The organism is Paenibacillus sp. R-74696 (assembly GCF_055814915.1).
This window is the reverse complement of record NZ_JBPULM010000046.1, coordinates 57,672-115,342: the sequence shown is the minus strand read 5'-3', so window position 1 is coordinate 115,342 and position 57,671 is coordinate 57,672. Positions and strand designations below refer to the sequence as shown.

52 protein-coding genes and 1 riboswitch (2 of these 53 cut by a window edge) are annotated in these 57,671 nt (G+C 49.4%); of the genes, 38 read left to right on the top strand and 14 right to left on the bottom strand.

Going from position 1 to position 57,671, the window contains the following annotated elements:
- The 5 genes from ACSR9A_RS25080 to ACSR9A_RS25060 all read right to left on the bottom strand — a co-directional run.
- Positions 1-263 carry the start of a MarR family winged helix-turn-helix transcriptional regulator gene (locus tag ACSR9A_RS25080; protein WP_473760438.1) on the bottom strand. It extends 304 nt beyond the left edge of the window, so the window shows 263 of its 567 coding nt (coding positions 1-263); it begins with the start codon at positions 261-263; the stop codon falls past the left edge of the window.
- A gap of 197 nt (positions 264-460) precedes the next feature.
- Positions 461-880, bottom strand: coding sequence for a hypothetical protein (locus tag ACSR9A_RS25075; protein ID WP_473760435.1), 420 nt, complete (start codon positions 878-880; stop codon positions 461-463).
- 4 nt (positions 881-884) lie between these two features.
- A riboswitch (cyclic di-AMP (ydaO/yuaA leader) is annotated at positions 885-1,051 on the bottom strand.
- A 211-nt stretch (positions 1,052-1,262) separates the two neighbouring features.
- Entirely contained in the window at positions 1,263-2,627 is a 1,365-nt protein-coding gene (locus ACSR9A_RS25070; RefSeq protein ID WP_473760433.1) for an ArsB/NhaD family transporter, read from the bottom strand.
- 51 nt (positions 2,628-2,678) lie between these two features.
- Positions 2,679-2,855: a hypothetical protein gene (locus tag ACSR9A_RS25065; RefSeq protein ID WP_473760430.1), complete on the bottom strand. Its 177-nt coding sequence runs from the start codon at positions 2,853-2,855 to the stop codon at positions 2,679-2,681.
- A 200-nt stretch (positions 2,856-3,055) separates the two neighbouring features.
- On the bottom strand, positions 3,056-3,382 hold the full coding sequence (locus ACSR9A_RS25060) for a winged helix-turn-helix transcriptional regulator (protein ID WP_341278829.1): 327 nt from the start codon (positions 3,380-3,382) through the stop codon (positions 3,056-3,058).
- Between the two features lie 238 nt (positions 3,383-3,620).
- On the opposite strand from ACSR9A_RS25060, the gene ACSR9A_RS25055 reads away from it, so the two are divergent.
- From ACSR9A_RS25055 to ACSR9A_RS25045, 3 genes are all read left to right on the top strand, one after another.
- The gene (locus ACSR9A_RS25055) at positions 3,621-4,382 is read left to right on the top strand and encodes a GTP cyclohydrolase II (protein WP_473760427.1); all 762 of its coding nucleotides are present in this window, start codon (positions 3,621-3,623) and stop codon (positions 4,380-4,382) included.
- Between the two features lie 164 nt (positions 4,383-4,546).
- Entirely contained in the window at positions 4,547-5,566 is a 1,020-nt protein-coding gene (locus tag ACSR9A_RS25050; RefSeq protein ID WP_473760426.1) for a hypothetical protein, read from the top strand.
- 111 nt (positions 5,567-5,677) lie between these two features.
- The gene (locus ACSR9A_RS25045) at positions 5,678-6,640 is read left to right on the top strand and encodes an aldolase catalytic domain-containing protein (RefSeq protein WP_341278826.1); all 963 of its coding nucleotides are present in this window, start codon (positions 5,678-5,680) and stop codon (positions 6,638-6,640) included.
- Positions 6,641-6,835: 195 nt separating this feature from the next.
- Here ACSR9A_RS25045 and ACSR9A_RS25040 read toward each other — a convergent pair whose 3' ends face one another.
- Positions 6,836-7,276, bottom strand: a complete 441-nt coding sequence (locus ACSR9A_RS25040; protein WP_473760424.1) for a GNAT family N-acetyltransferase — start codon at positions 7,274-7,276, stop codon at positions 6,836-6,838.
- A 36-nt stretch (positions 7,277-7,312) separates the two neighbouring features.
- The gene (locus ACSR9A_RS25035; protein ID WP_473760422.1) at positions 7,313-7,627 is read right to left on the bottom strand and encodes a hypothetical protein; all 315 of its coding nucleotides are present in this window, start codon (positions 7,625-7,627) and stop codon (positions 7,313-7,315) included.
- 148 nt (positions 7,628-7,775) lie between these two features.
- On the opposite strand from ACSR9A_RS25035, the gene ACSR9A_RS25030 reads away from it, so the two are divergent.
- Positions 7,776-9,098, top strand: a complete 1,323-nt coding sequence (locus tag ACSR9A_RS25030; protein ID WP_473760420.1) for a VWA domain-containing protein — start codon at positions 7,776-7,778, stop codon at positions 9,096-9,098.
- Here ACSR9A_RS25030 and ACSR9A_RS25025 read toward each other — a convergent pair.
- Entirely contained in the window at positions 9,076-9,306 is a 231-nt protein-coding gene (locus ACSR9A_RS25025) for a hypothetical protein (RefSeq protein ID WP_473760418.1), read from the bottom strand. The genes ACSR9A_RS25030 and ACSR9A_RS25025 overlap by 23 nt on opposite strands.
- Before the next feature lie 116 nt (positions 9,307-9,422).
- Here ACSR9A_RS25025 and ACSR9A_RS25020 point away from each other — a divergent pair, with 116 nt between their 5' ends.
- The 8 genes from ACSR9A_RS25020 (at position 9,423) to ACSR9A_RS24985 (ending at position 23,128) form a co-directional block, all read left to right on the top strand.
- Entirely contained in the window at positions 9,423-10,871 is a 1,449-nt protein-coding gene (locus ACSR9A_RS25020; protein ID WP_473760416.1) for a copper resistance D family protein, read from the top strand.
- Positions 10,872-10,893: 22 nt separating this feature from the next.
- Positions 10,894-11,757 (top strand): sensor histidine kinase, encoded by an 864-nt coding sequence (locus ACSR9A_RS25015; RefSeq protein ID WP_473760414.1) that lies wholly within the window; start codon positions 10,894-10,896, stop codon positions 11,755-11,757.
- Positions 11,758-11,811: 54 nt separating this feature from the next.
- Positions 11,812-12,195, top strand: a complete 384-nt coding sequence (locus ACSR9A_RS25010) for a RidA family protein (protein ID WP_473760412.1) — start codon at positions 11,812-11,814, stop codon at positions 12,193-12,195.
- A 195-nt stretch (positions 12,196-12,390) separates the two neighbouring features.
- Positions 12,391-13,314: a dihydrodipicolinate synthase family protein gene (locus ACSR9A_RS25005; RefSeq protein WP_473760410.1), complete on the top strand. Its 924-nt coding sequence runs from the start codon at positions 12,391-12,393 to the stop codon at positions 13,312-13,314.
- 178 nt (positions 13,315-13,492) lie between these two features.
- Positions 13,493-14,299 (top strand): copper amine oxidase N-terminal domain-containing protein, encoded by an 807-nt coding sequence (locus tag ACSR9A_RS25000; protein ID WP_473760408.1) that lies wholly within the window; start codon positions 13,493-13,495, stop codon positions 14,297-14,299.
- A 414-nt stretch (positions 14,300-14,713) separates the two neighbouring features.
- Positions 14,714-15,745: a phenylalanine--tRNA ligase subunit alpha gene (gene pheS / locus ACSR9A_RS24995; protein WP_341278817.1), complete on the top strand. Its 1,032-nt coding sequence runs from the start codon at positions 14,714-14,716 to the stop codon at positions 15,743-15,745.
- A gap of 24 nt (positions 15,746-15,769) precedes the next feature.
- Positions 15,770-18,214, top strand: a complete 2,445-nt coding sequence (gene pheT / locus ACSR9A_RS24990) for a phenylalanine--tRNA ligase subunit beta (RefSeq protein ID WP_473760407.1) — start codon at positions 15,770-15,772, stop codon at positions 18,212-18,214.
- 774 nt (positions 18,215-18,988) lie between these two features.
- A complete protein-coding gene (locus tag ACSR9A_RS24985) occupies positions 18,989-23,128 on the top strand; it encodes a hypothetical protein (protein ID WP_473760406.1) in 4,140 nt (1,379 codons plus the stop codon).
- A gap of 166 nt (positions 23,129-23,294) precedes the next feature.
- Here the strand turns inward: ACSR9A_RS24985 and ACSR9A_RS24980 are convergent, their stop codons facing one another.
- The 3 genes from ACSR9A_RS24980 to ACSR9A_RS24970 all read right to left on the bottom strand — a co-directional run bounded on the left by ACSR9A_RS24980 (position 23,295) and on the right by ACSR9A_RS24970 (position 25,322).
- Entirely contained in the window at positions 23,295-23,975 is a 681-nt protein-coding gene (locus ACSR9A_RS24980; protein ID WP_473760403.1) for an SDR family NAD(P)-dependent oxidoreductase, read from the bottom strand.
- Positions 23,976-24,358: 383 nt separating this feature from the next.
- On the bottom strand, positions 24,359-24,730 hold the full coding sequence (locus tag ACSR9A_RS24975) for a cupredoxin domain-containing protein (protein ID WP_341278813.1): 372 nt from the start codon (positions 24,728-24,730) through the stop codon (positions 24,359-24,361).
- A 214-nt stretch (positions 24,731-24,944) separates the two neighbouring features.
- Positions 24,945-25,322, bottom strand: a complete 378-nt coding sequence (locus tag ACSR9A_RS24970) for a phage holin family protein (protein WP_341278812.1) — start codon at positions 25,320-25,322, stop codon at positions 24,945-24,947.
- A gap of 200 nt (positions 25,323-25,522) precedes the next feature.
- Here ACSR9A_RS24970 and ACSR9A_RS24965 point away from each other — a divergent pair, with 200 nt between their 5' ends.
- From ACSR9A_RS24965 to cysK, 5 genes are all read left to right on the top strand, one after another.
- Positions 25,523-27,892 (top strand): endonuclease MutS2, encoded by a 2,370-nt coding sequence (locus tag ACSR9A_RS24965; RefSeq protein WP_473760401.1) that lies wholly within the window; start codon positions 25,523-25,525, stop codon positions 27,890-27,892.
- A 71-nt stretch (positions 27,893-27,963) separates the two neighbouring features.
- Complete coding sequence (locus ACSR9A_RS24960) at positions 27,964-28,386, top strand: DUF350 domain-containing protein (protein WP_473760399.1); 423 nt, start codon at positions 27,964-27,966, stop codon at positions 28,384-28,386.
- Positions 28,387-28,501: 115 nt separating this feature from the next.
- Positions 28,502-29,032, top strand: a complete 531-nt coding sequence (locus ACSR9A_RS24955; protein WP_473760397.1) for a hypothetical protein — start codon at positions 28,502-28,504, stop codon at positions 29,030-29,032.
- A 223-nt stretch (positions 29,033-29,255) separates the two neighbouring features.
- The gene (locus tag ACSR9A_RS24950; protein WP_473760394.1) at positions 29,256-30,584 is read left to right on the top strand and encodes an MFS transporter; all 1,329 of its coding nucleotides are present in this window, start codon (positions 29,256-29,258) and stop codon (positions 30,582-30,584) included.
- Between the two features lie 53 nt (positions 30,585-30,637).
- The gene (gene cysK / locus ACSR9A_RS24945) at positions 30,638-31,555 is read left to right on the top strand and encodes a cysteine synthase A (protein ID WP_473760392.1); all 918 of its coding nucleotides are present in this window, start codon (positions 30,638-30,640) and stop codon (positions 31,553-31,555) included.
- A 9-nt stretch (positions 31,556-31,564) separates the two neighbouring features.
- Here cysK and ACSR9A_RS24940 read toward each other — a convergent pair whose 3' ends face one another.
- The gene (locus ACSR9A_RS24940; RefSeq protein ID WP_473760389.1) at positions 31,565-32,689 is read right to left on the bottom strand and encodes a CotH kinase family protein; all 1,125 of its coding nucleotides are present in this window, start codon (positions 32,687-32,689) and stop codon (positions 31,565-31,567) included.
- Positions 32,690-33,043: 354 nt separating this feature from the next.
- On the opposite strand from ACSR9A_RS24940, the gene ACSR9A_RS24935 reads away from it, so the two are divergent.
- From ACSR9A_RS24935 to ACSR9A_RS24885, 11 genes are all read left to right on the top strand, one after another.
- Positions 33,044-33,925 (top strand): hypothetical protein, encoded by an 882-nt coding sequence (locus tag ACSR9A_RS24935; protein ID WP_473760386.1) that lies wholly within the window; start codon positions 33,044-33,046, stop codon positions 33,923-33,925.
- 111 nt (positions 33,926-34,036) lie between these two features.
- Positions 34,037-34,702: a DUF2642 domain-containing protein gene (locus tag ACSR9A_RS24930; protein ID WP_473760383.1), complete on the top strand. Its 666-nt coding sequence runs from the start codon at positions 34,037-34,039 to the stop codon at positions 34,700-34,702.
- Between the two features lie 281 nt (positions 34,703-34,983).
- On the top strand, positions 34,984-35,208 hold the full coding sequence (locus tag ACSR9A_RS24925) for a hypothetical protein (RefSeq protein WP_473760382.1): 225 nt from the start codon (positions 34,984-34,986) through the stop codon (positions 35,206-35,208).
- Between the two features lie 36 nt (positions 35,209-35,244).
- The gene (locus tag ACSR9A_RS24920; protein ID WP_473760379.1) at positions 35,245-35,652 is read left to right on the top strand and encodes a spore coat protein; all 408 of its coding nucleotides are present in this window, start codon (positions 35,245-35,247) and stop codon (positions 35,650-35,652) included.
- Positions 35,653-35,749: 97 nt separating this feature from the next.
- Complete coding sequence (locus tag ACSR9A_RS24915) at positions 35,750-36,241, top strand: Lrp/AsnC family transcriptional regulator (protein WP_046233088.1); 492 nt, start codon at positions 35,750-35,752, stop codon at positions 36,239-36,241.
- Positions 36,242-36,253: 12 nt separating this feature from the next.
- Entirely contained in the window at positions 36,254-37,471 is a 1,218-nt protein-coding gene (locus tag ACSR9A_RS24910) for an aminotransferase class I/II-fold pyridoxal phosphate-dependent enzyme (protein WP_473760377.1), read from the top strand.
- Between the two features lie 213 nt (positions 37,472-37,684).
- Positions 37,685-38,257: a cob(I)yrinic acid a,c-diamide adenosyltransferase gene (locus tag ACSR9A_RS24905; protein WP_473760375.1), complete on the top strand. Its 573-nt coding sequence runs from the start codon at positions 37,685-37,687 to the stop codon at positions 38,255-38,257.
- Positions 38,258-38,274: 17 nt separating this feature from the next.
- The gene (locus ACSR9A_RS24900) at positions 38,275-39,258 is read left to right on the top strand and encodes an RluA family pseudouridine synthase (RefSeq protein ID WP_473760373.1); all 984 of its coding nucleotides are present in this window, start codon (positions 38,275-38,277) and stop codon (positions 39,256-39,258) included.
- Positions 39,255-39,638 (top strand): arsenate reductase family protein, encoded by a 384-nt coding sequence (locus ACSR9A_RS24895; RefSeq protein WP_473760371.1) that lies wholly within the window; start codon positions 39,255-39,257, stop codon positions 39,636-39,638. Before ACSR9A_RS24900 ends, ACSR9A_RS24895 begins: the two co-directional genes overlap by 4 nt.
- Positions 39,639-39,651: 13 nt before the next feature.
- Positions 39,652-40,881 (top strand): aminotransferase class I/II-fold pyridoxal phosphate-dependent enzyme, encoded by a 1,230-nt coding sequence (locus ACSR9A_RS24890; RefSeq protein WP_473761254.1) that lies wholly within the window; start codon positions 39,652-39,654, stop codon positions 40,879-40,881.
- Positions 40,882-40,965: 84 nt separating this feature from the next.
- Entirely contained in the window at positions 40,966-41,826 is an 861-nt protein-coding gene (locus ACSR9A_RS24885) for a 5'-3' exonuclease (protein WP_473760369.1), read from the top strand.
- Between the two features lie 87 nt (positions 41,827-41,913).
- Here the strand turns inward: ACSR9A_RS24885 and ACSR9A_RS24880 are convergent, their stop codons facing one another.
- Entirely contained in the window at positions 41,914-42,471 is a 558-nt protein-coding gene (locus ACSR9A_RS24880; protein WP_473760367.1) for a TetR-like C-terminal domain-containing protein, read from the bottom strand.
- Between the two features lie 164 nt (positions 42,472-42,635).
- Between ACSR9A_RS24880 and ACSR9A_RS24875 the strand changes: the two genes are divergently transcribed.
- The 9 genes from ACSR9A_RS24875 to ACSR9A_RS24835 all read left to right on the top strand — a co-directional run bounded on the left by ACSR9A_RS24875 (position 42,636) and on the right by ACSR9A_RS24835 (position 55,580).
- Entirely contained in the window at positions 42,636-43,622 is a 987-nt protein-coding gene (locus ACSR9A_RS24875) for an alpha/beta hydrolase (protein ID WP_473760365.1), read from the top strand.
- 138 nt (positions 43,623-43,760) lie between these two features.
- A complete protein-coding gene (locus ACSR9A_RS24870) occupies positions 43,761-45,362 on the top strand; it encodes a response regulator transcription factor (protein ID WP_473760363.1) in 1,602 nt (533 codons plus the stop codon).
- On the top strand, positions 45,359-47,167 hold the full coding sequence (locus tag ACSR9A_RS24865) for a cache domain-containing sensor histidine kinase (protein WP_473760361.1): 1,809 nt from the start codon (positions 45,359-45,361) through the stop codon (positions 47,165-47,167). Before ACSR9A_RS24870 ends, ACSR9A_RS24865 begins: the two co-directional genes overlap by 4 nt.
- Positions 47,168-47,182: 15 nt before the next feature.
- Positions 47,183-48,769 (top strand): ABC transporter substrate-binding protein, encoded by a 1,587-nt coding sequence (locus tag ACSR9A_RS24860; protein ID WP_473760358.1) that lies wholly within the window; start codon positions 47,183-47,185, stop codon positions 48,767-48,769.
- Between the two features lie 251 nt (positions 48,770-49,020).
- Positions 49,021-50,547 (top strand): family 43 glycosylhydrolase, encoded by a 1,527-nt coding sequence (locus ACSR9A_RS24855; protein WP_473760356.1) that lies wholly within the window; start codon positions 49,021-49,023, stop codon positions 50,545-50,547.
- 284 nt (positions 50,548-50,831) lie between these two features.
- Positions 50,832-51,725, top strand: a complete 894-nt coding sequence (locus ACSR9A_RS24850; RefSeq protein WP_473761253.1) for an ABC transporter permease — start codon at positions 50,832-50,834, stop codon at positions 51,723-51,725.
- 34 nt (positions 51,726-51,759) lie between these two features.
- Positions 51,760-52,656, top strand: a complete 897-nt coding sequence (locus ACSR9A_RS24845) for a carbohydrate ABC transporter permease (RefSeq protein WP_473760353.1) — start codon at positions 51,760-51,762, stop codon at positions 52,654-52,656.
- Between the two features lie 73 nt (positions 52,657-52,729).
- Positions 52,730-54,337, top strand: a complete 1,608-nt coding sequence (locus ACSR9A_RS24840; protein ID WP_473760351.1) for an ABC transporter substrate-binding protein — start codon at positions 52,730-52,732, stop codon at positions 54,335-54,337.
- Positions 54,338-54,656: 319 nt separating this feature from the next.
- Positions 54,657-55,580 carry an aldose epimerase family protein gene (locus ACSR9A_RS24835; RefSeq protein ID WP_473760350.1) on the top strand — a complete coding sequence of 308 codons (924 nt, stop codon included), beginning with the start codon at positions 54,657-54,659 and terminating at the stop codon, positions 55,578-55,580.
- 475 nt (positions 55,581-56,055) lie between these two features.
- On the opposite strand, the gene ACSR9A_RS24830 is transcribed toward ACSR9A_RS24835, so the two are convergent.
- Positions 56,056-57,333: an MFS transporter gene (locus ACSR9A_RS24830; protein WP_473760347.1), complete on the bottom strand. Its 1,278-nt coding sequence runs from the start codon at positions 57,331-57,333 to the stop codon at positions 56,056-56,058.
- Positions 57,334-57,479: 146 nt separating this feature from the next.
- On the opposite strand from ACSR9A_RS24830, the gene ACSR9A_RS24825 reads away from it, so the two are divergent.
- A protein-coding gene (locus ACSR9A_RS24825; RefSeq protein WP_473760345.1) for an acyl carrier protein crosses the window boundary here: on the top strand, positions 57,480-57,671 show its 5' end (the start). The gene runs 618 nt beyond the window's last position; the window shows 192 of its 810 coding nt (coding positions 1-192); the start codon lies at positions 57,480-57,482; its stop codon lies off the right edge, out of view.

The window sequence follows — 57,671 nt, the reverse complement described above, 5'->3', positions numbered from 1 at the left end:
TGCTCCGCTAATTGCGAAGGCAATTCTTCTCCTTCGTTATCTTCAAGATCTGCCAATAAACGATATCGACTTGTTGATAAACCGAATCTAGAGAAATGAATCTCCGAGGCATGTCCAAGCTTGACTCCCGCTGCCATTAGTCTAGAAGCGACGAGTATAGCCTGAGCGTCTATGTCTAGGTTATAGCGATCAATCTGACGCTTGGATTGTACTAGCGAAGGAATTGCGTCAATGTCATTTAATAATTTATTATTGTTGTTCATATATATAGTATGGTTCCTAATTACTTTTGTGTCAACACATTTATATAACCTATCAATAGCCCGTCATTCTTCCTATGTGGAACTAAAACTTTATTTTCTTTCCATAGGAGAACAAGCAGCGGATAAAAAAAGAAACCTTTCCGCCAGCTGAATCATGGCGGGGAAGATTCCTTTGTGTTAGGTCGATCCAAAATAGGCTAAAAAATAGAAAGATAGAATAACGAGCGGCTGAGTAAAATAGGTTCCTCGGAAGTGTTGTCATCCGGTTCAATTTCTGCCGTCCAGTGTTTGAGATGGTGAATGGCGTGATCGAACAGGTTGTACACACTGTGTTGATCAGCTTGCTCGCTCCGAAGCGAACGGCCTGTTATGGACAAGGTGCCGATAAAGCTGCTCAGCGCGCTGCACCACAGGCCCCAATCGTTAGGGCGTTCCATTTCGTCTACAAAAGTCTCGCCAAAGCCAATGCCTTTGTCCGTCGTTACCCGCAAGCAGGCACGGTTTCCAGCGGCGTCTACATTGAGTGCTGGAATGACAAACAGCTCAATGCGCTTGACCGTAAGCTTCATTGCGTGCTTCGCCTTAGGCGGAGCGTCCGGCGCATGAAGGACAATCATATTCATCTCTCCTCACGTTCGCTTACGGAGTTAGCTGTCGGATTCGGGCCAGAGAGCTGCCCTACCAGTGCGCGAAGGCACCGGATTCACCCCTTGCGATTCAAGCTGTCGCTTCAACCACGTCGTTGGTTCCCCCGCTTTTTCAATTGAAAAATTAAGCGATTAATAATAGAGTGCCAGAATTCGGCTAGGGATATATATTATACCTTAATGGCTCATTTGTAAACCTTTTAGCAGTAAAATAAAAAAATGCAGCTGCCTCAAGCGAGAACGAGCGCTGCCGTTATTTGGCGGCAACGCTCGTTTTCTGCAGAAATAACTGCTGAATTATGAATACAGTAGTTCATTGTGGACTGACCGCTCATGTAGAAGTTGTCGTGAGTTAATGCATAGGGAAGATCCAGCCAACCCATAAAGCAAGAAGAACGAGAGTAAACAGCAGAACAGGCGGAATGACAACAATCGTTACTTTGACATAATCCAACCAATTGATTTTCACCTTGGCTTTCTGTACAAGATTCATCCAAATGAGCGAGGCTAGAGTGCCTATCGGTAAAATGAGTGAGCCAATATCGCTCCCAATGACGCTGGCGAGGTAGGCGATTTTGAGTGAAAGCGGATCGAGGTTCATTTCGGTGAGGGTGATCGTGCCGATCATGAGAGCGGGGTGATTGTTGACGAGTGTAGACATGGCAGAGACAAGCCCTCCGATTAAAATGCTTGCATTCATCAGGCTCCCCATGACAAGCGGCTCGAACACCTGCACGAGTAATTGCGTCAGGCCAATATTGTGCAGGCCATAAATAATGATATACATGGCGAAGGCGAAAATGAGTATATGCCACGGAATTTTACGCAAAATGTCGTTCGGCGGCATTTTCAAGTAAACCCAGCGCCAACTAAGGAGCAGCAGGGAGCCGAAAACAGCGACCCACTCAACGGGGATATGCAAATAGGAGGCAGCAAATAAGCTTAGCCGGACAGAGAAGACGAAAAGCAGAATCAATTTCATAAAGCGGCTGCTGTATTTGGGATATGCAGGCTTGCTTCCGTTAGGTGTGAGTAAAGGATGGTAGCCAGATTGAATAGGGACAATTGAAATCGTATGGGGTACTTGCCGGGGAAGCTGATGGTAAAAGTAGAAGAACAGCAGCAGGCTGAGCAGCAGCAGACCAATTGTAGCGGGGATAAACATCATGACGGTATGCATGTACAAATCCATGCCGACGATTTTTAGCGCAATCAGATTTACAATATTGCTGACCCCGATGGGGGCGCTGGAGGCGGTAGCGATTAATGCTCCTGAAAGTAGGTATGGAATTTTTTGGTGATTTTTCAGTCCCATGTGATGCAGCATAATGAGCAAAATCGGGGTAGTGATAAGAATGCTGCCGTCATTGTTGAAAAATAGCGTCATCAGAAAACACATCAGGTTTACATACCAGAACAATCTGAGTCCTGAGCCACGTGCTCGAATGGCAAGCCCCTCGGCAGCCCAGATGAAGAAGCCAAAGCTCTCCAGCACGATTGCCATTACGATCGTCGCCATAATGGTGATGGCTGCTCCACTAACGGTGGCGCTAATATGCGCAAGGTCCGTCAACGAGACGACTCCGCTCAATAGGACGAGTATGGCGCCAAACGTAGCAGGAATGGCTTCATTCAGTCCTCTTGGACGCCACAAAATGAGCAAGATCGTGAAGAGGAAGGCAAACAGGGAAACGATAATGGAAGGTAGCGAGATCAAATGTTAATCACCTCGAATTCTTGGTTAAATTCATAGTGAAGCAGAAAAGGGTTATTCATTTGCGGCAACTGCATTATGCTGAGCGGCTTCTATGCGGCTGCTGTCATAGCGTTTATCGGTTGTCGTAGAGGATAGAGATATAATAGTAGGCTGTTTGATCGGCGGAGGAGGCTTGAGAATGAAATAGAGGGACAGGCCTGACGAGCAAATAATGAAGATCGTAAGCAAAAGGGTTTCCTCCTTTCTAGTAATAACGTATAAGAGGACGACTATCATGGGGAGATATGAATAATATATGTATATGTGGCCTACTGATAGAGGGTACTAGACGTTAATAGTAGATTGCTATAATTCCGCGAAGCGTCCCCGCTCCGGAAACGCAAAACAACCTCGGCCTTGTTAAGGGCCGAGGCTGCTTCGTTATCTTTTTACTTGGATATGGACATAGGCGCTACCCAATCGGATGACCATTGCTGCAATTCGCGAATGACCGGCTCCAGTGCGTGTCCCTTTTCGGTAAGCGAATATTCGATGCGAACTGGAATGTCTGGAAAGACGGCGCGGCTTACAATGCCCTCATTTTCAAGATCCTTGAGCCGCTCAGACAGCAGTCTGCCGCTAATGGGAAGGGCACCTTGAATGCAGCTGAAGCGCTGCGGCCCGGACAGCAACTGATAAATAATCAAGCCGGTCCATCGTTTGCTTATAATGTCCATTCCTTTGTGCAGGCGCGGACAAAGCCCGGATTTCTCCATGTAGATCACCTCATTAATAACTTGCTATTAAGTATAACTTTAATATAATTTATATACAAGCAAACTTTTTGAATGCTCATAACTTGACGTAATGGAATTTCGAATATATAATTAGTTACTAATGGTAAGCGAAAACTTGTTCCCCTATGATTATTAATAAGGCAAGGTGCATTTATAGCAGATGAAGCTTAGCCTTTCAACCTATTATATCAAATACAGATGAAGAAGGTGCACACTAATGATTAAACCATCCATTCGTTCTATTATAAATGACAAAATAAAAACTATTGAAGGCGATTCGCACGATATCCATGTTGTCGGACCCATTCAGCTTCCGGTTGAGCTTGACGGCGAGACGAAGATTTTTCAGTGGTACAGCTGGCTGAAGCGTGAGAAAAATAGCGCCCAAGACGAAACAGATCTATACAGCGAGCTGGCGAAGGGGCATTATGCGGAGCTTCAGCAATCCAGCGTACTCGTCTATGGCGATTTTGCCGAAGGCGAAGATGCGCTGATTCGCATGCACAGCATTTGCCATACGGGCGATATTTTTGGCAGCCAACGCTGTGATTGCGGCTTTCAGCTTAAGCAGTCGATGCGGATGATTACCGAGCATGGAACGGGCGCCTTATTTTATTTGGCAAATCATGAAGGCCGTGGCATTGGATTGTTCAGTAAGGCAATGGCTTACCTGCTTCAGGAGGAGGGGCTCGATACAGTTGATGCGAACTTGGAGCTGGGCTTTGCTGAGGACGCTCGCGATTACAGTGAATCCATTGCTGTCTTGAAGCTGCTTCGCTCGTTGCCTGTGTCGATTATTACGAACAACCCGCGCAAAGTGGAGGCGCTTCGTGAAGCTGGCATGCATATTGCCCGCCGTGTTCCGCTTTGGGGGCAAACCTCCGTCTACAATGAGAAGTATTTGACAACAAAGGTTTTGAAGTCGGGGCATTATTCGGCCGAAGCCCAGCATGAGGATAATCAGGTCAAAGCGCTGTAAGATCAGGAGATATTTTGAAGATAAGTTAAGGATACGGATGTGTTTTGAAAAAAGTTTGCGCGGAGGCCTGCTTCCGCGCTTTTTTGCCGTAACTTCCGCTCTGTTCATGCGTCTATTGGATATTGACGATAATGTGGCATATACTATTAGAGTGAGAGGGCCAGGTGAACATGACGATTGAGGTGAATAGCGACGTGCGTAGTCGTAACTATAGATGGAATGTTTTAGTTCTTATATTTGCATTATTCATTGCAGGTTGCAGCGGCAACAATAAAAATACAGAGGAACGTCGGGATTCCCACGCTGGCGCACAGGTTTCGCCAGTCGTGCAGGGCGCTCCCCAAGAGAAGGACAATTTGCTGGAGCAATACCGCCAGACGGTGCAAAATGCAAAGGAGCCGTTCGAAATTGTTTCATTCTTGAACGAGAATATGTCAAAGGCTGGACAAGAGCGGGCGGATACGATGATACGCGAGCTGAATGCGTATTATAACAATGATCTGGAACGAACGCAGGACGCTTTTTTTGAAAATAATGTGCAGGAGGTGCTGCTCCAGCAGCAATGGCCGATTACAGCCTCCAACGCTGCCGAAATTCAGGATGCCGCTGTGAAGCAGCTCGTTATTACGAAGCTGATGGGCGGCTACAAGCTGATTATGGTAGAGGGCACCATTTATCCGATCATTGATTTTGAATTGCAAAAGGTTTACAAAAATTATGTATCGCAGCAGATGAATGATTATATTTTTTTGCGGGCGGTAGAATCAAATGAGGTTTCAGCGAAGGATGCCGGGCTGATCATTACGTGGGATAAGCTGGCTAATCGCGCAGTATTGTCGGAAACCTACATTAAAACGTATCCCGATTCAGCAGAGCGCCCGGAAATCGAGCAGCTTTATTTAAACAGCTACTTATCGATGTATATTTATGGCCTCAATAACACACCCATATTTGATATGGAAACGTATCGGCTGCTCAGCGAGGTGAAGACGAGCTATCAAAAGCTGGTGAAGGAGCATCCGGAGACGGTAACGGCAAAAATGGTATCGCAGTTTTTGGACGTGCTGGCAACGACGGATGAGCAAGTTTACAACCGAATCAACGGACAGCAGATGGATATCCCCGCGGTTAAGCAATTCCATGAACGTTTTCAGGCGAAAGCGGAGGAGCTGCTTGGTGGTTAAATGGGTCGATTTGAGGCGGCAGAAATGGGCAAATTTCTTTTGCGTTTCCTAGGCATTTCAAGTATGATGAATGTTAAAGATTAGCGACGTACAGTCAGAAGGAGCCTTTACATGAATTCAAAAACAAGTCATTGTAAAATCGTCGATTGCACTATTCGCGATGGCGGATTAGTAAACAACTGGGATTTCAGCGTAGAGTTTGTCCAGCACTTGTACAAAAGCCTGAACGATGCTGGCGTTGATTATATGGAAATTGGCTATAAAAACTCGCCAAAGCTGCTCAAAGGCGCAGAAAGTGCAGGCCCTTGGCGTTTTCTGGATGACGAGTTTCTCAGAACGGTTATCCCTAATAAAGGAACTACAAAGCTGTCGGCACTTGTTGACGTAGGCCGTGTAGACGAGAACGATATTTTGCCGCGTAGCGAAAGCCTGCTTGATCTAATCCGTGTCGCTTGTTATGCGAAAGATGTGGACAAGGGTCTTGAGCTTGTTAAACTATTCAGTGACCGTGGTTATGAGACGACGCTGAACATTATGGCCTTGTCGAATGTAATGGAAAACCAACTGCTGGAAGCGTTCGAATTGATCAATGACAGCGTTGTTGACGTTGTGTACATCGTTGATTCCTACGGCAGCCTGAAACCGAATGATGTAAGCTACTTGACGGAAAAATTCCGCAAGTACCTTCCAAACAAGCGTCTGGGCGCGCATATGCATAACAATTTGCAGCTTGCATTCGCAAATACGCTTATTGCTGCTGAAGGCGGCGTTGAGCTGCTTGATGCATCCGTATATGGCATGGGCCGCGCAGCAGGCAACTGTAACACAGAGTTGCTCGTATCCCAACTGCAAAACCCAAGATACAAAACACGCCCCGTTCTCGATATGATCGAGAAATACATGATTCCGCTTCGCGAGAAGGAAGAGTGGGGTTACATTATTCCTTACATGATTACTGGTATTTTGGACGAGCATCCACGTTCGGCAATGGCGCTTCGCGATTCCGAAGACAAGGATAAAGCGGTAGATTTCTACGATCGCATGACAACACCAGAATTATCGCATAGCAAATAGTAGCTGCCTCACAGCAGCCTGTATAATTGAAAAGCCCTGGAAGTTCGTCCATGTTGGAATGGCGGCTGTCCAGGGCTTTTTTTAAAAATATAGGAAAGGATATGATTTCGTCATACTTTCTCTATATTTCTCGGACTGAAACGCGCCATGCCGCCAGAGGACGGCGAAAGCCGTTTCACCTTGTCTGCGCAGACTTTAAGTCTGCAGCACAAGCGGCTTGGTCATCGTGACATGAGGCATGCCTTCCTCAAAGAAAATGTCGGAAACCGTGCGATAGCCCAGCTTGCTGTAGAAGCCTTCTGCATGCGTTTGCGCATTCAGCTTGGCTGCGGTAAGTCCTTGGGCCGCGGCTGCTTGCTCCATCGCTTCGACGATGATTTTACCAATGCCGAGCTTGCGGTAGTCTGCCAAAATGCAAATACGCTCCAGCTTGGCAACACCGTCCACTACTCTCAGCCTTCCTGCTCCTACCGGCACTTGCCCGCTGAGGGCAAGCAGGTGCTGGGCCGTATCTTCAAATTCATCATATTCATTGGCAGCAGGCACGCCCTGCTCGTCAACAAATACGTTGCGCCTTACTTCAAACACGGCATCCCGGTCTTCCTGATTTTGAACCAGACGAGTAGTAATAGACATATCGGGAATATCCTCCTTTTTTCAATACTTCCACGATTATTCCAAGTTATTTTTAAGACGCAATTCACCTTCGCCGCGAATCGCCGCCGCAAAATGCTTCTCATTTGGGTGGAAATATGCAGTACCTTCGAATATGCGATTGTCAATGGATGTGACGAGCAGTTGGATTCGAATGTCCTCGCTTTGATTGAACCATTGCAATACATCAGTATCCGAAATGCCGTTCGCATCGACGTACCACAAAACCGAGCCGAAGTCTGTCACTAAAAATAAGTCGGCATTCGTAAAAGTAAGCTGGCGAGCCCCCAACTGATAGGTTATTTCAATATTAGTTAAAGCTATCGTTTCCATCGGTTTATCCTCCTAAGAAAAACACCGCAAATGGTCTGGCCAAGCCAGCGCTGCAGCCTGTTAATCATTTTAATGTTGAATATGCATTTATGCAACAATCATTGCCCCCTTTTCGTCTAAATGGAAAAAGATAGAAGGGGGATTTAAGATGCAAAATATAAATAAATTCATCTTATTTCGCACATTAGCTATTATTATGGCTCTAATGCTGGCAGCAGCTTGCTCTGGCAGCATGAACAGCGGCCCTGATCGGAGTAATTCCACGACAAGAGAGACAGGGGATACGGCTAAGGGAGATACGGAAGTGAAAAGTGTAGAAGACAGCAGCACCGGAGGGGACCGATCTACAAGCAAAGGCGAAGCCTCGGAGCCTGCTCCTGAAAGGGAGCGCACAGAAGGTGGAGACAGGCGTTATTCGTCGCAGCAAGCGGAAGTGAAGCCAGGTCAGCTTACGGCAGGTGAATGGGATGATTTGGCGGCATGGCAGCGCTTCGGCAATTTGCTCAATAGCAAAGAAGGCAATGATAATGTCTACTATTGGTGGTTTCATGCTTTTAACCGGATGGAAGTCATTGTGACTTCTGGGGGGAGGGCAGTATCCGATGCTGTTGTGAAGCTGAGTGATACTCAGCGGCAGCTAGTATGGGAAGCACGCACAAATACGGATGGAAAAGCGTATTTATTTGTCGGACTTTTTGACAATGACCAAAGGGATAAGCAAAGCAATTATAGGGTCGAGGTTCAGGCGGGCCAGTACGACAAGAGTCTAAGCAGCATTAAACTGCCCGAGCAAGGCGCGCTCAAGGTTGATTTGGGAGGCGAAGCGGAGCTCTCCAATCAGGTCGATATTATGTTTGTTGTGGATACGACAGGCTCGATGGAGGATGAGCTTCGCTATTTGGAGGCCGAGCTAAAGGATGTAATTGGCCGTGTAAGCGAGCAGCATGGCCAGCAATTGGATATGCGGCTCAGCGCCAATTTTTATAAGGATAAATATGATGATTATTTAGTAAAATCGTTCCCGTTTACGAAGGATGTCGATCAGGTTGTCGGCCAATTGGCAGCAGAAAAGGCGGATGGCGGAGGCGATTATCCGGAAGCGGTTGATGCGGCGCTGCGTGATGCCATTCATGAACATGCCTGGAGCGAGCAGGCACGGACAAGGCTGTTGTTCCTCGTATTGGATGCTCCACCGCATTATAAGCAAGAAGTGATACTTGAAATTCAGGGGTTGATCCAAACGGCAGCCGCGAATGGCATTCGTATTATTCCCGTCGCCTCCAGCGGGGTAGATGTACCAACGGAATATTTGCTGCGCTTTATGGCGGTGGCGACGGGAGGAACGTATTTGTTTTTGACGGATGACAGCGGAATAGGCGGCGATCACTTGGAGCCTGCTGCTGGAGAATACGAGGTGAAGCCGCTTAACGATTTGCTAGTTGAAATGATTAATCGTTACGTTCAGCCGTAATATCGTGCTCATAGTTATAAGCAATTAGAGTAATGGCTGCTCCTGTTTGGTCGGACAGCCGCTGCTCTAATTGTTTTATTTCTTCAAGCGCATCCTCGTTGTGATTCAAATCGGCGATTGTATAGCTGCTGTTAAACACCATATAGATAATTCCTCCTCCTGTGCAATATGGCCTGTTTATATTATGATGCTGTTCCTTCTCTTTCATGATGCACGCTCCTTTGTCAGGTTATACAGCCTCCATGTCTTGCTTAGTGAATTGTCCTTTGCTGCCTTGTAAGGTAAACTGTTACAAGAGGATAACTGAAGGAAGGGATTTGCAGCATGATTTTAAATTTAATTTCTTGGAGCAAGCAGCTGGTACGGCATACATCCGCCAAAATAACAACTTTGTATGCCGTGCTGGCTTTGCTTCTGTTTAGTGCTGTGCTGTTAGTTGGCATCATGCCAACCGAAGCCCATGCAGCGCGAATTTTAGAGCCTAAGCAGTTTTCTGGAGTGTTCCCCCTACTTGCAACGAGCTTTAATCCGCATGAGCAGGTTGGACATGACCAGATGGAGAATATGGATCACGGCCATGACAGTGGCCTTAGTGTCGGCACAGCCTTATTTTATACAGCAAGAATCGTATATTACTCCGCGCTGCTGCTGGCGGCAGGACTGATGCTTTGGTTCAGCGGGATTCGCTTAGGAAGCGATGAACAGCGCAAACGGATGCAGCTCTGGAGCTTGCCAATGATGCGGGCGCTGCTGCTTGCTTCTCTTTTGTATGTATTCGCCAGTGCGCGAAGCTTGATGGAGGGCTACGGAGGAGGAGGGCCGGAATGGGTGAGGCTGTTCACCGAAACGAATACCGGTCAAGCCTGGCTTGCGCTGCTTATATTGTCGCTTCTAGGCTTTATCGTAATTAGGGCAAGCGATACCTTCAAGCTCATATGGGCGCTGCTATTACTCGCTATTGAGAGCTGGACCGGCCATATGGCGGCGTTGCAGTCGAATATGAATTTAGGCATCGTTCTTGATTTTATTCATCTCGCTTGTGCCGCTGTATGGAGCGGAGGATTGATGATTTTACTGGGGCTTTGGTTTGCTGATCGGAAGGAAGCGGGGCGCTTTGCAGAACGCTTCACGACAGCAGCATGGATTTCCATGGCACTGCTTGTCATTACGGGTGCGGCGATTACATGGCTGCTGCTGCCAAGCTTGTCCTATTTATTTTATACAAGCTGGGGGATTTGGCTGCTGGTGAAAATCGCGCTGGTCGTACTCGTCATCGTCACAGGCGCTTTGCTTCGTGCCCGTGTTCGGCGGGGGGAGCTGCCGCATGGCTTGATGCTGAAAGTGGATGCAGGTCTAATGCTGGCGATCACGCTTATTGTCGGCGTCTTTACCTATATGAGCCCCATACCGGACAATACGCCAGTCCGATTTCATAAGATGGGCGAAACGCGCCATTTTACCGTTAATATAACGCCAAATGAGCCGGGGGCGAATCAATTCGAGGTGAAAATATGGCTGCCGGAGCAGTTGGGGGAGCCAACAGATGTGAAGCTGGTGCTGCATTCGCATGATAAGCAGCAGCTTGCGCCCCTTGAGGTGCCGCTGGCGATTTTTGAGGATACATCGTATGAGTCGTTTCCTGGTTTTGTGAGAACGTCGTACCATGCAGAGCAGATGGACATCCCATTCCCCGGGAAATGGACGGCCGAGCTGCAGGTGGTTGATAAGAGCGGGGGCAAGCTGAACGAAAGCATCGATTTTGAAAACTATTAATGCAGGCAGGGAGCGGTAGCGGGTGTCTTATCGATGGTTGAAATGGTTGATCTTGTGGATTCCCACACTTACAATTGGCCTTTGGGAATATGTCAGGCATGCTTTTCTGCTGCCATACATCTCAATGGATCTGGGCAATGTGCTTGCTCCTGTACTTGTTTTTTTAGTCACATTGACACTGCTGCGCGGTTTGTTCAAGCGTCTAGAGCTCATGCAGGATGCGCTGCAGCGCGAACGGCTGTCGAAATCTTCATTTGAGCAGCGCGAGAAGCTTGCGCGTGAGCTGCATGATGGTATTTCTCAGTCGTTGTTTCTGCTTTCCGTGAAGCTGGACAGTCTGGAGCATGCCAATACACCGGAGGGTGTTCGTCAGACGACTGAGCAAATTCGAGGAACAGTCCGGCATGTATATGAGGACGTTCGCCAGTCCATTGCCAACTTGAAATCATCTACTGCCGCGAGTCCTGCGGAAGGGCCCTGGCTGACGGCGATTCATGCTCTTGCCGAAGAGCTGAGGGAGGCTGGTGGCGGCTATACCGCCGAGGTTAATTGGCAATTGCCCGAGCATGCGCTGTCAGATAAAGAGAAGGTCGAGCTGATGGCGATTGTGCGTGAGGCGCTGATGAATATTCGCAAGCATACCCACGAGGCGCATGTGAGCATCGCCTGCTATCCGCTTGAAGGCGGAGCATTAGGCAGCTTTCACTGTATCGTAGCGGATACAGGAGGAGGTGCGGACGCCGAGCAGTTGGAGGCGAAAGGCCGCTATGGCATTCGCATGATGCGTGAACGAGCGAAGCAGATGGGCTGGTCGCTTCGTGTAAAGAGCGAGCGCGGCCAAGGAACGCGAGTGGAAATAGCGACGGAGCCTTTAAACGGCAGTTAGTATGAAAAATACGGTTGCGGGAATGACCATTTTTAATGTGGGGGAGAGAGCACGATGAGCAGACAACAGGTATTTACGGGTTCCCCATGGGAGCCGCTTGTGGGCTACTGCCGCGCGATTCGCGTCGGCAATCGGATTGAAGTCGCAGGAACGACAGCGATGAAGGATGGCGAAGTCATCGGCCAAGGAGACCCGTATGAGCAAACTCGGTTTGTTCTGCAAACGATTGAGAAGGCTTTGGCTGAGCTAGGGGCAAGCATGTCTGATGTCGTTCGGACCCGAATGTTCGTTACTGACATTTCGAAGTGGGAAGAGATTGGAAGAGCACATGGCGAGTTTTTTCGCACGATTCAGCCAGCAGCAACGATGGTAGAAGTAAAAGCACTTATTGATCCGCTCTTGCTCGTTGAAATAGAGGCCGAAGCCATTATTCAATAATAGAAGCGTCTATAGAACAGCTCCTTGCTCATCGTAAAGATGAGGCGGGAGCTGTTTTTATGTGCTCCTTTTATCGAATGAATATATTTCCGGAGGTCTTGTTTAAATATCAGTGCAAATAAGTTAAAGCGGTTTCAAAGCATATACATCTGTTGTAACATGTAAGGGATCAATAATGTGAAGGGCGGGGTTTAAATGCAAGTGAAGCAAGCACCGAAAGGCGTCTGGCCCGTTATGCTTACACCGTTTACCAAGGATAATGAGATTGATTATCCGGCTCTGGAACAGCTGATTAATTGGTACATAGACAATGGCGTGCATGGGCTGTTTGCCGTGTGCTTGTCCAGTGAAATGCTTCATCTCTCTCTGGAGGAACGGGTAGCGGTAGCGCGCTTCGTGCAGGAAAAGACGGCGGGAAGAGTTCCCGTTGTGGCTTCAGGCCATATTTCGGAGTCCTTTCAGCAGCAGCTTGAGGAAATTAGGCAAATTTCAGCAACGGGTGTGGATGCATTCGTACTCGTGACGAACCGTCTGGCTGCTGAGGATGAAGATGAAGAAGTTTGGAAAAAACGTGCTCAAACGATTTTGGAAACGTTTCCTGACGTAACCTTCGGACTGTATGAATGTCCGATTCCTTATCACCGCTTATTGTCGACGGAGCTCGTCAAATGGTGCGCAGCTACGGGCAGATTCACCTTTATGAAGGAATGCAGCAACAATCTTGAGCAAATTAAGGCGAAAATCAAAGCAGCGGAGGGTACTCCGCTTAACATATTTGTAGCGAACAATCCTCATGTACTCGAAGTCATGCAGCTCGGTGGCGGCGGTTATAGCGGCATGCTCGCCAGCTTTCAGCCTGATTTGTATGCTTGGCTGACGGACAACTGGGACAAGCAGCCGGATAAGGCAGAATGGCTGCAAAACTATCTTGGCGCCTCCTGTCTCTATGAGGGCCGTCATTATCATATTGGCACCCGCTATTATTTGCAGCTCGAGGGGCTGGATATCACGCTGAAAAGCCGTTCGAAAAAAGCAGCGGATTTCAAAGTGACACATGAGCGTGAGATCGAGCAGTTCAGGAAATTCAATCAATATGTCAAGCAAACGCTATTAGGCTAGCAGCTCGTATGAAGCAGGCGTCGTCATCTTTCAAAGGTGGCGCTTTTTTTTGCGAGCCTGTTATGCTGCTGGCGATTAAGTCCTCATTAGTGACCAGCAAGGTAACTTTTTTATTCATTCCACGTCTATATAAATAGGGATAAAAACAACAGCTATTTTTTATGACGGAGGTATGATGATGTTGAAAAAATTCGCTTTAGGCTTAATGGCAGCGGCTCTGCTGGCTGTATCAGCCCTTTCCGCGCCTGTTTTTGCTGCTGATCGGCCGGTGGAGCTTAATAATGGAAAACTGAAGGACAACCGGATGCTTATACCACTACGCGATGTTGCACAAAATATGGGGGCTGCTGTAGAGTGGAACCAGAAGCTCCAGACGATTGAAATCCAAAAAGACGATATCGAAATGCTGCTTACGATCAACTCTAAAAAGGTGCTTGTCAATCAAGCTGAAACGGAGCTCGACGTACCGGCGCAATTAATCAACAATACCACCTATGTACCTCTGCGGTTCGTAAGTCAAATACTGGGTGCAGGTGTAGACTGGAATTCATATGGCCAAGTCGCAACGATTACACTCGAAGGGAAGCAGCTTGTTGTATATGTGGAGCAAGTTAAGCTTTTGGCCGCTGAAAAAGCATCCGCAGCTCGCTTGAAGCAGCTGTCCGATAAATTAAATGAAGCAGCTGATGTATCATCCATTAAGCAGATTCGCACTTATTTCAAGCCTTATTTTACCGATCGACTTATTAATACCATTATTCGAAATAAGGGCCTCGAATTTGACTATGTGTTTAAAGCTCCTGTAACGGCCGGCAGCTACAGGACCAAAACAACAGGAAGCTTTCTTCAATCGCTGGACACCTCGCATGATGCTTGGGAAGTTTATTACATTATGCGAAACACCCAAATAATCAAGGCAAATGGCGTATGGAAGGCGGATAGCGTCAGCTTTACCGAAGGCAAAAGTCCGATTTCGGGAGCATAAGTTGGGCAAATCGCAAGGCAGTTATTGCATCGCGCCATCCATTTGCTTATAATGTAAAAGATATTGTATCCATATGAGTTTAAATGCTGAGACGGAGAAAAGTAAGCAGTGCCTTCACACAGGGAGAAGTCGCCATAGATTGAGAGCGTCTTTCGTGAAAACAGGCTGTCTGAAGTTCGCTCCTGAGCAGACTTCTGAACCCGGCATGGCGCCAGCAGGTGCTGCATGTCCGCAAGTAGGAATGTTTCGGTTCCCGCCGTTAACGGGATTGAGGAGCAAGCTATTGCTGTCCCTGTCTGTATAGAGGGGAGCAAGCAGATTGTTCGAATTAGGGTGGTACCACGGTTCTTTCGTCCCTTGCGGGAAGAAGGGGCCTTTTTTGTTTGTTCAAAAGAATGAGGAGGCGAGCATCAGATGAAGGAACGTTTGGAGGCTTTGCGCGGCGAAGCGCTGCAGGAGCTGCAGCAGGTAGACAATCCGCAAGTGCTTAACGATCTGCGGGTAAAATATTTAGGGAAAAAAGGCGCGCTCACTGAAATTTTGCGCGGCATGGGTGGACTTAGCGCAGAAGAGCGTCCAATTATCGGCCAAGTCGGCAATGATGTGCGTGCGGCGATTGAAGCCGTTATCGAAGAGAAGCAGGCGATATTCCAGCAAGCCGAGACGGAAGCGCGCTTGCGCGGCGAGACGATTGATGTGACGCTGCCGGGCAAAGCATTGCCAACTGGAGCCGTACATCCGCTTAACAAGGTAGCACAGGAAATCGAAGATATTTTCATCGGACTAGGCTATACGATTGCGGAAGGACCGGAAGTGGAGACGGATTATTACAACTTCGAGGCGCTGAACTTGCCGAAAAACCATCCGGCGCGCGACATGCAGGATTCGTTTTACATCACGGATGATATTTTGATGCGTACGCAAACATCCCCGGTTCAAGTGAGAACAATGCAGGAAATGAAAGGCAAGCCGATCAAAGTTATTTGTCCAGGCAAAGTATACCGCCGCGATGATGACGATGCGACGCATTCCTTTCAATTCAATCAAATTGAAGGGCTCGTTATTGCGCCTAACATTCGCATGAGCGATCTAAAAGGCACGCTGCTGCAATTTGCCCAGCAAATGTTCGGCTCACAAACGCAAATCCGTCTTCGTCCAAGCTTCTTCCCATTCACGGAGCCAAGTGCGGAGGTTGACGTAAGCTGCGCGCAATGCGGCGGACATGGCTGCCGGATGTGTAAGCAGACGGGCTGGCTGGAAATTCTCGGCTGCGGCATGGTTCATCCACGCGTACTGGAGATGGGCGGCTACGACCCGAATGAAGTTAGCGGATTCGCTTTCGGCATGGGTGTAGAGCGCATTGCGCTGCTGAAATACGGCATTGACGATATTCGTCATTTCTATACGAACGATCTTCGGTTTTTACAACAATTCGCGAAAATGTAGCAGGAAAGGAAGGGGAGCAAAGCGATGAAAATTTCATATCAATGGTTGAATGAATATGTTGATTTATCTGGCTTTACGGGCGCAGAGCTTGCCGAAAAAATGACGCGCGGAGGCATTGAGATCGACGAGGTGGAATCCCGCAATAAGGGAGTGACAGGCGTCGTTGTCGGCTATGTCAAATCGCGCGAGAAGCATCCGGATGCGGATAAGCTGAACGTGTGCAAAGTAGATGTAGGCACAGGCGAAGAGCTGCAAATCGTCTGCGGAGCCAAAAATGTCGAAGCGGGACAGCTCGTTCCAGTCGCTACCGTTGGAGCAAAGCTGCCTGGCGATTTGAATATAAAGCGCGCAAAGCTGCGCGGCGTAGAATCGCAGGGCATGATCTGCTCGGCAAAAGAGCTTGGTATTAATGACAAGCTGCTGCCGAAGGAGCAGCAGGAAGGCATTCTCGTATTGCCGCCGCATACGGTAATCGGAACGCCGATCGCTGATGTGCTTGGGCTGAACGATGAGGTGCTGGAGCTCGACTTGACGCCGAACCGTTCGGATTGCCTCAGCGTAATCGGCACAGCGTATGAAATCGGCGCATTGACCGGCCGTGAGGTGCGTATTCCTGAGCCGGTTATTGCTCACGCTTCCGAGCGCACAGATAGTCATGTTCAAGTTACGATCAGCGCGCCTGAGCAGTGCTTCCACTATAGTGCGCGTTACATTAAAGGCGTGAAAATTGGCGAGTCGCCGCTATGGCTGCAAAACCGTCTTATTGCCGCAGGCATTCGCCCGATTAACAACGTCGTTGACGTAACGAACTTTGTTCTGCTGGAATATGGCCAGCCGCTTCACGCCTTTGATGCAGATCAGGTGAAAAGTGGACGGATCGATGTGCGTTTGGCACATGAAGGCGAAACGATGCTTACGCTAGATGACCAAGAGCGCCGCCTTGAGCCGCAAATGCTCGTCATTACAGACGGGGAGAAGCCAATCGCGCTTGCAGGAGTGATGGGTGGAGCGAGTTCTGAGGTAATGGGTGATACGGTTAATATTTTGCTGGAATCGGCCAGATTTGATGGTGGCACGGTTCGCAAAACATCGCGCCAATTTGGCCTTCGCTCAGAATCCAGCATTCGCTTCGAGAAGGAAGTGGACCCGGGCCGCGTTATTCCGGCGTTAAACCGTGCAGCAGCCTTGATCACCGAGCTTGCAGGCGGACTCACTACGGAGGGCATCGTGGAAGTGACGACAGCTCCGGCTAAGCAGCAAATCGTTGAAGTAGCCTTGGCTAAAATCAACCGCTACCTCGGCACGGAACTGTCCAGCCTTGAAGTGCAAACGATTCTGAATCGTCTAAGCTTCGGCTATAGCGTTAGTGAAGATGATGTATTCCAAGTGGAAGTGCCGTCGCGCCGCGGCGACATTTCGTATGATGTGGATTTAATTGAGGAGGTTGCCCGCCTATATGGCTATGACAACATTCCGACTACACCGATTTTCGGCGATGTAACGCCAGGTGCGCTGACGAAGCCGCAAGCGATTCGCCGCGAGCTGCGCAAGCGTCTGTCGGATGCTGGCCTGCACGAAGTCATCAGCTATTCGTTCACAGGTCCTGAGCGGACACAGCTGTTCCCTGCTTTGTCGGGTGAATCGACGAAGGCTGTGAAGCTGTCGATGCCGATGAGCGAGGAGCGCAGCGTGCTGCGGACGACGCTGATTGCGCAGCTGCTGGAGACAGCAGCTTATAACCGCAATCGCAAAAACGAGTCGGCTGTCATTTTTGAAATCGGCAGCGTGTTCCATACAGAAGAAGAGAAGCTGACGCGTCTTCCTCAGGAGAAGCATCGCTTCGCGGCATTGCTGACAGGAAACCGTGTAGAGCCGCAGTGGAACCGCAAGGCGGCTGCTGTTGATTTTTATGATGCCAAGGGCGTTCTGGAAACGGTGTTTGCCGTACTTGGCATTACTGAAAAGGTAAGCTATGCCGCGGCGCAGCCGGAGCATTTTCACCCGGGAAGAACGGCGGCTGTTCAGCTGGAAACCGAGCATGGAACAGAAGTCATCGGCTATGTTGGTCAGCTTCACCCAACGCTGCAGCTGGAAAGCGATCTGGCGGATACGTATGTGCTGGAAATCGAGCTTGCGCCGCTTTATCAGCTGGCAGGAGGCGAAATCGTCTACAAGGCGCTTCCACGTTATCCGGCTATGCAGCGTGACATTGCTGTTGTGCTGGATATGAGTGTGCCTGCAGGCGAGCTGACTGCCCTTGCATGGCAAACGGCTGGCGAGCTGCTGGAGTCTGTACGCGTGTTCGACGTCTTTACGGGCGAGAAGCTGGGAGCAGGCAAAAAGAGCGTAGCGCTTTCGCTCGTATACCGTCATGCAGAACGCACATTGACCGATGAAGAAGTGACTGAGCTGCATGCCAAGGTCGTCGCTGGATTAGAACAATCTTTTGCAGCAGAATTAAGAAAATAGGCAGGAAACCTTCCACGCCGTATCGAAATAGTTCCTTGTGGACTATCGATACGGCTTTTTGCTTTATTTTTGAGCAGGAGCAGGCCTTTGGACGGTTTTTCCAGGGCAGATGCCCGTGTCGTTTTGTCATCAAAACTTGTTCTTTTTGTTAGTTGAAACATGGATAGATAGTTGCTTGCGAGTCTGTGTTGGATTTAGGGTTGAAATATAAAGATGAGAAAAGCTTCATGTCTGAGACAGAAGCAGTCGGTTACACTTATATTTGAAATATAGGAAGGTATATCTTAAAGCTATCCCTTCTTTATATTTCCCGAAATGAAACGCGCTGTGCTGCCAAAGGATGGCGACAGTCGTTTCACCTTGAAATATAGGAAAGGATACGATGTTTTTATCCCTTCTCTATATTTCTCGGACTGAAACGCGCCGCGCCGCCAAAGGATGGCGACAGCCGTTTCACCTTGAAATATAGGAAAGGATATGATGTTTCTATCCCTTCTCTATATTTCTCGGACTGAAACGCGCCGCGCCGTCAAAGGATGGCGACAGCCGTTTCACCTTGAAATATAGGAAAGGATATGATGTTTCTATCCCTTCTCTATATTTCTCGGACTGAAACGCGCCGCGCCGTCAAAGCATGGCGACAGCCGTTTCACCTTGCTATAATACAACTATAATATAAGACTCTATGTGATATGTTCTTCTATATAAGGATTGGGGAAACCATCCTGCTGATTGATAAGGGAGCGAGAAACACCTATAGGAGGATAATGCTTTATGGATACTGAGCAAACTGTAGTAACCGTTGATATATATGGGCATCAATATCGTTTGAAGGGCCATTCCAACTCAGAATATATGCGGCGTATTGCCGGAATGATAGATGATAGCATGAATAAAATTGCCAAAGGTTATCCACAGCTGGATCTGCCAAAAATCGCAGTGCTTGCAGCTGTGCAGATGACCGAGGAAGTGTTTCGCCTGCGACGCGACAATGAGTCGCTGCATGATGCTGAGGCGAAGCGGCTAGTGCTTGCTGAGCAGCTTGGAGAGCTCCAAGGGATGATGACAAGCTTGCGCGAGGAGTACCAGGCTTTGCAGGTAAAGGCGGAAATCGATCTGCAGGAGCTGCAGGAGGTTTTTGAATCAGAGCTGGAGCAGGCGAAAAAGAAGGCCGCAGAGGAACTGATTCATGCGCTCGCACAAGCGGAAAATCAGCTGAAGGATATGCTGGCGGAAGCGGACGAGCGGCTGGCAGCACAGCAGCAGGAAGCATCGGAAGCGCTTGCGCGCCAGCGCGAGGAAGCGTCGGAGACGCTTGCTGCCCAGAAGCTGACGCTTGAAGGCGCGCTTGCGCGGGAGCAGGCTAGTGCGGCGGAAAAGCTTGCGGAAGCTGAGGCTGCTGCCGAGGAGCAGGTGGCGCGCGAGCGTGTTGAGGCGGCTGCGAAGCTGGCGGAAGCAGCGGAAAAGCTGATTGAAGCGGAAATCGTCGCGGAAGAGCTTTTGGAACGAGAGCGGGTGGAAGCGGAAGCAAAGCTTGGTGTACTAGAAGCGAAGCTCGCTGAGGCGAAGAGTGCGGCAGATGAGGCGCTAGAGTGGGAGCGATTGGAAGCAGAAGCGAAGCTTGCAGAAGCAAAGAGCGCAGCGTCAGAGGAGCTAGAGCGGGAGCGTGCGGAAGCAGAAGCGAAGCTTGCGGAAGCGAAGAGCGCAGCTTCAGAGGAGCTTGAGCGGGAGCGAGCGGAATCAGAAGCGAAGCTTGCGGAAGCGAAGAGCGCAGCGTCAGAGGAGCTTGAGCGGGAGCGAGTGGAAGCAGAAGCGAAGCTTGCGGAAGCGAAGAGCGCAGCGTCAGAAGAGCTAGAGCGGGAGCGTGCGGAAGCAGAAGCGAAGCTTGCGGAAGCGAAGAGCGCGGCGTCAGAGGAGCTTGAGCGGGAGCGAGTGGAAGCAGCTGAAAAGCTGATCGAGGCGGAAATCATCGCTGAGGAGCAGCTGGAGCGCGAGCGCGCCGAAGCGGCAGAGCGGCTCGCGGAAGTGGTTGAAAAGCTGAACGAAGCCGAAGTCTCTGCGCAGGAGCAGCTTGCGAGGGAGCGTGAAGCAGCGGGAGCGAAGCTTGCGGAAGCGCAGAGTGGGGCAGAAGCGATGCTTGCGCGGGAGCGCGAGGTAGCCGCCGCGGGGCTGGCGGAAGTGCGGAGTGGAGCGGAAGCAGCGCTTGCGGAGGCGCGCGCTGAAGCGGCTGCAAGCTTGGCGGCAGCCGAAGCGGGTGCGAAGGCGAGGCAGGAACGCGAGCAGGCAGAGGCGGAAGCCAAGCTGCTGGAAGCAAAAGCGGAGCTCGAGCAGGAACGCGCGGCAGCGACGGAGCTGTTGACGGAGGCGGAAGCGTCTGCTCAGGAGCAGTTGGAGCGCGAACGTGCCGAAGCAGCTGCTAAACTGGCGGAAGCCGAAGCCAAAGCCAGCGAAGCAAGAAGCATCGCGGCAAGAGAGGTTGCGCGGGAGCGCGAAGCTGCTGCTGCGCAACTCGCAGAAGCGCAGAACGTCGCGGAAGAGCTGCTGAAGCGCGAGCGTGAGGAAGCGGCGGCCAAGCTTGCAGCAGCAGAAGCGGCAGTGCAAGCTGCCGAGGAGCAACTGGAGCGTGAACGGGCAGTAGCTGAAGCGAAGCTGCTGGAAGCAAAAGCGGCAGCGGAAGAGGCGCTGGAGCAAGAAAATGCGGCAGCTACGGAGCTTTTGACAGAGGCGGAAGCGTCTGCACAAGCGCAACTGGAGCGCGAACGTTCCCAAGCAGTGGCTAGGCTTGCTGAGGTCGAGAAAGCTTTGCAGAAGCAACTGGAGCATGAGCAGGCTGATGCAGCATTGAAGCTTGCGGAGGAGAAGAGTGCCGCAGACGAGAGGCTTGCACGCGAGCAAGCGGAAGCAGCAGCGAAGGTGGCAGAAGCCGAAGCAGCAGCGCGAGCTCGCGTCGAACTTGAACGTGCCGAAGCGGCTGCGAAGCTAGCGGAGCTGGAAGCTTCAGCTCAAGCAGAATTGCAACGCGAGCAGGCAACGGCGGCAGAGCTGCTTGAAGAAGCGGAAGCGGTGTTGTCTGCTGAGCGTGCAGCTAAAGCCCAAGCGCTAGAGCTTGCTGCACATCAGCTAGCTGAGCGTGTCATACAGCTGGAGCAGAGCTGGCAGGCGAAGCATGAGCAGCGTGAAGAGGAATGGAAGCTGGAGCTGTCTAGTGCGGCTGAACAGCAGCAGCAGCAGCTTGACGAGCATGAGCAGCGTCTGCTTGCGGAAGCATCGGCTAATGTCGAAAAGCTGGTTTCCACACATATGAAAGAGTTAACGGAGCAGGAGCAAGCCTTGAAGGCTGACCTCGCTCTGCGATATAAAAATTGGGAAGAAGAACGGGCTAAGCTGCAAGCAGCTGTTGCCGAGCTTCAAGAGAAAGCTGCCAAGGAAAAAGCTGCGCTTGAACAGCGTATTACCGTGGCAGATGACCACTTGTTGCAGGCTATGGAACAGGAAGAAGCATTGCGCTCCTCCCTTGCAGTTCTAGAGCAAGAGCGCCAGGAGCGTGACGCAGAGCTTGGCGAAATTCGCCAGCAGCTGGACGAGCTGCATGTCATAAATGAGCAGCATGTCGAGACGCGTGCGCAGCTAGGCAATCGATTGAAGGAAGCAGAAGCGCAAATCGCTGAGCAGGCTAAATATTTGGCGAATGAAGCGGCTAAAGCGGATGAGGCTGAATTGCGTGTTATGGAGCTGGAGGAAGAGCTCGGCAAGCTTCAGCAGCTGCAGCAAGATCGTCAAGCTCACTATGAGCAGGCTAGAAGCGAGCAGGAGCAGCAGTATCGGGAGCGGCTTGCGGCATTTGAACAGCAGCTTGAGGCCCAAACGCGGCTTCATGAAGAATGGAAAAACAATGCGGAAGAAAAACAGCTGGAGTTCGAAATCCAGTATGAAGAAGAGCGTGAAGCGCTTGAGCTGCAGCTTCGTGAGCAGCAGCAAGCACTGGAGGCAAGGAAGCGTGAGGGCGATGCTGCTCAGGCAGAGCTTACGCTCAAGCTTCGTGAGCAGGAACAAGCGCTCGAAGCCAAGCAGCGGGAAAGCGAAGCTGTTCAAGCAGAGCTTGCACAGGAGCATCAGCGGCAGCTTGCTATGCTGGAACAGCAGCGCGATGAGGTTGCGAGCCAGCTCAAGCAGGATTTTGCCGATCAGATGGAGTTGTTGAAGCTTGAACAACTGGAGCAGTCAGAGCAGCTGGAACGTGATTGCTCGGAGTTAAGGAAGCAGCTTCACGAGAAGCAAGCTGAATATGCTAGTCTAATAGAGCAGCAGAAGCAGCAGTTCGACGAGCTTTACCGTGAACAGGAGCTGAGAGCGCAGCAGCACCACAAGGATGAACAGGCTGCTTGGCAAAGCAAGCTGGAGGAGCTTCAGGCGAAAGTAGAACAGGCAGAATTCCATGAGCTGGAGATGGACGAAAGGCTGGGACAGCTGGCAAGGCATGAGCAGGAGCTTACAGAGCAGCTTGAATTGATTGCGGCACGAGAGCGAATTGCAGCTCAGCAGCTCGAGGTTTTACTTCATAAACAGCAGGAACTGGATGAGCAAATGGAGCAAGAGCGCAAGCACTCCGAGCATTTGACAGATGAAATTAACCGTATGGTTGCGGCGGAGTCCGAGCGGCAAGCTGGCGAGGGGCATTTGAAGGAGCAGCTGGAGGCAGCTTTGGCGCAAGCCGCTGCGGCAGCCCAGCAGAGCGAGCAAGTTGATCAACGCAGGCAGCAGCTAGAACTGGAATGGTCTGAGGCCGTTCAATCAACGGAGCAGCTCAGAGCAGAGCATGAGAAGCTTTCTATCGAGCACGGCAAGCTGGCACATGAGTACTCCTTGCTGCAAAACGAATACAATGAATGGATTGAGCTAATCGAGCAAAGCTAGCCTATGACAAATGATCCGTTTATCTAGCCCGGTGTGCCGGAAAAGCTAAGATAAACGGATTTTTTTGCATATCGCGCTGCGTAGGTGCAAAAAAACCCTTGAAAGAAGCAGCGAGCCATTGCCCGTGCTTCTTTCAAGGGTTTTTTATTAATAGCGTCTCACCTAATTATCCATAGCTGACCGTACTGCCTGTTGGCCCGCCGCGAGGCAGGCTTGCGAGCCGCAGCAAATCGGGTGTGACAACTGCGGGGTCCTTGCCCGTGGCATGCATTTCGGTGCGAAGCGTGCCAGGGTTGTATAAATTAATGAGAATGCCATATTCATGTTCTTCATCAGCTAGTGTCCGGGTTAGCGACTCAAGGCCAGCTTTCGCTGCGCTGTAGGCGCCATATCCTCCGGCACCGTTCCAGGAAAGGCCCGACGTAATATTAATAATGCGTCCATAGCGTTCTTTGCGCATAAAGGGAATGACAGCTCTTGATAAATAAAAGGGTCCTGTCAAATTGGTAGCGACCTGCGTATGCCAGTTTTCTGAAGTCAGCTCAATGACATGGCCAGACTCCAGCACAGCGGCATTATTGAGCAAAATGTCAATTTTACCCCATTTGTCGACAGCTAGAGTAACCGCTTGCTTTATTTGCTGTTCGTCGGTGATATCCGTAGGTATAACAAGCGCTTCCCGTCCGGTAGCTTCCTTTATCGCCTCAAAGGTTTCTTCGAGCTTGTTCAATCGACGGCCAAGCAGTACGACCTCTGCGCCTTCTTTTGCGAACGATAGAGAAGCGGCTCTTCCGAGCCCGCTGCCTGCGCCGCTTACCATTGCCACACGCCCATTTAAAAGGCTCATCGTATCTCTCCCTTCGGCTTTTGCAAGAAAAAATCGTAAGCGCTAACTTTTAGCTATCATGATCATCTTATCAAAGGGAAGCAGGAAGCGAAAGTGCGGCAGTTATCAATTTTTCTTAAAGGGTAGTAAAAGAAAAATGATATTTCAGTCCATTATCGGAAAACTCATAAACACATCGCTATGATTTATGAGTGCATCAAATCCGGCGCCAGCCCAAGACTTTATCAATTCATCCATGGCTGTGGCTTGTTCTTTTGCACATGTATGATTACTATTTTTTCATGCAAAAACAACAAAAACCGCCAGAGTTCACACAAAGGTGAGCACTGGCGGTTGGTTGCGGGATTCAAAGAGCCCCAATTCAAATCCATTTATTCAACCATTTATTCAACAATAAGCTTCGCTTGCATTTTAGTATGGCCTGTACCACACGGCACGTTGCATACGATTGTGTATTCGCCAGCTTTTAGCGAAATGGTTTTGGATTTATTGTTTGGAATCGTAATATCGGTTTTGGTAACTTGGATGCCATGGACGCCATCCGTTGATTCAAGCTTAAGGTTAACGGCCTCGCCCTGCTTGATCTTATATTCGGTTTGCTCAAATTCCCAGCTCTTTGCTTTGACAATGACTTCGGCTGCACTGGCATCTGTATCTATAACGCCGCCCGCTTCGCTTGCTCCCCCGCTTGTCCCGCATGCGGCAATGATTGCAACAAGGCACATCACGGCAGCAAGAAAAATCCACTTTTTCATCTTGTTCGGCTCCCTTTCTGCTTACACGCTTTATGATTCGGAATTTTTTTTCGCATCGTTCTTATTGTAACCCAATTTTCCCAAACTGACAGCATCAGAAGGTGACAAATTGTTGAATGGCTTGATGAAAAAGCCCTTGCCCATCACTCAAGGAGCGACAGGAAAGGGCTGACAAGCAGGTGGCTTCCGCTAATGACGCAAAGCGATTAATTCATTAATGGTCGCTGCTGCGGCGGTCGTGATCGGAGCGTCCGGCTTCATATGGCGTGCTGACGGGAATGAACAAATCGATAATCCCGATAACGAGCGCAGCCAGAATGGCACCGAGCCAAGTGACCGAAACGCCGCTGACAATGAATTGGGCGATCCAGATGACGACGACGCTGGCGATGAAGCCGACGATGCCCCGTCCAAACGGTGTAACCTTTTTGCCAAAAATCGCTTCGATAATCCAGCCCAGCACGGCAATGACGATAGCCAGCATTAAAGCGCTCCAAAAACCGCCTACGCTGAACTGTGGCACAAGCAAGCCCACAAGCATTAACACAAGAGCTGCTACGATGAACCGAACGACATGCCCTAGAAAGCTCATGTACACAACCTCCTTAGATGATTTAAAACCCTTCAGTACGGCCTGTGATAGTCAACTGATTTTGATCGTCAACCAGGCAGGATATTCTGATTCCTTCGTATTGTAGCCAGTTTTCGCCGGAACATGTATGGAAGGTAACGTCATGTCGTGCATCAAAGCGCTGATTCGGCTATAATATAAGGGCGAGAGGAGTGTTACGCTTGGATAGTAAAATATTAACAACACTTGAATTTCACAAAATTATACATAAATTGACACAGCATGCAGCAACATCGCTGGGTAAAGAGGAAGCGGAGAAGCTTGCTCCAAGCTCTGAATTGGAGATGGTTAAGCTGATGCTGCAGGCGACAGACGAGGCTTATAAGGCAGACCGTCTCAAGGGCAATCCGCCATTTGGCGGTATTACCAACATCAGTAGCTCACTTCACAGATCGCGTATCGGTGGAACATTGAATCCGATGGAGTTGATGGAAATTGCCTCGACGTCGAGAGGGGCTAGGCGGGTAAAGCGGCATCTGGAAAATCTGCATGATGATGATCCGATTCCTTTGCTGCATGAAACGTCTGACCAGCTCAGCGAGCACAAGGAGCTCGAGGACGCGATTTTTGACTGCATTGACGATCAGGGTGAGGTTATGGATAGCGCTAGCGTCCAGCTCGCTTCGATTCGCAAGGAGCTTCGTGGAGGAGAATCGCGCATCCGCGAGAAGCTGGAGCAAATGATTCGTTCTTCCTCCGTGCAGAAAATGCTCCAGGACGCCATTATTACGCTGCGCAGCGACCGTTATGTCATTCCAGTGAAGCAGGAATATCGCTCGCATTTTGGCGGCATCGTGCATGACCAGTCCGGCTCAGGCGCTACGCTATTTATAGAGCCGGAAGCAACGGTTGTTATGAACAATAAGCTGCGTGAGCTGAGAGCGGCAGAGCTGCGTGAAATCGAGAAGATTTTGCAAATGCTGACCGCTAAAGCGGCTGAGCATGTCGAGGATTTGTTGTATAATCAGGAGCTGCTCGGCAAGCTGGATTTTGCTTTTGCCAAGGCGCGTCTTGGGCATGAGATGAAGGCTACGCTGCCACGAATGAATGATCGAGGCTTTCTGAAAATCAAAAGAGGACGCCACCCGCTCATTGCGGCGGACAAAATCGTTCCCATTGATGTTGAGCTGGGCAATACATATACAGCCATTATCGTAACGGGACCAAATACAGGCGGTAAAACCGTCTCCCTTAAAACAGTAGGTTTGCTCAGCCTGATGAGCATGTCCGGTTTGTTCGTTCCGGTAGAGGACGGCAGCCAGCTTTGTGTGTTTGACGCCATTTATGCCGATATCGGTGATGAGCAGAGCATTGAGCAGAGCCTGAGTACGTTTTCCAGCCATCTGGTTAATATTGTTCGTATTTTGAAAACAATGACGGCGAAAAGCCTTGTCCTGCTTGATGAGCTTGGCGCGGGCACCGACCCAGCAGAAGGCTCGGCGCTGGCGATTGCGCTGCTGGAGCATATTCATAGCCTGGGCAGCCGCATTATTGCAACGACCCACTACAGCGAGCTTAAAGCGTATGCTTACAATCGCAAAGGGGTCATTAACGCCAGCATGGAATTTGATATTGCCACACTCAGCCCAACCTACCGCTTGCTTGTAGGGGTCCCAGGCCGAAGCAATGCATTTGCGATCGCAGAGCGGCTTGGCCTAAGCAAATCAATCATCGATCATGCGCGCGGCGAAGTCAGCGAAGAGGATCAGCGAGTTGAGAATATGATCGCATCGCTCGAAGCCGACCGCTTGAATGCAGAAAGCGAACGCCAGACGGCGCAGTCTTTGAGGCAGGATATGGAGAAGCAGCGTGGACGTCATGAGGCGGAGCTGCGCAAGTTTGAGGAACAGCGTGACAAAATGCTCGAGAAGGCCCAGGAGCAGGCGCTCGAGGCAGTTGCAAAAGCGCGTCTGGAGGCCGAGAAGATTATTTCGGATCTGCGCAAGCTGGCATTGGAGGAAGGCGCTTCAGTCAAGGAGCATAAGCTTATCGATGCTCGCCGCAAGCTGGATGAAGCGGTGCCTGAGCTGCACAAGAAGCAAAATCGACCTTCTAACGCGGGACAACAGAAGGCTGCTCGCAAAATCGAAGCCGGTGACGAGGTTATGGTCTACAGCTTGAATCAGAAGGGGCTTATCATCGAGGTGCATGGGGCGGATGCGACCGTTCAGCTGGGCATAATGAAGATGAAGGTAGCCATTGCCGATATGGAGCTGATTAAGCCAGCTGCTCCGCTGAAGCAGCAGCCTAAGCAGGCAGCTAGTGTGAAACGCTCCAGAGATGAAAATGTGAAAATGGAGCTTGACCTCAGAGGCTCGAATTTAGAGGAAGCACTCATGGAGGTTGATCAATTTCTCGATGAATCTTTCCTCTCGGGTATCGGGCAGGTTTATATTATTCACGGGCATGGCACGGGCGTGCTGCGTTCAGGCATACAGCAATATTTGCGCAAGCACAGCCATGTGAAAAAATACCGTTTGGGCAACTATGGCGAAGGCGGAGCCGGTGTTACGGTTGCTGAGCTTAACTAACTAGGCGCACTGCGGCGTCTATGCCGCAGCTGCCGAAAGACTTTTTCGATTTAGTTAAAGGAGGGTAACGCATGAGCAATGAGGTCGATGTGCTGCTTGGCAATTCCTATTTGGCAATGCTGCTTTATATATCCATTGTGGTTCTCTCGCTTCTCGTTTTTTTATGGGTGTTCGAGATTGTTACCCGTTACAACTGCTGGAAAGAAATTAAAAACGGCAACGTTGCTGTAGCGATGGCGACGGGCGGGAAAATTTTCGGCATATGCAATATTTTTAGATTTTCGATTGAAGCGAATGATTCCATTTACCAAAGTATGATTTGGGGCGCATTTGGTTTCCTTATTTTGCTGGGCGCTTATTTCTTATTTGAGTTTTTAACGCCGGTATTTCGCATCGATGATGAAATCGCCCGCGACAACCGGGCTGTTGGCTTGATTGCTATGATTATTTCCGTTTCACTTTCGTATGTCATTGGCGGTGCCATCGTGAGCTAGAATGCAGGAGGAGCGACATGAAATATTTATGGGGAACATTGCTAGCATTAGCCATTGTTTTTTTTAGCATAGGGGTTTATTACGTAATCAACAATTAAATGGGGGGCAATCAAGGATGGAAGAGCAAGTTGTATGTCCGTGGTGTTTGACGGAAATCGTATGGGATGAAGAAATTGGTCCCGAGAAGCATTGTCCACATTGTGAAAATGAGTTGGCTGGCTACCGCACGCTGCAATTTGGCGTCGATAATGACCGTGATAAGGATGATGAGGAAGAAGAGCCGGAGTGGGAGCAAGAAGACGGCAGCGGTCAGGAAGCGGGCGGTGGCTGGGATGAGGCAGATGACGGCTTCCGCAGAACGCACCGCGACTGGATTGGAGCGCAAGGAAAAGTGCAGCAAATCATCAATGAGCAGGAGGAGGCACCGGAATGTCCTTCCTGCCGGGAGTATATGCTGGAAGCAGGCAAGATGGCAATAGCAGCAGGCTCTTTCCAGCCAACGCTGCATCCTGCATTGGGACAGCCCTTGCTTCAGCCACCATTTGAACTCAAGCTATATGTGTGCCCATCATGCTTCCATACAGCTACTCAGCTAAGCGGCAATGACCGAGAAGGAATGCTGAAGGCACTCGCTTCTGAAGAGTAAACTCAAACAGCCGGACAACGCGGTTTTGACCTGATTTGCCGAGGTCACTGCGCTTGCTCCGGTTTTTTTTTCTTCCTCCAGCCTATAAATGCCAGCAGCATTAGCGGCATGTGCCTGACGCAAGTAGGGAAGCTTATATAGCACCTATACAAATGCAGGGCAGCATGCCGGGCGGGACAGCAAGCTAGCCTATGCAGCCGGCTGCCGGGGAAGGGGTACGAAAATGAAACAGAACAAAGGTGAATTCGGAACTGGTGCTGGAGCTAGTAATGGCACTGGGGAAAAAACACGGATGAAAACGTCGATGCCACTCGGGCCATTTAGCCGCCCAGCCATGCTGGGAAGAGCGCCAACGGGCGGTGTATTGGATCGTCAGGCGATATTGCTTCTGGCTGTGCAAGCGCTATTCGGCATTGCGCTTGCGCTCTCAGGAACGTTCGTGCCCATCTACTTATGGAAAGCCAGTTCCTCCTATATGCTGGTCGGCTGGTTTACGATGTGCCAGTATGTAACGTGCGGCATTACCTTTTGGCTGGCGGGAAAATGGGTTAAAGAATATAATAAAATGAACAGTCTCCGCACAGGCATCGTGCTGTCGGGGGCTTTTTATTTCACAGTGCTCATGCTCGGCAAGCTGGCGACGAGCTATATTATTCCGCTCGGTCTATTGAATGGCGTAGCGCTGGGCTTGTTTTGGGTCGCATTTGATGTCATTTATTTTGAAATTACCGAGCCGGACAATCGCGACCGCTTTAATGGCTGGTCAGGCTTGCTTGGGTCAGGTGCCGGGATTTTGGCGCCTTGGGTATCGGGCTTGCTTATTACCTCAATGAGCGGTGAGCGCGGCTATCAGATTATATTTACGGCATCGCTCGTCATACTGGCCATTTCGGTTGTGCTGAGCTTCTGGTTGAAGAAACGTAAGCAGGACGGCAGGCGATACAGCTGGACGCATGGCTTTCAGCAGCTTGCCATTCCCGGCAATCCGTGGCGCAGAATGCTGCCAGCTGTCGTAGCTCAAGGCGTACGGGAAGGTGTATTTCTTTTTTTAGTCGGCTTGACCGTCTATATCGCCACCCAAAATGAGGCCAAGCTGGGCAGTTTTACGCTTATTACGTCTTTCGTTGCGCTACTCAGCTTTTGGTTGGTCGGCAAGCGTCTGTCCCCACGCAATCGCAAACGGGCTATGCTAGTCGGGACGGTCATGAATGGACTGGTCATATTGCCTTTATTTTACGAGGTGAATTTTACGAATTTATTGTTATTCGGTATTGGGACGTCGATTTTTATGCCGCTCTACATTATACCGATGACTTCAAGGGTGTTTGATTTAATTGGGGAATCGCAATCCAGCGGTGGGGAACGCGAAGAATTTATCGTTTTGCGGGAAGCGGGATTGACGTTTGGACGGGTGCTCGGATTAAGCGGGTATTTGATCGTGCTGACGCAAAATCATTCTCCGCTTGCGGTCGTCTGGCTGCTGTTCGTAGTCGGCTCGGTGCCTATTATTGGCTGGTGGATGATGCGTCCATTATTGGAACAAGAGACATAGCAAGTGACTAGCAATAGACATGATGATTCATGGAAGCAGGAGGATTAACAATTATGCCAAAAATCGTATCAAGCATTATTGATTTAGTGGGCGAGACGCCGGTTGTGAAGCTGAACCGTCTGGCGGAGGAAGGCTGCGGAGATGTCTTCGTGAAGCTGGAATATTTTAATCCAAGCGGCAGCGTTAAGGATCGGGCGGCAGCCTCCCTCATTCAAGCTGGAGAGCTTAGCGGCCAAATTAAGCCGGGCTCCACGATTATAGAACCAACCAGCGGCAACACGGGCATTGGACTGGCCATGGGGGCGGCGGCTAAAGGCTACAAGCTCATTTTAATCATGCCGGACAATATGTCCCAGGAGCGCATTAAGCTGCTTCGTGCCTATGGCGCGGAAGTGGTATTGACGCCCGCGGCCGAGCGGATGCCTGGTGCGATTGCCAAGGCGCAGGAGCTGGCTCAGCACATTCCAGGCAGCTTTATTCCGAATCAGTTTGAAAATAAAGCAAACCCCGATGCCCATCGCGGTACGACAGCAACGGAGATTTTGCAGCAGATGGAAGGACGACTTGATGCTTTTGTCGCCTGCTCAGGAACGGGCGGCACCATCACTGGAACGGGTGAGACGCTGAAAGCCGCACTTCCGAATTTACATATTGCGGTTGTGGAGCCTATGGGATCACCCGTTTTGTCTGGCGGTGTGCCTGGGCCGCATAAGCTGGTGGGCACAAGCCCCGGCTTCGTGCCCGCTATACTGAATGTTTCCGTCTATGATGAAATCATTCAGGCGGCTGATGACGATGCAATCTCTATGATGAAGGCGCTTGCCCGTCAGGAAGGCTTGCTGCTCGGACCTTCTTCAGGAGCTGCCGTTTGGGCGGCTTTTCAGGTGGCTCGCCGGCTTGGAGCCGGCAGCAGGGTGCTCTGCATCGCGCCTGATACAGGCGAGCGATACCTCAGCATGGAGTTATTTTAAAAAGAAGCCTTAATGAATTTTAACTTTAAGGGCGGCTACATCTGCTGTGTTCTGCGTGAGCTTCCAGCTTTTTAAAGCCTTTCTAATAATAGCGCGCCTTTCCTTCACATAATTCAATATGAAGTCTGGCTCGCTCAAATACGTATTAAAGCTGCTTTTTCTCGTGTAATCCTCTTGAATGGCTGGCGTCAGCTTGCTGTACATCGCGCTCACTGTCCGCTCCACCTGTTCCTCCGTAAATGCTGTTTGCAGCAGCCGGAGCAGGATGGAGCGGTATTTGCGTTTATAGGCCGGAATGGCCAGCAGTTTGTCCGTCAACGTATTGTAGCCTTCAATCCGCACCAGATCACTTCCACACGGCTTGCCGTAGCAATTTCTTCCCCATGTTCCCTCATAATCCCAAGGCATCATCCGGTATTTTCCCGTTTTCGCATGCACATAAAGCGCATAGTTTTGATCGAAGCCATCATAGTTTCCCGTAAGCACGGCTCCAGCGAGCCAGAGCAAATATTGATCGACATCAAGATGCTTTTCCGCCCAAGAGCTCCATTGCAGCCGGGTTTTGCGCTTGCTGTTAATGCCTCTGACGAAGCGGATTAACCGCAGCTCGGAGGTGGCGAGTCCCGATACAAGCTCATAGCCGTCAAAGAGGGATTCCTTCCTTCGCTCCGTAATGGGATCAATAAGGCTGAAGTTTGCGCTGTCGTTGACCGCATAAATAATGGAGCGGCAGCCAATGCCTCTTTTGCGAAAAAATCTGGGATCGACGGATTCTATCTCTAAATAGACGCCTTGAGGGGCGCCATTAATGACGAGCCAAATATGCCGGGTACGCGGTGATGGCACGCCAATCTGATTAAAAAACTGGAAGGACAGCGCATTGCGAATCATCGAAGGATCATCAAATTCGGCGTTCCAATGCAGCGTCAAGCCAGCTTTCGTTCTGACTTCATAGGATTTTTTAAAATAGTTCCTCGTATGGCCGCCGCGAAAGCCGAAAGTGGCTTCTCTCGATTGTCCATTCATATCCAGCTGAACTGGCTGGAACCTATGGCTCCAGGAATCCTCCTGCAGCTCCTGCAAATGATCAGGTTCAATCGTAATTTCACGAATCGGCAGCGTTTGGGTTGACATGGGGCTTCCACCTCCTGCGGGCAGATCCGCCTATCGTCCTCAGATAGGCTTTTGCTGATTTACCTTATTCTGCCGCAGGGTATTTTGCTACTGTCGGAGCAGCGACTCTATGAATCTTTTCTAGTTATATGCTTATACCTTTAATAAATAGTTATTAATCTAGTACCTCTTATATGAGGGATACATATAAATGTATTATAAATCGTCTCCCATGACAGATGAACGGCATCAAGCACTGGAGGGATGCTCGCTACTCAGGCCAAGGTGATAAGAGCAAGCAGGAACAGAATGAATAGCGTTTAAGATTGCATGTAAATCTAGCATGGCACATTAAACATTTGGAGGGATTTTATTATGAATTATTGCTGCAACTATGTAAGTGGAGAACAGGATAGAAACTCGGGCAATATGAACCACCACCATAAAAGCAACCAACACAAAAGTAACCAACACAAAAGCAGCCAACACAAAAGCTCGAAAGGCAATGGAACTAAAACATTTCTCGAGGGCCTTGTTGGACAATATGTGAAAATCAATCGTGGTGGTCCAGAATCCCTCCAAGGTACGCTAGTTGCCGTGAAAAATGACTATCTAGTGCTTTGGACAAAGGAAGGCATTGTTTATGTGAGCTCGAGCCATGTGAAGAGCATTACGGATTTCCCTAGCGACAAAAGCAAAGGCCACACTCCCCAATATATTCAGGCTTCCAGCTTCATCGGCGTTATCCGTGCACTCAACCAAAAATTTGTGCAAATCAACTGGGGCGGCCCGGAGAAAATCGAAGGCTTTATCGCTGAAGTTGGCAGCACATCCTTATTGTTGGTCGTAAACCGTGAAGTCGTTCAAATTCAATTGTTCCACATTAAAACAATTAAGCAGCTCGGACAAAACACTTCCCGTGGTGACCGTTCCGGAGGAAATAATAACCGTACAGGTGGCTCGAACAACGGAGGAAATAATAACCGTACAGGTGGCTCGAACAACGGAGGAGATAAAAATCGCACAGGTGGATCGAACACCGGAGGAGATAAAAATCGTACAGGTGGATCGAATACCGGAGGAAACAAAAACCGTACGGGTGGATCGAACAACGAAAGAAATAAAAACTGCACAGATGGAGCGAACAAGGGAGGAGATAAAAATCGCACAGGTGGATCCAACACCGGCAAAAACAAAAACAAAAACAAAAATAAAAGCGGAAACAAAAACGGAAACCGTTCTGACAAAAGATATTAGCGTTTGTGAGAACTGCGCCATGCAGTAAACGCTAGTGAAATACCGGGCCAGGCACTTAATGCCAAAGCCCGGTATTCCTTTAAAAAAGTCGGCAGAAAGGAGAGAGATACTGTGAAAAATCGCCATCCGCTGCTTGACCAGCAAGTAGAGCTGGACATATCGGGAAAGGTTGCTTCCATTCGTGGCAAGCTGATTGAATTCGGGCAGGATATTTTAGTGCTGCATACGGGTTTGCAATTTATTTATGTCCCGCTCATTCATTTGCAGCAGCTTCGTCTGTCCAATCACAAGTATGACCCATTCGAGGTGCCGGAGCTGCCCTTTGAAGCCTACAATGAAACGGTCTCTTACCGCAAAATTTTAATGAATGCCAAAGGGATGTTTTCCGAGCTGTACATTACCGGGAATCAATCGATCCATGGCTACGTTACGACAGTTATGAATGATTATTTCGTGTTTTATTCCCCGATTTACCACACGGTTATGGTGTCTTTGCACCATCTGAAATATTTAATTCCCTACAACCCCGATGTCACGCCATACAGGCTGACTCCTGAGCAGTTTCCATTAAGGCCATCTCCGGTCACTTTGTCGCGAACGTTCGATCAGCAGCTGCGCAAGCTCATGGGCGAATTTGTCGTACTCGATTTAGGCGAAAATTCAAATAAAACGGGCGTCCTTAAAGCGATTGATCAAAGCATGCTTGAGCTGTCTACTGCGAGCGGGGCTTCGGTATTTTTACATTTTGACCATGTGAAAACCGTTCATTTGCCCTAAAGGTTCGTTCAGTCTTCCGTAAGCTGTATGTTGAAGGTGAAAGTGCCTATTGACCTTGCGAAGAGGGGATAGGCACTTTTGCATGATTAACGCCGTTGTGGACAAGCACGCAGATAAGCCTAGTGGACGGCCTTGTAAAAATAGGGGATACACCCGTACATAATTAGTAGGAGACTGATCCATAATACGTAAGGGCTGACATCCTGTCAGCCGAGCGGAGCTATGAGATTCGCTTGCGAGCATGTATCCAATCAAACGATAGTTCAGAAGGAGGAAATTCGATGTTACAGCCAATGACGGCGAAAGAACTCGAGTATATAGTCGATTCGATGTCCAACGAGGATTTGCTGATCAAGCAATGCACAGCCGTTTCTATCGGGGCAAGCAACGAGCAGCTTCGCCAAGTGTGCTCCCAAATGCTGAATACCCATCAACAGCATTACCAGACGTTGATGCATACGCTTCAGCAGCATCAAAGCATGGCGCCAACCCAGCCCCAGCAGTAAGCACATTCGGCAACTAGACATAAGGAGGAAAAAGAGATGCAACAGCAATACGCGCAATCGTTTTTGCCAGAAGAGGATCTGGCCTACACCGTACTTAGTGACTTGAAACGCGTAACCCGTGAATATGCGACGGGGGCCACAGAGGCTTCCTGTCCGTCTATAAGGCAAATGTTTACGAACCTGCTGAACAGCACGCTGAAAATGCAGGGTGAACTGTATCAAGTGATGCAGTCGAACAACATGTACAGCACAGCATCGCCTGTTCTTAGACAGGAGATCGACAAGCAGATAAAGGAGTATCAGCAAACCCAGCAAAAAACATCGCAATTTTTGCAGCAGCGTATGGGCAGCCAGTCGCAGGCGATGCATGCTGGATACGGCCATATGGCACAGCAGCAGCAACAGCACAACCAGCAAAATTCCCATCAGCCCTACTACATGTAAAGACCCTTCGGGGTCTTTTGTTTTTTTCTTTGCAGGAAGCCCGGATTCGTTGTAATATGAAGGTTAATAACTTCAGGTTTGCTGGAAGGAGTATATGATGAACGAATTGCAACTCAAAGTATTGGAGCTGCTCAAGGAAGACGCCAGACGTGATGCCGATTTAATCGCCACTTTGCTAGGTGCTCCCGCTGAGGAAGTAAAGCAGGCAATAGCCGAGCTTGAACATAATCATATTATTGTCAAATACGCGACTATCGTGAACTGGAGCAAGGTGGATGACGAGAAGGTAACGGCGCTGATTGAGGTGCAAATTACACCTGAGCGCGGACGAGGCTTCGAAGGCATTGCCGAGCGCATTTACTTATATCCGGAAGTGAAATCCGTTTATTTGATGTCCGGGGCCTATGATCTGCTTGTCGAGATTGAAGGTAAAAACTTGAAGGAGGTTGCCTCCTTCGTATCGAATAAGCTGTCCCCAATCGATGCTGTATTATCGACAAAGACAAACTTTATTTTGAAAAAATATAAACAGGATGGAATTATCTTCGAGGAGCATGAGGGTGACGATCGTTTGATGATTTCGCCGTAAGAGGTGAATGTGATGATTAAAGAAGAGGAAGAGCTGGTACGGACGAAGGTGAAGCGTCAAGCGATGACCGACTATTTGACCCCTTCTGTCCAAAATATTAAACCATCGGGTATTCGCCGTTTTTTTGATTTGGTTAATACACGTAAAGATGTTATTACTCTTGGCGTTGGCGAGCCGGATTTTATTACGCCATGGCATGTTCGTGAAGCGGCAGTTTATTCGCTGGAAAGAGGCAAGACGCAGTATACGTCCAATGCGGGCCTGCCTGCCCTGCGCGAAGCGATCGGCCAATATTTAAATGACCAATTCCAGACGCCGTATGATCCGGCAAATGAAATTCTCGTTACTGTTGGCGGCAGTGAAGCCATTGACTTGGCGCTGCGGGCACTCATTGTGCCAGGTGATGAAATTTTAATTCCTGAACCTTGCTATATTTCCTATTCTCCTATAACTGCGCTGGGCGGCGGTGTTCCTGTTGGCATTGAGACGTTCGCCAAAGACAAATTCAAGCTTACGGCTGAGTCGCTGGAAGCGGTTATTACGCCGCGCTCCAAGGTGCTGATTTTATGTTATCCGAGCAATCCGACTGGCGGCATTATGACTTATGAGGATTGGCTCCCGATTGCCAAGGTGGTCGAGGATAATGATCTGATTGTCATTTCAGATGAAATTTATGCCGAGCTTACTTATGGAACAAAGCATTGCAGCTTCTCGGCGATGCCGGGCATGCGGGATCGTACTATACTCGTCAGCGGCTTCTCGAAGGCATTTGCGATGACGGGCTGGCGGCTTGGCTATGCTTGCGGACATCCTGATCTCATTGCCGCAATGCTTAAAATTCACCAATATACGGTCATGTGTGCTCCGGCAATGGCACAATATGCTGGTGTAGAAGCGTTGACCAGAGGCTTGGAAGAGAAAGACCGGATGGTTGATGCTTACAATCAGCGTCGCCGCCTTGTTGTGAAGGGCTTCCGCGATATCGGGCTGGAATGCCATGAGCCGGAGGGGGCGTTTTATGCATTTCCTTCGGTTAAGGCGACGGGGCTTACATCCGAAAAATTTGCCGAACGCCTGCTTGAGGAAGGCGGCGTAGCAGCTGTTCCGGGCGATGTGTTTGGCCTTGGCGGCGAAGGGCATTTGCGCTGTTCCTATGCAACCTCTGTTTCGAACTTGGCTGAAGCGCTCGATCGCATTGGCGGCTTTGTCCATAAGCTGAGGCAGGAATAAACGGGAAATCCGAAGAGCAGCGTTCTGAAGCTTTTTTATGGAAATTTTTGAACGATAGGCGGTGTTCCAGTTCGAGCTGGAATGCCGCTTTTTTGTGCCGCACACGGGCAGATTTCTCCGGGAATGCTTCGGCAGGAGTGGCCGTTTATGGTATAGTGTATAGTAGCTTTTTAAAAACAGACGGCAGTGTAATGAGAGGGGCAAGGTTGAGCCATGAGATTATATACGCGTACGGGAGATAGTGGAGAAACGGCTTTAATTGGCGGGCGTGTCCGCAAGGATGATATTCGGGTAGAAGCCTATGGCACGATTGATGAGCTGAACTGCTTCGTTGGGCAGGCGGCTGCAGAAGCTGCACAGCATGAGCAGCTCGCAGAGATGGCAGCACTGCTGGTCGATATTCAGCAGGAGCTGTTCGATTGCGGATCAGACCTTGCTTATGCGAGGCCGGGAGCACCGCTTAAAGTGACGCCGGAACCGGCAGAGCGGCTGGAGCAGGTTATTGACGTATATATTACGGAGGCGCCGGAAATTACTCGGTTTATTTTGCCTGGGGGAAGTCCGCTGTCGTCACTGCTGCATGTTTGTCGCACCGTTTGTCGCCGGGCAGAGCGCCGTGTCGTGACGCTGGCTGCGGATCATCCAGCTAACCCAGAGGTGACAAAATATTTGAATCGCCTTTCGGATTTCTTTTTTGCAGCTGCACGTGTAGCGAACGCCAAGCTCGGCGTTCCGGATACCGAATATGTTAGAAGCAAGGAAGTGTTCCGGAAACGGAAAAAATAATGGATGCGGGCGATTTGATGAATACCGATGGAATAATGGATATGGATGCTAATTATTATAAGCCTCTGATTGTCGTCGTGGGGGCGGAGGATGCGGGGAAGTCCGTACGCGCCATAGTGGAGCGAAGGCTTGGCGTATCGCGCAGCCTGCTGTCGCGAGTCAAGCTGACGGAACATGGCATTACGGTCAATGAACAGCGTGTCTATACGACCGCGACTGTTGCGGAAGGGGATATTATTCGCATTCGGATGGAGAAAGAGATATCGGAAGATATTTTGCCGGAGCCAATCCCGCTCCAAATTGTGTTTGAGGATGAGCATTTGCTCATTCTCAATAAGCCGCCCGGCATTGTCGTGCATCCAACGCATGGGCATTACACGGGGACGCTGGCAAATGGCGTTGTGCATCATTGGCGGGAACGTGGCGAGAGGGTGCGCTTCCGCCCGGTAAATCGCTTGGATGAGGATACCTCGGGGCTTGTTGTCGTTGCGAAGAGCCCGTATATTCACCAGCAATTATCCGACCAGCTCCAGGCAGATGCCATTACGAAGCGTTATGCGGCTTTCGTATATGGTGTTCCTCCCGAGCAGGCAGGTACGATTAATGAGCCGATTGACCGTGATCCGGATTCGCCGCATGTCCGGATTGTGACGCCGGCGGGCTATCCCTCGGTCACGCATTATGAGGTTGCGGCGGAGTATGGAGATGGCGCTGCATCCCTTGTTCGTCTGCGGCTGGAAACAGGACGCACGCACCAAATTCGCGTGCATATGAAATATATCGGCTGCCCGTTGATAGGCGATGCCATGTACGGACTGTCGCCAGAAGCAGAGGAAATCTGCGCAGCGTGGGAGGAAGCAGCTGGCAGGCAGGCTCTGCATGCGGAGATGCTAGGCCTGACCCACCCAATGACGGGGCAATGGATGGAGTGGCGCGCCGAGCTGCCAGAGCAGCTCAAGCTGCTGGAGCAAATGTTAAATATGGAGGAGAACAAGCAATGAGTGCAAACACTTGGCAGACGGGAAAGATTACCGTCTTTCAATATCCGAAATGCGGCACATGCCGAAACGCGGTAAAATCGCTGCAGGCTAAGGGTCATACGCTGGAGCTTAAGCACATTGTCGAAGAGACGCCGACAGCTGAGCAGCTGAGGGAGCTGGTTAAGCTTAGCGGACTTGAATTGAAAAAGTTTTTTAATACCTCTGGAGACGTGTATCGCGAGCTTGGGCTGAAGGACAAGCTTGCCTCGATGAGCGAAGAGGAGCAGCTGGCGCTGCTCGCTTCGAGCGGCATGCTGATCAAGCGCCCAATTGCTACAGATGGCACGAAGGCGACGGTTGGCTTTAAAGAAGAACATTACGCACAGGAATGGAATGGGTGAGCGCGGCATGACGATGGGAAAGTGGCGATCCAATCGACTGGATGAGCTGGGCTCCTCCATTTTTGCCGAGGTGATTCAGTGGAAGAAGGAAGCGCGGGCTTCCGGCAAGGACGTAATCGACTTGGATATTGGCAGTCCGGACAAGCCGCCTACCGCTGCAGTTATGGAGACGATCAGCACGGCGGCGCTGAACCCGAGGCAGTATGGCTATATGGGGACCCGGGGGAGCGATGCCTTTCGCCAAACGGCGGCGGAGTGGATGGCATTTCGCTTCGGGGTGCAGGTAGATCCGGAGGCGGAGCTGCTTTCGCTAATGGGCTCGCAGGACGGTCTAGCGCATTTGGCTATGGCTATTTGCAATCCCGGCGACGAGGTGCTGCTGCCGAACCCGGGGTATCCGATATATGCAGGGTCGCTTGCAATCGCTGGAGTAAAGCCGATTTTTTATCCGCTGACGGCAGCAAACGGCTTTCTGCCAGATGTAGAGGCGATTAGTGAGGAGCAGTGGCACCGTGCAGCGTTTATTTTGCTGAACTATCCGGGCAATCCGGTTTCGGCGATTGCGGACATGGCGTTGTTTGATCAGGTGCTGGAAAAAGCGCGCAAGTATGACGTGCTTGTCATCAACGATGCTGCTTATTCTGAAATGGCGTTTGACGGCTTTGAGCCGCCTAGCATTCTTGCTGCTGACGGGGCAATGGAGCGCGCAATCGAAATTCACTCCTTATCCAAAAGCTTTAATATGGCGGGCTGCCGCATCGGTTTTGTAACGGGCAACCGGGAAGCGGTTGGCGCGCTGCGCGAGCTGAAGGACAATATCGATTACGGCATCTTTTCCGTCGTTCAAGAGGCTGGTGTCGCTGCCTTGAAGGAGGCGATGTCGCCAAGTGCACCTTCTAAGGCAGGCAGACTGTACGAGCAGCGTCGCGACGTATTTGTTCAGGCACTGCGAGCAAACGGGTGGCAGGTGGAGAAGCCGAAGGCGACGATGTTTCTTTGGGCGGCGCTGCCAGACATGGCTTGGGCGCATCCTGACGGCCCATGGACATCGCGGCTCGTAGCACGCGAGCTGCTGGAGCAGACGGGAGTAGCAATTATTCCGGGCGAAGCCTTCGGCAGCGAAGGAGAGGGTTATGTGCGCCTTGCGCTTGTGATGGAGGAGGAGCGGCTGCTTGAGGCAGCGGAGCGGATTGGCCGTTTTATTCGCGGCGAAGCGCGCGTACAGCAGCGTTCTGCAACTTAGAGTGATGGGGGCAGGGCGGTGCGGCGCTTCGCCATTAATCCCGATATTAAAGCATGAATTTTACAAATGGAGAAGATTACATTTATGAATGAAAATAAAATTTTGATTGTTGATGGAATGGCGCTGCTGTTCCGGGCATTTTTCGCCCAATCCTACAGCGCAAGACGACTCGATGACGGAACGCCGACAAACGCCATATATGGATTTTTTCAATATCTTTTTGATGCGGTGAATACCTTTGAGCCCACTCATGTCGTTTGCTGCTGGGATATGGGGAGCAAAACCTTTAGATCAGACCTTTATCCAAATTATAAGGGTAACAGACCTGAGGCTCCAGAGGATCTAATCCCACAGTTCAGCTTGGTAAAAGAGATCGTTGCTGCCCTTCATATTCCTAATATTGGGTTAGAGGGCTATGAAGCGGACGATTGCATTGGTACAATTTCAACTAAAGTTAGTGCCCTTGGACAGGTGTATATTTTGACTGGGGACCATGATATGCTTCAACTAGTATCTGATCGAATTCATGTAGTTATAATGAAGAAGGGCAGATCTAATTATGCCATCTACGACTTAGACTTCTTGAAAATGGATAAAGGCATACATCCATTTCAGGTAGTTGAAATGAAGGGTCTAACGGGTGATACAAGCGACAATTATCCTGGTGTAAAAGGGATTGGAGAAAAAACGGCTCTAAAGTTGCTTGCTGAATACGAATCTATTGATGGTATTCTTAACAATTTGGACAAAGTACCAACAGGAATAAAGGCTAAGATTGAGTCGGATTTGGATATGCTTCATCTGTCTAGAACGCTTGCACGAATAAATATTGAGGTGCCCGTTGACTGTGTATTAGATGAATGTCTATTAAATATTCAATTGGAAACCGCAACATTGGTATTTGACAAATATCGATTAACTTCATTATTAAAGATGATTGGTTAGAATAGGAGATGACTTTTGAATTTCGTTGAATTCAGAAGTCATCTTTTTTATGTTCATAAAACTCTCCAAGAACAGATTAGTCAGCTATCACAAAAATGAATCTTCAACCGAACGGGTCGCTTTCTCAATAAATTGTGCTACTTCTTTCGGACTCTCTTTCAACCCATGTTTAATCCAATCTTTAATTACTGCTGCACTGCCGCTTGCAATGAAGGCGTAATATGCCTCAAGTGTATTCACCTCTAGATGAGGTACTTGTTCCTTCCACATTTCAATACTTCGATCATGCAAAATATAAATGACCCGTTCCAGGTAGTCTCCATTCCCATGCTCAGAGAACAAAATTTTACATAAATCACTATTTACTGCGATATGTTCGCAAATTTCGACGAGCGAGCTTTTGTCAAGTTCATCCGTTATCGAACGTTCAATGACATCCTTTATGACTTTGAAAAATGATTCTTCAATACTTGTAAGCAGATGAAGTGGAGAATGATAATACATATAAAACGTATTGCGATTAAGGTTCGCTTGTCTGCATAAGTCAGTCACTGTAATTTTGTTAATGGGTTGCTCCTTCATAAGCTCTAACAGGCTTTCTCTTAAAACCATCTTGCTATATTGAATTCTTCGATCTTCCTTCATTCCTTCTAAATAACCTCCCTGATGATGAAGCACTAATGAGATGACAGACACCTTCTATGTTTTCGTTCGACAACAGGCAAATCTTATCGAACTGCCTGTTGTTTATCATACATTGTGTAAATATACTATAACTAGAGTAACAGATAATCCCTTTTGGAGGACAAATGATGAAAGTAACCTATGCAATGATAGATAAACAATTACGTTTGAAAGGTAAAATTTTAAATCTATTCATGAGCTCCTCAAGCGAAGACCAATTTCTAAGAGATATGCACAAAAGAAAAAAACAAAGCGAAAAACGAAAAGGGAAGCACAAGGAAGGGCTAGACTGCCTGGAACAATGGATTGAACGTAAAGATGGGTCGAAGCAACGTATTCTGATTTATAAACCTCATCATGCCAAGGGAGAGCTTCCAGGTATTCTTTGGCTGCACGGTGGTGGATATGCACAAGGCATACCTGAGTATTTTGAAAACATGTACAAAAATTTAATGGATGCAAGCAACTGTGTCATTATTGCTCCGGACTATCGTTTATCTATCGAGGCTCCATATCCGGCAGCATTAGACGATAGCTATGATGCTCTTCTATGGATGAAGCAGAATGCTCAGAATCTGGGAATCCGGCCTAATCAATTCATGGTAGGAGGGGAAAGTGCAGGAGGGGGATTAACCGCAGCTCTTACTCTGTACGCGAGAGATCAGGGCGAGGTGAACATCGCTTTTCAAATGCCGTTGTATCCCATGATAGATGACAGAAGGAATACCGAATCAGCAAAAAATAATAATGCCCCGATTTGGAACTCTGACATGAATCAATGGGCCTGGAACCTGTATCTTGGAGAAAATGTTGAAAAAGAGGTGTCTCCGTATTTCGCAGCTGCAAGAGCTACCGATTATAACCATCTACCACCCACAGTCACTTTCGTCGGAGATATAGAACCATTTCGGGATGAAACGATCGCATATGTTAAGCAATTAAAAGAAGCCGGTGTTCCCGTTGCTTTTGAGTTATACAAAGGCTGTTATCATGGATTTGACATTATTAATCCAAAAGCCGAGGTAAGCAAAAAGGCCACTGCGTTTTTAATGAAATCCTACAAGTATGCGGTAGAGCATTATTTTGCCGAGCAGAATACCATACGGGGCTAGAGACGGCTTCTTATGATTTTTTAGGCTAACGATCTGCAAGTTTCAAAGAGGATCATAGCTTTTCGAAGTAGGAATGAACGGAAAATTGCATTATAATAATAGCCTAGCGTTTTGGCGCATGCATAGGGAGGTGCTCTCTTGAAATTGCTTATTGTTGAAGATGAAAGTCGGACAAGAGAATTGCTGCGAAATTACATTTCATGGGAAGAGCTCGGCATCGGCGAGGTGGATACCGCACGCAATGGCAAGCATGCGCTGGAGAAGGCGATGGAATGGAGGCCCGACATTATCGTGTGCGATGTTCGCATGCCGAAGCTGAACGGTATCGACTTTGCCCGGCAATATCGGGAGATTGCTCCCCATTGCAAGCTCATCTTTTTGAGCGGGTTTTCCGACAAGGAATATTTGAAATCAGCCATTAATTTGAAAGCGTTAACATATTTGGAGAAGCCTGTTGTACTCGGAGAAGTGCGCGCAGCGGTGGAGTCGGCAGTCCAGCTATGCGGGGAAGAGAGCAGGAAGCGGGAGGAAGAAATTCAGCTGCAGGCGGATATTGACCGCAGCCTCCCCTTTCTTCGGCAGGAGATGGTTCGGAAGCTGATTACGTTCCCGGACTCTCCTCATGTGGAGCCCGCGCTTCGCAGCCAAGACACGTTCCTGCTGCCACCACATGGTCCATACACGGTTATGACGGCCAATTTGTACTGGAGTCCAGCGGATCACCCCGAGGACCCCACGCCTGTGCACAGCTGGATGCTGGACGAATTGAATCGCAATCCTGAGCTGCTGTCGCTGCAGGCGATAGCCGGCTTTGATTCCTCCAATCGCCTAGTCGTCATCGTTTCTGGCGCTTACCGCAGTGCTTACCGGGAAGGCCGCGATAAGATTGAGCGGGTAGTCATGATTATGAGCGGCATAGCCGGCAATGCCATTGAACTGCAGTTCGGCGTAGGGGAGCCGGTCGGAACCCTTCTTGGGCTTCCTTCGGCCTACAAGCTGGCTTCCCTGGCCAGCTCGCTGCAATATTATTACAACAGCGCCGCCCCCTTGTTCTCGGAGTCGCTCGGAGGGCATGAACCGCTCCATACGAATTGGGAGGAGGTTCGCCGCGTGCGAGATCAGCTGCGCCGAGGAGAAATTGACAACGTTAAGGAAACGCTGCACCAATGGAGCATATATGCGCGAACTCGGCTGGATTTGGACATTTTGCGCGTTAAGGACACCTATTTTCAATTTCTGCTCGTTATTATGGAGATTGCGGTTCAGCTTGGACTCGCCGAGCTGTCGGAGGATACGGAGAAGCGGTACATGTGGAAGGAAATCGACCGGATTTCGAGCCTCGATGCTTCCGAACGTTATGTGCTGACGTTTCTCGATCTGTTAAGCGAGCGTCCGGAAGGGAACAGCGCTCCAGGATCGGGTAAGCTGCGCGAGATTATTCATTACATCAATGGTCATTTCCACAATAAGGGATTTACCATTAAGGCTATTGCCGATCACGTCCAGCTGAGCGAGACGTATTTATGTGCCTTCTTCAAGAAGCAGCGCGGACAGACGATCAAGGAATTTATTACAGAGACGAAAATGAATAAGGCGAAGGAGCTGCTCCGCGATTCCAATGCGAAGCTGTTTGAAGTTGCGATGAATTTAGGTTTTACAGACCCGAACTATTTTACGACGTTTTTTAAGCGGTGCGAGGGCTGTACGCCGAGCGAATACCGGGAGCGTGTTGCAAAATGAAAGGCAGGCTGATCGGCTTCTCCAACTTAAGCATCCGCTATAAGCTATTCACCTCCTATTTGCTTATCGTGACGATTCCTTTTTTGCTGCTGTTGTACATTCATGTGACGACTACGCAGAAGGAGAACACGGAAGCGGCCATTTATTCCTCTCAGAAAATGCTAAGCGAGACGAAGTCTTATCTCGAATACAAATCCCAGGCGATAACGGAGGTGCTGAATTTCCTTGCGTTCAACTCGCTCGTGCAGGACCATGTTTCGACCGATTCCCGCCGATACGAGGACGTGAACGAATGGCATATGCAGGCTCTCCAGCTATCGAGGCTCATTAACCAGTTTCGCTATAATGATGAAATCGAATCCATTCAAGTGTTCATGAAGCATGGGCTTGCTGGTGCCACTGAAAATAATGACTTTCTCAACATGAGCCATTATGAGTCTAAGGAGTGGTATCAACGCTTTCAAGCCTCTAATGCGGCATTTGCTTGGATGCCTTCCTCCGTAATTGACGGTGACAAAAGCGGCATGGGGCTGACCATACTCCGTAAAGTGCCGGATGCCCATAATATTAAGCAGTTTGACGGAATCATCCGCGCGAGGATCAGCGAGTCTGCGATGCAATCGGTACTCGACCATTCTATCGTCACGCCGCACGCCTCTGCTTTTCTTTTCAATTCGGAAGGGCAATTGCTCAGTCAAGCCGATTCTGGTCGCAAGATCGAATCCCCGATTAGCGATCTCGCTTTACTGCAAACGACGGCGGCAAGCGGGATGGTCTACTTCGACGACCATTATGCCTTGAATGGAAAGCGCCATCTGTTGGGCATGCAGCTTGTGCCGAATACGTCCATGCTGCTGGCGATCCTTGTTCCTTATTCGGATATTTTGGAATCCAGCACGAAAGCACGGAATCGGATTATTTCCATTTTTTTGCTTGTAGTTCCTCTGACGCTTCCATTATCTTTTTATGTGGCGGGCTCTGCGACGAAACGAATTCGCCAATTGATCTTGCATGTTCGCAAGGTGAAAAACGGCAAATTCGAGATTGCGTCCTTACCTGCGAATGAGGATGAAATCGGAGAACTCACACATAACTTCAACGTTATGGTCCAAAATGTGTCGGCGCTCATGAATGAGACCTATATGCTCGGACGAGAGCTAAAGAACGAGGAGCTTAAGGCGCTTCAGGCGCAAATCAACCCACATTTTTTATACAACACGCTGGATTTGATTAACGTTATGGCAATCGAATCGGGCTCAACCGATATTAAGCGTGTCGTGGACGAGCTGGCCGTGTTTTATAAGCTAAGCTTGTCTAATGGCAAGGAATACGTTACTTTGGAGAGCGAGCTGCAGCATATTGAGGCGTATGTCCGCATTCAGAATATGCGTTTTGACGACGGCATACGGCTGGAGCTTGAGGTGCCTAGAGAGCTGTACGAAAGGGAGCTGCCGAAAATTTTGCTGCAGCCGCTGGTGGAAAATGCAATTTTGCATGGCATTATGGAGAAGGAAAGCGAGCAAGGCACGATTCGGATACGCGCGTGGGAAGACAAGGGAGATATGGTCATAGAAGTAGAGGATGACGGCGTTGGTATGGACGAAACCAGCCTCGCGGCAATCCTCAAGGGGTATAGCGTCAAGAGCAGCGGAGGCGGCTACGGCGTTCGCAATATTGAAGAACGGCTGAAGCTGTCTTACGGGGCTATGTATGGCATTGTGTTCGAAGGTAGGCCTGGTGAAGGCGTGCGGGTGCTGCTGCGTGTACCGAAGCAGCGCTCTGGCGGCGACCGGGCGCTTGCGTGAAGGGAGGGATCGGAAATGAACGGAACAAGGGGCAATAGACGGCTTCTTTGGCTTTGGATGCTCGCCATTGTTCTGGGGATATGCTTGAGCGGATGCACGAAGCAGCAAGAGCCGATCTCCAAGCCTAACGCTGCCCATGTTGCGAAGAAGGGCTATGAGGAGGAAGTAAAGCTAGTCGGCTATTTGATCGGCGAGGAGCCAAAGGGAATGCCCGAGGTGCTGGAAGCGCTGAACGGCAAGCTGAAGCGAGATATGAATACAACGATTGAGCTTAATTATATCGGTTGGGGCGATCTTGCATCCCGCTACCCGCTTGTGCTGGAGTCGGGGGAGCAGATTGATTTTATATTTGCGGCTGACTGGAATTTTTATGTGGCTGAGGCGGTTAGAGGCGCATTCATGCCGCTCAGCGCCGACATGCTGGCCGAGTATATGCCAAGGCACTCCGCGAAGCTGCCCAAGGAGGCGTGGGACGCTACGCTGGTCAACGGCAAATCCTACATGATTCCAACTTCCTCGCTGGATCGCAAGGTGAATGTGGCTTTGTTCCGCAAAGATGTGATGGCGTCTGCAGGCATGACCGAGATTGAAAAGTTCTCCGATATTGAGCCTTATTTAGCGGAAATCAAGGAAAACTATGACGGCATGATTCCGCTTAATTTGGACTCTCAATTTGATTTGGCAACGCCCTACCAGTATTTATTATCCGAAAAAATAGCCTGGGCGGGTGCTCCCTTCGACTCTGGAGATCCGCTTGCGCAAGGTATTACGAGCGACATTGAGCATCCATCGGGAGAACTGCATTCCATGGTGGATGAGCAGATGCTGGGCGTGCAAAAGTATGCGGCGGGCATAATGAAAGACTGGTACGACAAAGGTTACGTGAATCGGAACCCTTTCGCCAACAAGGAGCGGTCAAAGAACACATTTTGCGACGGCAGGTCGGGGGTGGCGTTTGGCAACTCCACCGACATGGTGTCGGTGTTTGCGCTGTGTCAGGAGAAGGGAATTGACGTCTACCCGCTCCCGATGCTGTTCCCGTCAGGCAAAGCAGCAGGTATAAGCTGGACGAATAACGGCGTCGCAATTGGGGCGAACGCCAAGCATCCGGAGCGTGCACTAGCGGCGCTCGACCTCATTATGCAGGAGGCTTCCTACGTTTATTTGACTTATTTCGGCATCGAGGGCAAGCATTACATCGTGACCGAACACGGAGAAATCGGCCTTCCTGAGGGTGTAACACCGGAGACGAGCACATATCCCCCAGACGCGTCGGGCTTCTGGTTTGTCAACAAGGAGCTATTCATGCCGATGACGACTTGGACAGATGAATATACGAAGCTGAAACAGCGCATCGACACGTACTTGATAGAGACAACGTATCAAGGTTTTTTGTTCAATTCGAGCAACGTGAAGACGGAAATCGCAAATTTAAAGAGTGTGTCGACGCAGTATGCGCAGCCCATTTATTTTGGCGCGGTAGACAATGTGGACGCTGCATTCGAGACGCTTTCGGCCAAGCTGCAAGCCGCTGGCATCGCCAGAGTGAAGGCGGAGGTTGAAAAGCAGGTAGCTGAATTTTTGTCCCATAGCCATAGGTAGCAGCTTGTCCCGCTAGAAGTTTCCGGCGGGCGAGCTTTTTATAATATAAGGTTTTATTTGCTACTGACGTATGACTGGCATCTGAAGCAAATCCTATGTTTTAAAAGAAAATCGCAAGTTTTCAATCTACCTTTCGAACTTTGGGACGCTATATAATGACTGTGCAATCCAAATAATGGAGAAAGGAGTACGGCAAAGCAAGCAGGTAAGTAATACGGGTAAACATCTTAAATTTGGAAGGATGTATTCAGATGGACGAAAGAATCAAGCGTTTTGTCATGCTTCAATGTTTTCTGCTCGTCTTCACCATCGCATCTGTGTTCGGCGCTTCGACTAATTATGTAAGCGCTGCCAACTCCGTATTAACGAATGACGTCTTTTGGAAAGACACGTCTGGAAACCCAATCTACTCGCAAGGAGGCAACATCCTCAAGGTTGGCGATACGTATTACTGGTATGGGGTCAAATATAACGGAGCGGTTACTTACTATAATAATCCCAGTGGCAAAAATGGCGACACGAGCTTTGCCGCCGTGACCTGCTATTCATCGACGGACCTGATCAATTGGACGTTTCGAGGAAATGTCATAACAGCAGGAGCGGAAGGCTCGACCTGGGATCCGGATTGGTTAGGAAGGCTTGGTGTCGTCTACAACACGAACACGCAGACTTACGTGCTGCTTACGCAATACGCGGGGCCAGCGGGCACAGGTACGGCTTTTGCGACAAGCAGCACGCCGACGGGCCCGTTTACATTTCACCATGTCCAGACGTCTGTCACCAACGTCGTAAATAATCTTCCGGGTGATCAATCCACCTTCGTTGACGACAACGGCAAAGCCTACCTCGTATTCAGCAATGCCAACGGTAGATCCCGCCTTTATGTATCGGAGCTGCGTTCCTCGGATTACTTGAGTATCGAGCCGGCTGTTCAGGTATTTCAAAGCACGCAGGGTGGACGCGAAGGCAATGCGATGTTTAAGTATAATGGCCTCTATTACTTATGTTCCTCTGATTTGCATGGTTGGAATGCATCCAAAACCTATTGCATATCGTCTTCGAGCATCCAAAGCGGTTATTCCAGCGAATTTGTCATGATCGATTCAGACAGGGATTATTCGCACGTCACCCAGACGGGCTTCTTTATTAAAGTTCAGGGCAGCTCAGGAACGACGATTCTGTTTGCGGGGGATAGGTGGAGCGACTTTGCTGGCAACGGGCTTGGCTATAACCAGTGGCTGCCAGTGACGTTCAATGGGACGACCCCGGTGCTGAATTCCTTATCCAAGTTTAATCTGGATGCGGCAGCAGGTACGTGGAGTGTTGCGGCAGGAAATAATTATGTTATGAATCCAAGTTATGAGGCAGACCGAATTACGCTAAACGAGCTGACCGGCTGGTCAAATTGGAAGAACGTTTCGACGGATCCTAATTCCAATATATCCCCCGGCCGAACAGGACGCTACGCTATGACGCAATACAGCGCATCCGCCTACAGTGCGAGCATGTATCAGAACATAACGGGCTTGCCGAACGGGACCTATACGTTGAAGGCTTGGGTAAGGAGTGGAGGCGGGCAATCGACTGCCCAAATTTACGTAAAAAACTTTGGCGGGGTGGAGAAAAATGCGGCAATTAATTCCTCCATTAACAGTTGGACGGAGATTACGATTTCCAATATTAACATTACAAACGGCTCTGCGCAAATCGGTGTCTATAGCGTTGCAAATGCAGGCAACTGGCTCCGGGTGGATGACTGGTCGCTGACCAAAAATTAATACGGAACGATAGCTGCGGCATCGGGGGGCTTGCTCCCCGATGCCGCTTCTTTGCGCTTACCGTCAGCATGACGGCAAGCATAAGAAATCAAAGGTAAACGTAGGTTTGCCGCATATCGTCGCATTCCCATCCTGACTACAATAAAGACAGAGAGAGCAAAGATGAGAATCGAAAACGGAAGGTGATGCATTTGAGTACAAAAGCCCATCCTGCATTTGGCGCAGACGCCGCAAGGGCAACGAAGCGTTCGAAAAGCGGAAGTAGAGGCGGCCTGTTCAAGGATATGAAGTCCAACTGGGTCCTTTATATGATGTTTGCCCCAATCGCCATTTTTTTTATTATATTTTCCTACATTCCGATGGCTGGCATCGTCATGGCTTTTCAATCCTACACGGTGAAGGGCGGCATCTTCGGCAGTCCTTGGGTAGGCTTTGAGAACTTCAGCTACTTTTTTCAATCGGGGAAGGCGTGGCTCGTTACCCGCAATACCATCGTATACAATGTCATCTTCTTGACCTGCTACACCTTCTTCTCGATACTGGCGGCTATCGTGATCTCGGAAATTCAGAAGAAGTGGTTCAAAAAGCTGTCTCAGACGCTGATGTTTCTGCCTTATTTCATATCGTGGGTTACCGTATCGGCATTTGTCTACAATTTCTTGAATTACGAATACGGCATCATTAACCGCATACTGGCTTATTTTCAGGTGGACGCGCTCGATATTTATTCCACGACATGGTATTGGTATTTAATTCTTCCGTTTCTGTATGTGTGGAAATGGGTCGGCTATGGCAGCGTCCTCTACTTGGCTGCTATCGTCGGCATCGACCAGGAAGTGTATGAAGCGGCGACGATTGATGGAGCTACACGATTTCAGAAAATTTTCAAAATAACGCTGCCGCTTCTGAAGCCGACGATGATTATTTTGCTGCTGCTAGGTCTTGGAAGAATTATGCGCGGGGAATTTGATATGTTCTACCAATTGATCGGCAACAATGGCTTGCTTATGGACGCGACAGACATCATCGATACGCTTGCATTCAGATCCTTGATGGGTACGGCGGACTTCGGCATGGCATCTTCCGTTGGCTTTTATCAGTCGGTGCTGACGCTGATCATTATTTTGAGCGCGAACTGGCTCGTTCGCCGATATGACAAGGATCAGGCTCTGTTCTAGAAATATTAAATCCAAGACAAGCGGGTGATTGTTTATGAATGGCCATGTTGCCAATAAGAAGCTGAATTCGTCTCCGATGTATACAGCCATCTCGTATGTTATCGTATCCTGCATTGCGCTAGTGTGCGTATTGCCCTTCATCGTGCTTATAGCTGGAGCTTTCTCTTCGGAGAGCTCGGTGTTAAAGGACGGATATTGGTTTTATCCGCGCGAATTTTCGCTAGAGGCCTTCACGTATATTTTCCGGTATCCGCAAGACTTGCTTTCGGGGTATAAAGTATCCATCATCGTGACGGTGATCGGCACAGTCCTCTCGCTGTTTATTTCTACAATGGCCGCGTACGTGCTGTGCCGAAAGGAACTCAAGTACCGCAATGCGCTATCGTTTTTCCTGTTCTTCACAACGCTGTTCAGCGGCGGTCTAGCACCTTACTATATCTGGATCAGCCGCAATCTGGGTCTTTCCAATACGTATCTGGTGCTGATTTTGGCGCCGATGTTCAATGTCATGTACATCTTGATTTTGAGAAGCTTCATTAGGGGGTCTGTACCTGAGCCGCTTATTGAATCCGCCAAAATTGACGGTGCGGGAGATTTGCGCATATTCCTGCAGATGGTGCTGCCGCTGTCAAAGCCGGCGCTGGCATCCATCGGCGTATTCACTGCTCTCGCCTACTGGAACGATTGGTGGACAGCTATGATGTTTACGAACAAGGATCATTTGGTTCCCCTGCAGTATTTGCTGTACAAAATGCTATCGGCGATTAATTTGTCTGCTGCGATGGCGCAGCATGTAACGAGCATGGACACGCCGAAGGAGACGTTCAAGCTGGCGATGACCGTCATTGCGACGGGGCCTATCGTTGCGGTGTTCCCATTCGTGCAAAAATATTTTGTCAGCGGTATTACAATCGGCGCGGTTAAAGGCTGATATGGGCTCCGGCTACAGCCGGTGTTTATATAAAACAAACAAAAATGCAAACAAAAAAAGGGAGGCAGTTTAGATGAAAAGTTTAAAAAGCAGCACTCTTTCCATTATGGTTATTGTTTTATTCGTAATGACGCTTGCGGCATGCAGTGGAAGCAATGCGGGAAGCTCCGCTGCGAATGCTCCAACAGGCACAGCGAGTACAGAGGCGGGGAGCGTGGAAGCGGGCAAGCCGGATAACGCTAAGGAGGTCAAGCTTGTCGGATATTTGCTGGGCGAAGCTCCGAAGGGCATGCCCGAGGTGATGACAGCTTTGAACGAGAAGCTGAAGAAGGATATTAACGCTACGCTGGAGATCAACTATATCGGATGGGGAGATGTCGCCTCCAAATATCCGCTGATTCTCGCTTCCGGTGAAAATGTTGACTTCGTGTTTGCGGCGGACTGGAATTTTTATGTATCGGAAGCCAACAAAGGGTCGTTTTTAGGAATTGACGAGAGCATGCTGAAAACCTACATGCCGAAATATTATGAGAAACAGGACCCTGCGGCATACAAAGCGGCGAAAATCAATGGCACCTCGTATATGATTCCAACCACGACGCCAGACCGCAAAGTAGGCGTAATCGTGCTTCGCAAAGATATTTTAGATAAAGCAGGGGTAACGAGCCCAACGCAGATTTCCCAACTGGAGCCTTATTTTGCCGAAGTAAAGAAAAGCTATCCCGATATGATTCCGTTGAATCTGGACTCGCAGTATGATCTTCCGGCGCCGTTTGGCGCTTTGGTCGGCGAGAAGTTTGCTTATGCCGGAGCTCCGATGGATTCCGGTGACCCGTCCTCCATTGGCGTATTTTCGGACAATGAGGACCCTGAGGGCAAGCTGCTCTCCCTTACGGATGAGCCTGTTCAAAGCTCATTCAAATATGCGGCCGAAACGATGAAAAAATGGTACGATGCCGGCTATGTGAACAAAAACCCGTACTCCAACAAGGTTCGCTCAAAGGACAGCTTCTGTGAAGGGAAGTCTGGCGTTGCCTTCGGCAATTCCATTGATATTCAAGCTACGCTTGCTGCCTGTCAGGATAAAGGCATTGAAACCTATGTCATGCCTGTACTGTCCCCGTCGGGCCATGCGCCTTCAAGCAGCTGGCTGAACAACGGTATCGCAATTGCCGCAAATTCGGAAAACCCGGAGAGGGCTCTGCAGGCGCTTGATCTGATCATGCAGGATGAGTCTTACGTGTACCTTGCCTATTACGGCATTGAGGGCAAAAACTATGCGATTACCGCTGACGACAAAATTTCGCTTCCGGAAGGCGTGACGGCGGAGACGAACTCCTATCCGGCCGACGCGGCAGGCTTCTGGTTCGTCAACAAGGACTTCTTCAAGCCGAGTGCAGCATGGACGGATTCCTACATTGAGCTGAACAGCAAAATTAAGGACCTCCTTGCCCCACCAACATATTTAGGCTTCTCGTTCAACTCGGAAAATGTGAAATCGCAAATCGCTAATTTGAAAAATGTTTCGTCCCAATACTTCCTTCCGATTGCCATCGGCGCGGTCAAAAATGTCGACGATTCATTCGCTACGTTGAATGAAAAGCTGAAGGCAGCGGGTATCGATAAAGTGAGGACGGAAGTAGATACGCAAGCGAAGTCATTTCTCGCCAGCAAAAACTAAGCTAAAGCAGCGCTTTTCGCAGTTGGAAAAAGCATGACCTGAGCATGTGCGCACAGTACTTGAACATGGAGAAGACGAGATGCTCATGGTATTTGGGGTGTATCGCCAATAGCGGAAGGCAGCAGACGAAAGAGGGGCGATCGACACCAAATCGATCGTCCCTCTTCAATTATCCACACAGCATTTGGCCAAGCGGAGCCTCACGGCAGCAAGCTGCGGTGATCTAAGGGGCAGCTTCAACTATCTTTGGCCAGCGAATGGCAGGAGCTTTTGGTAGTTTTGTTGTGTTCTAACATTCATCAGGAACGGAGTTGAACGGATGCAAGAGCTGCAATCCAATCTGTATCAGAGCAAGTATAAGGGGATGACGTCCTATGTTGCAGAGAGTGAGCTAATACGGGTAGAGCTGGTGCCGGCGCTGGGCGGGAAGCTAGTATCGCTGCTTGGTTCCGGCGAACGGCCGCTGAGAGTGCCAGTGTATGGATCGACCTTCATCGACTGGGACATGAGCGGCTGGGATGAATGCTTCCCGACCATCGAAAGCTGCCTTATAGATGTGGCCGATGCTGGTGAAATTATGCTGCCGGATCACGGCGAAATCTGGTCGCTCCCTTGGGAAGCGAGCATATCGGGAGGAGTCATTACGGCGTCCGTGCAGGGCCGTCAGCTTCCTTTCCGTTTTTCTAGGGCGTTGGAGCTGACCGGCAGCAGCTCTTTTGCCCTGCGCTATGAGGCGCATCATACAGGCGAGATCCCTTTCAGCTTTCTTTGGGCTGCTCATCCCCAGTTCAACGTGGACGAACCGACGCAAATTTTGATCCCGGAGGAGATACTAGCGCTTCGCTGTGTATTCGGCGGTCAAACGCACGAAGTGGACGCCACATACGAGGTTTCGCGGCCATGGATTATTGGTCCGGCATGCACTGGTGACGGTATGAAGTTTTATGATCCGGGTAACGGGAATGAAGCTTGGTCCGGCCTTTACGGAATGAGCACCCGCAATTATTTGTATGTGAGAGTGGACAAGACGACGGTCCCCTACTGGGGTGTCTGGATCGATCAAGGCATATGCAACGACCGGACAACAGTCGCATTGGAGCCGGGCATCGGTTACTATGATTCATTAACGAGGGCTGTGGAGAACGGTACGGCGATCACCTTAAAGCCCGGCGAATGCTACCGCTGGCGACTTGATATTGAAATCGGCCAAGAGAACAAGGAAACATCCGTCAAGCAGCTCTAGGCTCTATCAGTTTTGGAAACTTGTGTTCTTTATGTAGCTCTATCTCCCATTAGTGCCAAAAAGCCTACCGTACAGCATATCTTAATGACTTTACCTAATTCAATCAAATCAAAAAAATTTGAGTATGCCGAGAAGGGGAACCGAATTGTCTTCCTAGGAAAAGGCCTCTTATTTAAAGAGTTTTTTCTCATTTATGATAAAAAAGATCGCATTGTGGAGATTCAAGAATTTGGATTTTTTAATAAGAAGAAGTAGAGATATTCTACTTAAGGCCCATGCAAACGAGCATGGGCCTGTTTGATTTGTACACCATTCTATGCTTACTACACTTGTGAACAGAGCCAATTTTATAGAGGAATAGAGCTAATATTAAAAAATGGTAAAGGCTGAAAAAAGGTGAATCCTCTCAATCTAATAAATGTTAATCCGTGAAATATAGATAATATCATTAGAATGGACCGAAACGGTATAGTCGTTACATGGATTGGGTTTTTTGTTGATTATTGCTAGCGATATCGGCAATTGGGTTGATCTGAAGCTTCAAACGAAACATCAGAGAGATGACAACTGTGGAGACAATAAACGCAATGCCTGAGCATATGTACATGAAGGCTAATGGCAGGAACGTGCTAAGCCATCCGGAAACCATGGTCATGAGTACCATGGAGCCCATGAAGATCGGGCCAAAAGCTCCGTTAACTCTTCCGACATAAGCTTCATCCGTCGTTTTCATGACAATGGAGTTAATTCCCACTTGTATGAAGGGGAGGACAAAACCGCGAATGAACTGCATCGCCAGAGATAAGGAGAGAAGGGTTGAAAATCCCATGCCGATCACGGAGAAGGCGCTGAAGAGATTGCCGATGGCTAAAATTTTCTGAGAGGGTACAAGCTTCGAGATTCCTACAACGAGCAAACCTCCAGCAATGGTTGCTACAACATTGGTACTGGCAAACCACTGATAATATTCTTTATCCAATTGCAGCTGATCAACGACGATGAAAATGCCGAGCGGCTGAATGATACCGACCGCAATTCCCCCTAGGCCGTAAGCGATGCCAAGCAAACGAAGTGCCGGATTTTGAAAGACATATGTAAAGCCGCCGCGTAATTCAAACCAGAAGGAATCCCTTTTGTTCCCGGTTTTGTCCTGCTTGTCTGGTGGCAGCAAGGTTAAAGTGATGGCCGACAATACAAATGCGATGGCTACTAATGCGAGGGAAACGTTAATGCCGTATGCGCTATAAACGAAAGTTCCAAATACCGGACCTATGACCACAAAGACGCTAATCAACGTTTGGTACATCGCCATGCCTGTCTGAATATGCTCCTCCGGCACATGCTGCTTAAATAATTTCATTCCGGAGGGCTGAGAGAATTGCGATAGGACCGCGGATAGCAGCGTCGTGAAGAATATTGCTTTCCATGAGCCTGCGATTAAGGCTGCCAGGATGGCCAGCAGCGATAGGGCACTGAGCAAATCACAGTAAATCATGGTTTTTTTGGGTTTCCAACGATCCGCAAACGTTCCGCCGATGACAGAGAAGATGAGAATCGGTGCAAATTCGGCCACATAGAGCAGTGACACGGCAACGGTATCGTTATTCGTCATTTCCATAACGAACAGTAGAATGGCAAAATTCCGCATCCAGACGCCTATTTGCAGAAACAGACTGGATATCAGAATGACGCGAATAAACTTGTTGCCGAAAAAATCGGACGCAGATAAAAACCGTTTTACTCTTTGCACCATGATTGATCGCTCCTATTAATCTTTGATCTTTCCGTCTTTGCATTAAAAATACCACGAACCGCTCACACCTACAACAGAACCTTAAAATGTGGATACATTATGTGATTTCAGCTATTAACGATTAATAGAAAGGAGGTGAATACAATTTGGAAGACCAAAATCAATTGAAGTGGATTATCTTGCAAATGCTTGTGACCTCAAACAGCCGTACCACGGATTTGCTCGAGGTTATAACGATGGATCGGCTGCGGCCTATTGTTGCGAGTCAATCTCATGTATCCGGAGGGAAGATCTTGCGCGAGTCTTTCCTGATTACGGAGAGGGATGGGCGGTATGTA

Bases quoted from the DNA above. Each gene is read 5' to 3' on its own strand.
- ACSR9A_RS25020 (WP_473760416.1), top strand. From the start codon at position 9,423: ATGATTTTAAATTTAATTTCTTGGAGCAAGCAGCTGGTACGGCATACA.
- ACSR9A_RS24925 (WP_473760382.1), top strand. From the start codon at position 34,984: ATGTTACAGCCAATGACGGCGAAAGAACTCGAGTATATAGTCGATTCG.
- ACSR9A_RS24910 (WP_473760377.1), top strand. From the start codon at position 36,254: ATGATTAAAGAAGAGGAAGAGCTGGTACGGACGAAGGTGAAGCGTCAA.
- ACSR9A_RS24920 (WP_473760379.1), top strand. From the start codon at position 35,245: ATGCAACAGCAATACGCGCAATCGTTTTTGCCAGAAGAGGATCTGGCC.
- ACSR9A_RS25040 (WP_473760424.1), bottom strand. From the start codon at position 7,276: ATGTCTATTACTACTCGTCTGGTTCAAAATCAGGAAGACCGGGATGCC.
- cysK (WP_473760392.1), top strand. From the start codon at position 30,638: ATGCCAAAAATCGTATCAAGCATTATTGATTTAGTGGGCGAGACGCCG.
- ACSR9A_RS25075 (WP_473760435.1), bottom strand. From the start codon at position 880: ATGATTGTCCTTCATGCGCCGGACGCTCCGCCTAAGGCGAAGCACGCA.
- ACSR9A_RS25035 (WP_473760422.1), bottom strand. From the start codon at position 7,627: ATGGAAACGATAGCTTTAACTAATATTGAAATAACCTATCAGTTGGGG.
- ACSR9A_RS24890 (WP_473761254.1), top strand. From the start codon at position 39,652: ATGGGAAAGTGGCGATCCAATCGACTGGATGAGCTGGGCTCCTCCATT.
- ACSR9A_RS24880 (WP_473760367.1), bottom strand. From the start codon at position 42,471: ATGAAGGAAGATCGAAGAATTCAATATAGCAAGATGGTTTTAAGAGAA.
- ACSR9A_RS25000 (WP_473760408.1), top strand. From the start codon at position 13,493: ATGTTGAAAAAATTCGCTTTAGGCTTAATGGCAGCGGCTCTGCTGGCT.
- ACSR9A_RS24975 (WP_341278813.1), bottom strand. From the start codon at position 24,730: ATGAAAAAGTGGATTTTTCTTGCTGCCGTGATGTGCCTTGTTGCAATC.
- ACSR9A_RS24900 (WP_473760373.1), top strand. From the start codon at position 38,275: ATGAATACCGATGGAATAATGGATATGGATGCTAATTATTATAAGCCT.
- ACSR9A_RS24895 (WP_473760371.1), top strand. From the start codon at position 39,255: ATGAGTGCAAACACTTGGCAGACGGGAAAGATTACCGTCTTTCAATAT.
- ACSR9A_RS25005 (WP_473760410.1), top strand. From the start codon at position 12,391: ATGCAAGTGAAGCAAGCACCGAAAGGCGTCTGGCCCGTTATGCTTACA.
- ACSR9A_RS24985 (WP_473760406.1), top strand. From the start codon at position 18,989: ATGGATACTGAGCAAACTGTAGTAACCGTTGATATATATGGGCATCAA.
- ACSR9A_RS24865 (WP_473760361.1), top strand. From the start codon at position 45,359: ATGAAAGGCAGGCTGATCGGCTTCTCCAACTTAAGCATCCGCTATAAG.
- ACSR9A_RS25055 (WP_473760427.1), top strand. From the start codon at position 3,621: ATGATTAAACCATCCATTCGTTCTATTATAAATGACAAAATAAAAACT.
- ACSR9A_RS25030 (WP_473760420.1), top strand. From the start codon at position 7,776: ATGCAAAATATAAATAAATTCATCTTATTTCGCACATTAGCTATTATT.
- ACSR9A_RS24850 (WP_473761253.1), top strand. From the start codon at position 50,832: ATGAAGTCCAACTGGGTCCTTTATATGATGTTTGCCCCAATCGCCATT.
- ACSR9A_RS24935 (WP_473760386.1), top strand. From the start codon at position 33,044: ATGAATTATTGCTGCAACTATGTAAGTGGAGAACAGGATAGAAACTCG.
- ACSR9A_RS25060 (WP_341278829.1), bottom strand. From the start codon at position 3,382: ATGGAGAAATCCGGGCTTTGTCCGCGCCTGCACAAAGGAATGGACATT.
- ACSR9A_RS24955 (WP_473760397.1), top strand. From the start codon at position 28,502: ATGGAAGAGCAAGTTGTATGTCCGTGGTGTTTGACGGAAATCGTATGG.
- ACSR9A_RS24940 (WP_473760389.1), bottom strand. From the start codon at position 32,689: ATGTCAACCCAAACGCTGCCGATTCGTGAAATTACGATTGAACCTGAT.
- ACSR9A_RS24845 (WP_473760353.1), top strand. From the start codon at position 51,760: ATGAATGGCCATGTTGCCAATAAGAAGCTGAATTCGTCTCCGATGTAT.
- ACSR9A_RS24860 (WP_473760358.1), top strand. From the start codon at position 47,183: ATGAACGGAACAAGGGGCAATAGACGGCTTCTTTGGCTTTGGATGCTC.
- ACSR9A_RS24960 (WP_473760399.1), top strand. From the start codon at position 27,964: ATGAGCAATGAGGTCGATGTGCTGCTTGGCAATTCCTATTTGGCAATG.
- pheS (WP_341278817.1), top strand. From the start codon at position 14,714: ATGAAGGAACGTTTGGAGGCTTTGCGCGGCGAAGCGCTGCAGGAGCTG.
- ACSR9A_RS24875 (WP_473760365.1), top strand. From the start codon at position 42,636: ATGATGAAAGTAACCTATGCAATGATAGATAAACAATTACGTTTGAAA.
- ACSR9A_RS24885 (WP_473760369.1), top strand. From the start codon at position 40,966: ATGAATGAAAATAAAATTTTGATTGTTGATGGAATGGCGCTGCTGTTC.
- ACSR9A_RS25045 (WP_341278826.1), top strand. From the start codon at position 5,678: ATGAATTCAAAAACAAGTCATTGTAAAATCGTCGATTGCACTATTCGC.
- ACSR9A_RS24905 (WP_473760375.1), top strand. From the start codon at position 37,685: ATGAGATTATATACGCGTACGGGAGATAGTGGAGAAACGGCTTTAATT.
- ACSR9A_RS25010 (WP_473760412.1), top strand. From the start codon at position 11,812: ATGAGCAGACAACAGGTATTTACGGGTTCCCCATGGGAGCCGCTTGTG.
- ACSR9A_RS24830 (WP_473760347.1), bottom strand. From the start codon at position 57,333: ATGGTGCAAAGAGTAAAACGGTTTTTATCTGCGTCCGATTTTTTCGGC.
- ACSR9A_RS25025 (WP_473760418.1), bottom strand. From the start codon at position 9,306: ATGAAAGAGAAGGAACAGCATCATAATATAAACAGGCCATATTGCACA.
- ACSR9A_RS24950 (WP_473760394.1), top strand. From the start codon at position 29,256: ATGAAACAGAACAAAGGTGAATTCGGAACTGGTGCTGGAGCTAGTAAT.
- pheT (WP_473760407.1), top strand. From the start codon at position 15,770: ATGAAAATTTCATATCAATGGTTGAATGAATATGTTGATTTATCTGGC.
- ACSR9A_RS24835 (WP_473760350.1), top strand. From the start codon at position 54,657: ATGCAAGAGCTGCAATCCAATCTGTATCAGAGCAAGTATAAGGGGATG.
- ACSR9A_RS24855 (WP_473760356.1), top strand. From the start codon at position 49,021: ATGGACGAAAGAATCAAGCGTTTTGTCATGCTTCAATGTTTTCTGCTC.
- ACSR9A_RS24970 (WP_341278812.1), bottom strand. From the start codon at position 25,322: ATGAGCTTTCTAGGGCATGTCGTTCGGTTCATCGTAGCAGCTCTTGTG.
- ACSR9A_RS24915 (WP_046233088.1), top strand. From the start codon at position 35,750: ATGAACGAATTGCAACTCAAAGTATTGGAGCTGCTCAAGGAAGACGCC.
- ACSR9A_RS24840 (WP_473760351.1), top strand. From the start codon at position 52,730: ATGAAAAGTTTAAAAAGCAGCACTCTTTCCATTATGGTTATTGTTTTA.
- ACSR9A_RS24980 (WP_473760403.1), bottom strand. From the start codon at position 23,975: ATGAGCCTTTTAAATGGGCGTGTGGCAATGGTAAGCGGCGCAGGCAGC.